Annotated in this window: 40 protein-coding genes; 17 read left to right on the plus strand and 23 right to left on the minus strand. The window is 58.4% G+C overall.

The features are described from left to right. Positions 1–143: 143 nt before the first annotated feature. The 5 genes from yqaB to IM290_RS11090 all read left to right on the plus strand — a co-directional run bounded on the left by yqaB (position 144) and on the right by IM290_RS11090 (position 4,249). The gene (gene yqaB / locus IM290_RS11070; RefSeq protein WP_144427976.1) at positions 144–710 is read left to right on the plus strand and encodes a fructose-1-phosphate/6-phosphogluconate phosphatase; all 567 of its coding nucleotides are present in this window, start codon (positions 144–146) and stop codon (positions 708–710) included. After that, on the plus strand, positions 707–1,135 hold the full coding sequence (locus tag IM290_RS11075) for a YqaA family protein (RefSeq protein WP_017692791.1): 429 nt from the start codon (positions 707–709) through the stop codon (positions 1,133–1,135). The genes yqaB and IM290_RS11075 overlap by 4 nt, the downstream gene beginning before the upstream one ends. A gap of 83 nt (positions 1,136–1,218) precedes the next feature. Beyond that, on the plus strand, positions 1,219–2,763 hold the full coding sequence (gshA, locus tag IM290_RS11080; protein WP_023295314.1) for a glutamate--cysteine ligase: 1,545 nt from the start codon (positions 1,219–1,221) through the stop codon (positions 2,761–2,763). Between the two features lie 152 nt (positions 2,764–2,915). Then, positions 2,916–3,431, plus strand: a complete 516-nt coding sequence (gene luxS, locus IM290_RS11085) for an S-ribosylhomocysteine lyase (protein ID WP_017382778.1) — start codon at positions 2,916–2,918, stop codon at positions 3,429–3,431. A 53-nt stretch (positions 3,432–3,484) separates the two neighbouring features. Further along, positions 3,485–4,249: a helix-turn-helix domain-containing protein gene (locus IM290_RS11090; RefSeq protein WP_049133355.1), complete on the plus strand. Its 765-nt coding sequence runs from the start codon at positions 3,485–3,487 to the stop codon at positions 4,247–4,249. Here IM290_RS11090 and leuA read toward each other — a convergent pair. The 13 genes from leuA to IM290_RS11155 form a co-directional block, all read right to left on the minus strand. After that, positions 4,236–5,891, minus strand: coding sequence for a 2-isopropylmalate synthase (leuA, locus tag IM290_RS11095; RefSeq protein WP_047738426.1), 1,656 nt, complete (start codon positions 5,889–5,891; stop codon positions 4,236–4,238). The two genes, IM290_RS11090 and leuA, sit on opposite strands and share 14 nt — an antisense overlap. Positions 5,892–6,076: 185 nt before the next feature. After that, positions 6,077–7,624 carry a multidrug efflux MFS transporter permease subunit EmrB gene (gene emrB, locus IM290_RS11100; protein WP_006811709.1) on the minus strand — a complete coding sequence of 516 codons (1,548 nt, stop codon included), beginning with the start codon at positions 7,622–7,624 and terminating at the stop codon, positions 6,077–6,079. 16 nt (positions 7,625–7,640) lie between these two features. Continuing rightward, on the minus strand, positions 7,641–8,813 hold the full coding sequence (gene emrA / locus IM290_RS11105) for a multidrug efflux MFS transporter periplasmic adaptor subunit EmrA (RefSeq protein WP_017382776.1): 1,173 nt from the start codon (positions 8,811–8,813) through the stop codon (positions 7,641–7,643). Between the two features lie 130 nt (positions 8,814–8,943). Then, a complete protein-coding gene (gene emrR / locus IM290_RS11110) occupies positions 8,944–9,474 on the minus strand; it encodes a multidrug efflux transporter EmrAB transcriptional repressor EmrR (RefSeq protein WP_017694792.1) in 531 nt (176 codons plus the stop codon). Positions 9,475–9,788: 314 nt separating this feature from the next. Beyond that, the gene (locus IM290_RS11115) at positions 9,789–10,973 is read right to left on the minus strand and encodes an MFS transporter (RefSeq protein WP_017692795.1); all 1,185 of its coding nucleotides are present in this window, start codon (positions 10,971–10,973) and stop codon (positions 9,789–9,791) included. Positions 10,974–11,149: 176 nt separating this feature from the next. Further along, on the minus strand, positions 11,150–12,145 hold the full coding sequence (gene proX, locus IM290_RS11120; protein WP_017382774.1) for a glycine betaine/L-proline ABC transporter substrate-binding protein ProX: 996 nt from the start codon (positions 12,143–12,145) through the stop codon (positions 11,150–11,152). Between the two features lie 9 nt (positions 12,146–12,154). Next, positions 12,155–13,219, minus strand: a complete 1,065-nt coding sequence (gene proW / locus IM290_RS11125; protein ID WP_015571659.1) for a glycine betaine/L-proline ABC transporter permease ProW — start codon at positions 13,217–13,219, stop codon at positions 12,155–12,157. After that, positions 13,212–14,414, minus strand: a complete 1,203-nt coding sequence (gene proV / locus IM290_RS11130) for a glycine betaine/L-proline ABC transporter ATP-binding protein ProV (protein WP_015571658.1) — start codon at positions 14,412–14,414, stop codon at positions 13,212–13,214. The genes proW and proV overlap by 8 nt, the downstream gene beginning before the upstream one ends. 333 nt (positions 14,415–14,747) lie before the next feature. After that, positions 14,748–15,707, minus strand: coding sequence for a class 1b ribonucleoside-diphosphate reductase subunit beta (nrdF, locus tag IM290_RS11135; RefSeq protein ID WP_193042553.1), 960 nt, complete (start codon positions 15,705–15,707; stop codon positions 14,748–14,750). A gap of 9 nt (positions 15,708–15,716) precedes the next feature. After that, complete coding sequence (gene nrdE, locus IM290_RS11140) at positions 15,717–17,861, minus strand: class 1b ribonucleoside-diphosphate reductase subunit alpha (RefSeq protein WP_032669334.1); 2,145 nt, start codon at positions 17,859–17,861, stop codon at positions 15,717–15,719. Continuing rightward, positions 17,834–18,244, minus strand: a complete 411-nt coding sequence (gene nrdI, locus IM290_RS11145; protein WP_015571656.1) for a class Ib ribonucleoside-diphosphate reductase assembly flavoprotein NrdI — start codon at positions 18,242–18,244, stop codon at positions 17,834–17,836. Before nrdI ends, nrdE begins: the two co-directional genes overlap by 28 nt. Continuing rightward, a complete protein-coding gene (gene nrdH, locus IM290_RS11150) occupies positions 18,241–18,480 on the minus strand; it encodes a glutaredoxin-like protein NrdH (protein WP_017382770.1) in 240 nt (79 codons plus the stop codon). The genes nrdI and nrdH overlap by 4 nt, the downstream gene beginning before the upstream one ends. A gap of 243 nt (positions 18,481–18,723) precedes the next feature. After that, entirely contained in the window at positions 18,724–19,050 is a 327-nt protein-coding gene (locus IM290_RS11155; protein ID WP_193042554.1) for a DUF883 domain-containing protein, read from the minus strand. Between the two features lie 158 nt (positions 19,051–19,208). Between IM290_RS11155 and IM290_RS11160 the strand changes: the two genes are divergently transcribed. Beyond that, positions 19,209–19,553: a DUF2002 family protein gene (locus tag IM290_RS11160; protein WP_006811693.1), complete on the plus strand. Its 345-nt coding sequence runs from the start codon at positions 19,209–19,211 to the stop codon at positions 19,551–19,553. A 32-nt stretch (positions 19,554–19,585) separates the two neighbouring features. Here the strand turns inward: IM290_RS11160 and alaE are convergent, their stop codons facing one another. Next, positions 19,586–20,035, minus strand: coding sequence for an L-alanine exporter AlaE (gene alaE / locus IM290_RS11165; RefSeq protein WP_015571653.1), 450 nt, complete (start codon positions 20,033–20,035; stop codon positions 19,586–19,588). Positions 20,036–20,531: 496 nt separating this feature from the next. On the opposite strand from alaE, the gene stpA reads away from it, so the two are divergent. Continuing rightward, positions 20,532–20,936: a DNA-binding protein StpA gene (gene stpA, locus IM290_RS11170; RefSeq protein ID WP_022651717.1), complete on the plus strand. Its 405-nt coding sequence runs from the start codon at positions 20,532–20,534 to the stop codon at positions 20,934–20,936. A 37-nt stretch (positions 20,937–20,973) separates the two neighbouring features. Here the strand turns inward: stpA and IM290_RS11175 are convergent, their stop codons facing one another. Continuing rightward, positions 20,974–21,153: a hypothetical protein gene (locus IM290_RS11175; protein ID WP_032669335.1), complete on the minus strand. Its 180-nt coding sequence runs from the start codon at positions 21,151–21,153 to the stop codon at positions 20,974–20,976. Between the two features lie 342 nt (positions 21,154–21,495). Here IM290_RS11175 and IM290_RS11180 point away from each other — a divergent pair, with 342 nt between their 5' ends. Next, complete coding sequence (locus IM290_RS11180; protein ID WP_003862203.1) at positions 21,496–21,654, plus strand: YqaE/Pmp3 family membrane protein; 159 nt, start codon at positions 21,496–21,498, stop codon at positions 21,652–21,654. On the opposite strand, the gene IM290_RS11185 is transcribed toward IM290_RS11180, so the two are convergent. Then, the gene (locus IM290_RS11185) at positions 21,651–22,580 is read right to left on the minus strand and encodes a LysR substrate-binding domain-containing protein (protein WP_023295311.1); all 930 of its coding nucleotides are present in this window, start codon (positions 22,578–22,580) and stop codon (positions 21,651–21,653) included. The genes IM290_RS11180 and IM290_RS11185 overlap by 4 nt on opposite strands. Before the next feature lie 320 nt (positions 22,581–22,900). Between IM290_RS11185 and IM290_RS11190 the strand changes: the two genes are divergently transcribed. The 7 genes from IM290_RS11190 (at position 22,901) to IM290_RS11220 (ending at position 31,354) form a co-directional block, all read left to right on the plus strand. Further along, on the plus strand, positions 22,901–23,506 hold the full coding sequence (locus IM290_RS11190) for an ankyrin repeat domain-containing protein (RefSeq protein WP_193042555.1): 606 nt from the start codon (positions 22,901–22,903) through the stop codon (positions 23,504–23,506). Between the two features lie 108 nt (positions 23,507–23,614). Next, a complete protein-coding gene (fdrA, locus tag IM290_RS11195) occupies positions 23,615–25,156 on the plus strand; it encodes an acyl-CoA synthetase FdrA (RefSeq protein WP_193042556.1) in 1,542 nt (513 codons plus the stop codon). Next, the gene (locus tag IM290_RS11200; protein WP_193042557.1) at positions 25,156–26,571 is read left to right on the plus strand and encodes a DUF1116 domain-containing protein; all 1,416 of its coding nucleotides are present in this window, start codon (positions 25,156–25,158) and stop codon (positions 26,569–26,571) included. Before fdrA ends, IM290_RS11200 begins: the two co-directional genes overlap by 1 nt. A gap of 11 nt (positions 26,572–26,582) precedes the next feature. Further along, positions 26,583–28,163, plus strand: coding sequence for a hypothetical protein (locus IM290_RS11205; RefSeq protein WP_017382763.1), 1,581 nt, complete (start codon positions 26,583–26,585; stop codon positions 28,161–28,163). Further along, a complete protein-coding gene (locus IM290_RS11210; RefSeq protein ID WP_193042558.1) occupies positions 28,160–29,116 on the plus strand; it encodes a carbamate kinase family protein in 957 nt (318 codons plus the stop codon). Before IM290_RS11205 ends, IM290_RS11210 begins: the two co-directional genes overlap by 4 nt. 1 nt (position 29,117) lies before the next feature. Then, the gene (locus tag IM290_RS11215; RefSeq protein ID WP_193042559.1) at positions 29,118–30,497 is read left to right on the plus strand and encodes an amidohydrolase family protein; all 1,380 of its coding nucleotides are present in this window, start codon (positions 29,118–29,120) and stop codon (positions 30,495–30,497) included. A gap of 125 nt (positions 30,498–30,622) precedes the next feature. Next, the gene (locus tag IM290_RS11220; protein WP_193042560.1) at positions 30,623–31,354 is read left to right on the plus strand and encodes a bifunctional 2-polyprenyl-6-hydroxyphenol methylase/3-demethylubiquinol 3-O-methyltransferase UbiG; all 732 of its coding nucleotides are present in this window, start codon (positions 30,623–30,625) and stop codon (positions 31,352–31,354) included. Here IM290_RS11220 and IM290_RS11225 read toward each other — a convergent pair. Next, positions 31,351–31,953, minus strand: a complete 603-nt coding sequence (locus IM290_RS11225) for a short chain dehydrogenase (RefSeq protein ID WP_193042561.1) — start codon at positions 31,951–31,953, stop codon at positions 31,351–31,353. The genes IM290_RS11220 and IM290_RS11225 overlap by 4 nt on opposite strands. Before the next feature lie 97 nt (positions 31,954–32,050). On the opposite strand from IM290_RS11225, the gene IM290_RS11230 reads away from it, so the two are divergent. Together IM290_RS11230 and IM290_RS11235 are read left to right on the plus strand one after the other, a co-directional pair. After that, on the plus strand, positions 32,051–32,938 hold the full coding sequence (locus IM290_RS11230; RefSeq protein WP_015571641.1) for a LysR family transcriptional regulator: 888 nt from the start codon (positions 32,051–32,053) through the stop codon (positions 32,936–32,938). Positions 32,939–32,958: 20 nt separating this feature from the next. Further along, the gene (locus IM290_RS11235; RefSeq protein WP_015571640.1) at positions 32,959–34,140 is read left to right on the plus strand and encodes a PLP-dependent aminotransferase family protein; all 1,182 of its coding nucleotides are present in this window, start codon (positions 32,959–32,961) and stop codon (positions 34,138–34,140) included. A gap of 26 nt (positions 34,141–34,166) precedes the next feature. Here IM290_RS11235 and IM290_RS11240 read toward each other — a convergent pair whose 3' ends face one another. The 6 genes from IM290_RS11240 to IM290_RS11265 form a co-directional block, all read right to left on the minus strand. Continuing rightward, a complete protein-coding gene (locus IM290_RS11240) occupies positions 34,167–34,532 on the minus strand; it encodes a HigA family addiction module antitoxin (protein WP_193042562.1) in 366 nt (121 codons plus the stop codon). Between the two features lie 10 nt (positions 34,533–34,542). After that, positions 34,543–34,842: a type II toxin-antitoxin system RelE/ParE family toxin gene (locus IM290_RS11245; RefSeq protein WP_015571638.1), complete on the minus strand. Its 300-nt coding sequence runs from the start codon at positions 34,840–34,842 to the stop codon at positions 34,543–34,545. A 249-nt stretch (positions 34,843–35,091) separates the two neighbouring features. Continuing rightward, positions 35,092–36,291 (minus strand): HlyD family efflux transporter periplasmic adaptor subunit, encoded by a 1,200-nt coding sequence (locus IM290_RS11250; protein WP_017382757.1) that lies wholly within the window; start codon positions 36,289–36,291, stop codon positions 35,092–35,094. After that, entirely contained in the window at positions 36,272–38,464 is a 2,193-nt protein-coding gene (locus IM290_RS11255; RefSeq protein ID WP_193042563.1) for a type I secretion system permease/ATPase, read from the minus strand. The genes IM290_RS11250 and IM290_RS11255 overlap by 20 nt, the downstream gene beginning before the upstream one ends. Further along, positions 38,461–39,864: a TolC family outer membrane protein gene (locus IM290_RS11260; RefSeq protein ID WP_023295304.1), complete on the minus strand. Its 1,404-nt coding sequence runs from the start codon at positions 39,862–39,864 to the stop codon at positions 38,461–38,463. The genes IM290_RS11255 and IM290_RS11260 overlap by 4 nt, the downstream gene beginning before the upstream one ends. 81 nt (positions 39,865–39,945) lie before the next feature. After that, a partial coding sequence (locus tag IM290_RS11265) for a BapA/Bap/LapF family large adhesin (protein WP_227009298.1) occupies positions 39,946–50,671 on the minus strand: 10,726 nt, incomplete at its 5' end.

The raw sequence follows: 50,671 nt of genomic DNA on the forward strand, positions 1-50,671 counted from the left end.
TCCTCCCGGATGCACCATCTCTTCTTGTGATCCCCTTCGATGTTTAGTTCTTAATCACTCTCATTGTTATCACTTCGCAATCAGCGACAAAAATCCCCTTTTACGATAAAGTAATGCTTTGTTAATCGTTTAGCGAGAGCACGATGTACGCACAGTATGACGGTTTGATCTTCGACATGGACGGCACCCTCCTGGATACCGAACCCACGCATCGTCAGGCCTGGACCGAAGTCCTGGGCCGTTACGGTATGCGTTTCGATTTACAGGCGATGATTGCCCTCAATGGATCGCCCACCTGGCGTATCGCACAGGCCGTGATTGAGCTGAATCAGGCCGATCTCGACCCGCATCAGCTCGCGCGTGAAAAAACCGACGCGGTAAAAGCCATACTGTTAGACACCGTGCAGCCTTTACCACTCATTGACGTCGTCAAGGAGTGGCACGGGCGTCGTCCTATGTCTGTCGGTACGGGCAGCGAGAGCGCGATTGCTGAAGCGCTGCTCAACCACCTTGACCTGCGCCACTATTTTTCTGCCGTCGTTGCCGCCGATCATGTTAAACATCACAAACCCGCACCGGATACCTTCCTGCTCTGTGCAGAATTAATGGGTGTTCCACCTGCAAAATGCGTGGTGTTTGAAGATGCTGATTTTGGCATTCAGGCCGCGCGTGATGCCGGAATGGCGGCGGTGGACGTTCGCTTACTGTGAGTGACGCGCTGTCACTCGCTTCATTATTCGCCAGCAGTTTTTTAAGCTCCACCCTCTTACCGGGGAATTCGGAAGTGGTGCTGGTGGCGATGCTGTTGTCCGGCGTAAGTCAGCCCTGGTTGCTGGTCTTAATAGCAACAATGGGTAATAGCCTTGGAGGGCTGACTAACGTTATTCTTGGACGTTTCTTTCCGCTACGCGAAAAATCTCGCTGGCAGGAAAAGGCAGTGGGCTGGCTAAAACGCTATGGCGCTGCCACGCTGTTATTAAGCTGGATGCCTGTAATAGGCGATTTACTGTGTCTGCTGGCGGGATGGATGCGCATTTCCTGGGGACCGGTGCTCTTTTTTTTGTGCCTTGGCAAGGCGTTACGCTATGTTTTACTGGCATGGGTAACACTACAGGGTATGACGTGGTGGCACTAATTGGTGGAATGAATTCGCGACCTTCAATCGTCAACCATTACAATTATGCTGAGTGACAATTTTTTGACAGGCGGGAGGTCAAATTGATCCCGGACGTATCACAGGCGCTGGCCTGGCTGGAAAATCACCCTCAGGCACTGAAGGGTATTCAGCGTGGGCTTGAGCGCGAAACGCTGCGCGTAAATGCGGATGGTAGCTTAGCGACTACGGGACACCCGAAGGCGTTAGGCTCGGCGCTGACACATAAATGGATCACAACCGATTTCGCCGAAGCGCTGCTGGAGTTCATCACGCCAGTAGACGGTGATATTGATCATATGCTGACGATCATGCGCGACGTGCATCGCTTCACCGCCCGCAACCTCGGCGACGAGCGTATGTGGCCGCTCAGCATGCCGTGCTATATCGAGCAGGGGCAGGATATCGAGCTGGCGCAGTACGGCACCTCGAATATTGGTCGGCTGAAAACGCTGTATCGCGAAGGACTGAAAAATCGCTACGGCGCACTGATGCAGACGATCTCTGGCGTGCACTACAACTTTTCTCTGCCGATGGCGTTCTGGCAGGCGAAGTGCGGTGAAACGGATAAAGAAGCGATCTCCGCGGGTTACTTCCGCCTGATCCGCAACTACTACCGTTTTGGCTGGGTTATTCCGTATCTGTTCGGCGCTTCACCGGCCGTCTGTTCTTCGTTCCTGCAAGGGAAACCGACCACGCTGCCGTTCGAGAAGACCGAATGTGGCATGTATTACCTGCCGTATGCGACCTCCCTGCGCCTGAGCGACCTTGGCTATACCAATAAATCGCAAAGCAATCTCGGAATTACGTTTAACGATCTGCACGAATATGTGGCAGGCTTGAAGCGGGCGATAAAAACCCCGTCGGAAGAGTACGAAAAAATCGGCCTCGAAAAAGACGGCAAGCGCCTGCAAATTAACACCAACGTGTTGCAGATTGAAAATGAACTGTATGCGCCGATTCGTCCGAAGCGCGTGACGCGCAGCGGTGAAACGCCGTCGGATGCGCTACAGCGCGGCGGGATCGAATACATTGAAGTGCGCTCGCTGGATATCAACCCGTTCTCACCGATTGGCGTTGACGAGCAGCAGGTTCGCTTCCTTGACCTGTTTATGGTCTGGTGCGTACTGGCTGATGCGCCGGAAATGAGTTCCGACGAACTGCTGTGTACCCGTGCCAACTGGAATCGCGTGATTCTGGAAGGGCGCAAGCCGGGTCTGACGTTAGGTATTGGCTGTGAAACGGCTCAGTTCCCACTGTCTAAGGTAGGGAAGGATCTGTTCCATGACCTGAAGCGCGTAGCCCAGACGCTGGACAGCGTGTACGGCGGCGAAGCTTACCAGAAGGTCTGCGACGAACTGGTTGAAAGCTTTGATAACCCGGAACTGACATTCTCAGCACGTATTCTGCGTTCTATGATTGAGCAGGGAATTGGTGGCACAGGGCGTTCACTCTCAGCGGAGTACCGTGAGATGCTGATGCAGGAGCCGTTAGAGATCCTGAGCGAAGCGGATTTTGTGACAGAGCGTGATGCGTCCGTTGTGCGTCAGAAAGAGGTCGAAGCGGCGGATACGGAGTCGTTTGAGGCGTTTCTGGCGAAGCAGGCCTGAACCAAAAAGAAAAAGGCCACATCGCTGTGGCCAAAATATACATCTCTGAATTCAGGGATGATGATAACAAATGCGCGTCTTTCATATACTCAGACGCGCATTCTGTAGAAGAGTTCAGTTTATTTTAAAAAAATCACTATCGGAGGTGACGTATGCCGTTATTAGATAGCTTTACTGTCGACCATACCCGTATGGAAGCACCAGCAGTCCGCGTGGCGAAGACCATGAACACGCCGCACGGCGACACGATCACCGTTTTCGACCTGCGCTTCTGCGTGCCCAATAAAGAAGTGATGCCAGAGAAAGGCATTCACACGCTGGAACACCTGTTCGCCGGATTCATGCGCGACCACCTGAACGGCAACGGCGTGGAGATCATCGATATCTCTCCGATGGGCTGCCGCACCGGTTTCTACATGAGCCTGATTGGTCAGCCTGATGAGAAACGCGTCGCGGATGCGTGGAAAGCGGCGATGGAAGACGTGCTGAAGGTGAAAGAGCAGAACCAGATCCCTGAGCTGAACGTTTACCAGTGCGGCACTTACCAGATGCACTCTCTGGAAGAAGCTCAGGAGATTGCCCGTCATATCATCGAACGTGATGTGCGTGTAAACAGCAATGACGAGCTGGCCCTGCCAAAAGAAAAACTTCAGGAACTGCACATTTAGTATCGTGCCTGTGGATGCCCGGTGGCGCTTCGCTGACCGGGCCTACAATCCTGATGACGACAACCACCACCTTCTCCTTTACCCATCGCCCGCTTGTGCCGTTTTCGCATGATTATGCTCATGGCGACAGCGAGCCGTGGCATCAGCACGACTGCGCGCAGCTCCTGCACAGCCTCACCGGCGTCGTGCGGGTGGATACCGCATCCGGCTGCTGGGTGGTGCCGCCCGGTCGCGGCGTCTGGCTACCTGCGGGTACGCAGCACGCCTTGCGCATCACCGGCAACGTTGCCGCCCGCACGCTGTTTATCGACCCGCTGGCGCGCGCCGATCTCCCGGCGACCTGCCAGATCGTGCAGATCTCGCCCCTGCTGCGCGAGCTGATCCTGACCTCCCTTACGCTTCCTGAATCTTACGCACCCGGAAGCCGCGATGAACGTGTTTATGAGCTGATCCTCGATGAAATTCGCCTCATGCCGGTACTGCCGTTTCACCTGCCCGAGCCGGAAAGCGAAGCGCTGCGACACCTCTGCCAGCAGATTCGAATGGCCCCGGGAGAAAGCTGGAGCAGCGCCCAGGCCGCAGGTATTGTGGGGATGAGCGAACGCACGCTGAACCGCCATTTTCAGCAGCAGACAGGCCTGAGCTACGGCGAGTGGGTGAGAAGGGCGCGACTGCTGGAAGCCTTAGTGCGGCTGGCGCAGGGCCAGCCGGTATTACGCGTGGCGCTGGATCTGGGGTATGGCAGCCACAGCGCCTTTACGGCAATGTTTCGCCGGGTAATGGGTGTCTCACCCAGCGATTACTTCAGGAACGACTGACCGCGTTAAAAAGCGCCTGAATCGACGCGCGTGCCACGTCGCTGTCGATGCCCACGCCCCAGCGGCTGGTCCCATCCTGGAACAGACAGCGGATATAGGCCACCGAGCGGCTGTCGCTGCGTTCGCCTAACGTATGTTCGTGATAATCCTTGATCACAAACGGTGCGTTGATCCAGCGGCTTAAGCCGTGAGCGGCGGCGGAGAGCAAACCGTTTCCCTGGCCTTCCAGCTGGCGGGTGCCCCCTTGCGTGGCGACGCTTGCCGTCAGCCGCAGCTGGCCGTCCTGCTGGCTGTCGCTGCGGTACGATTGCAGCGCTAATGGCGGGCTCGCCACCAGGCCATAGCGGGCGCGGAACAGCTGCCAGAGCGCATTCTGCGTCATCTCTTTTCCATGGTTATCCGTTTCCTGCTGCACGTGCTGGCTAAAATCCTGTTGCAGGGCGCGAGGCAATTTCAGGCCGTGGTTTTGCTCAATAAGCCAGGCGCTTCCGCTTTTTCCTGACTGGCTGTTCACGCGGATCACCGCTTCATAGGTACAGCCAATATCCTGCGGGTCGACGGGCAGATAGGGCATCTCCCAGCGTTCGCCAGGCTTACGGGCATCGAAACCTTTCTTGATGGCATCCTGGTGCGAGCCGGAGAAGGCGGTGTAAGCCAGACGACCCGCCCACGGATGGCGCGGATGGACGGGCAGCTGGTTGCAGGTTTCTACCGTTTCAACCACCCGATTCATATCACTGAAATCCAGATTCGGGCTAATGCCCTGGCTGTAGAGGTTCATCGCCAGCGTCACCAGGCAGACGTTGCCCGTGCGCTCACCGTTACCAAACAGGCAGCCCTCCACGCGGTCAGCCCCGGCCATGACGGCCAGCTCTGCGCTGGCGACGCCGGTACCGCGATCGTTATGCGGGTGCACGCTGATACAGACGTCACTGCGGCGGCTGAAGTGGCGGCAGAAATACTCGATCTGGTCGGCATAGACGTTCGGCGTGCTCACTTCGACGGTAGCGGGGAGGTTGAGGATCATCGGACGCGCCGCGCACGGCTGCCAGATCTCCGCCACGGCTTCACAAATCTCCAGCGCAAACTCCGGTTCGGTAAAGCAGAAGGTTTCCGGGGAGTACTCGTACTGCCAGCGGGTGTCAGGGTTCTCTTCACACAGCTGACGAATCAGGCGCGTCGCGCGCGTCGCCAGCTCGACGATTTGCGCTTTCTCCATGCCGAATACCAGACGGCGGAACAGCGGGGCGGTGGCGTTATACAGGTGAACGGTGGCCTGCTTCGCGCCGCGCAGGGAGTCGAAAGTGCGACGGATAAGATCGTCCCGCGCCTGCGTTAACACCTGAATGGTGACGTCATCCGGGATGCGGTTCTCCTCAATCAGCTGACGCACAAAATTGAAGTCCGTCTGCGAGGCGGACGGGAAGGCGACTTCGATTTCTTTAAACCCGCAGCTCAGCAGCAGATCCCAGAATTGCAGCTTGCGCGCGCTGTCCATCGGCTCGGCCAGCGCCTGGTTACCGTCGCGTAAGTCGGTCGAGAGCCAGCGCGGGGCGCGGGTGATAATCTGCTCCGGCCAGCGGCGGTCGGGCAACGAAAGGGTGGGGTAAGGCTGGTATTTTTCGGCGGGTGTGTTCAGCATGGTGCGCTCCTGTTGTCTTTTCACTATCGTGAATCGATTTCAGGCGCGCTGCTTTATCGGAACTGACAATCGCTGTCGCGTTTTGGACAAGGGGGGCGATTGTTGCCCGGTGGCGCTGCGCTTACCGGGCCTACGATCGTAGGCCGGGTAAGGCGTAGCCGCCACCCGGCAACCCGTGCACAGGGCTAGTGCGCCCCACCGCCCCCGCTACCGGCCCCAAACGGTGGTTTGGCAAACCACACCAGCCCCAGCAGGACGATGAAGATCCCCGCCGATATCCAGAAAATCTCGTTTGCCGAGATAATCAGCCCCTGGTTGGTGATCTGCTGGGCAAGCCAGCCGGACGCCTGCTGCTCCGTCATCCCCATCCCCTCAAGCTGGCTATACATCTGCTGAGCGTTAGGGTTGAACGGGTTCACCGCTTCGGTGAGTTGAGCATGGTGCATCGATTCCCGGTTGGTCCACAGCGTGGTAGTGATCGAAGTCCCGATGGAGCCCGCCAGCGTACGGGTGAAGTTCGACAGGCTCGATGCCGCCGCCATCCGCTCAGGCGGTAAGCCGGAAAGCGTAATGGTGGTCAGCGGCATAAAGAAGCACGCTACGGCGAAGCCCTGAATAAACTGCGGCCACGCGGAGGCGCCAAAGTCCATTCCCGGTTCAAACGTATACGCGCGCCAGTAGAAGCACACGGCGTACATGATGAAGCTGAACGTCACCAGCCTGCGCATGTCGAGCTTATGGGCGAAACGGCCAATAATCGGCGACAGCAGAACCGGAATTAACCCCACCGGCGCGGAGGCCAGCCCCGCCCAGGTTGCGGTATAGCCGTACACCTCCTGCAACAGCTGCGGCAGCAGAACAATCGCGCCGAAGTAGAGCATATAGGCGAGGCTGATACACAGGCAGCCGATGGTGAAGTTTCGCGATTTAAACAGCGAGAGGTCGACTATCGGATTATCGTCCGTCAGCTCCCAGACAATCAGGAAGCTAATGGCCACCACGGCGACCACCGTCAGCACAATGATTTCCGTAGAGGCAAACCAGTCCAGCTCTTTGCCGCGGTCGAGCATGATTTGCAGGCTGCCGATGCCGACAACCAGCAGAGCCAGCCCGATGCCGTCGATCCGCCGCTGTTCGGTCCGCGTTTCGCGACCACGCAGAGACTGTAGCGTCATCAGTACCACCAGCGCACCGATGGGCACGTTGATGAAGAAGATCCAGCCCCAGTGATAGTTATCGCTGATATAGCCGCCGAGGATTGGCCCGCAAATTGGGGCGACGATCACCGTCATCGACCACAGCGCGAGCGCGATGGAGCGCTTGGCGGGCGGATAGTTGTTCAGCAGCAAACTCTGTGACAGCGGAATCAACGGCCCGGCGACAATCCCCTGGATGACGCGGAAGAAAATCAGCATCGTCAGGCTGCTGGACATGCCGCAGGCCCAGGAGGCCAGCACGAACAGGATCGTCGACCAGAGGAAAAGCTTCACTTCACCGACGCGCTTCGCCAGCCAGCCGGTGATGGGAATGGAGATGGCGTTCGCCACCCCGAACGAGGTAATGACCCAGGTCCCCTGGCTCAGCGATGAGCCAAGGTTCCCGGCGATCGTAGGGATCGCCACGTTTGCGATGGTGGAGTCCAGCACCTGCATGAATGTCGCCAGCGACAGCGCAATGGTCATAATGACCAGCTGCGCCCCCTCCAGCGGTTTTTGCGGCTTTTGCTGTTGCATAACGCTCACCTTCGGCTTAACCGGCGTTTGCCTTCACGATGTCATCGATCAGCTTATTGACCGGATCGAGGCTAATTTCACGGGCGTTACTTTCATAAGCTGGCGTACTGCGCACCTGGCTTGCGAGGATCTGACCGTCGCGGTTGGCGGTATCGACCGTCACCAGCGTGGAAAGGCCAATTCGCAGCGGATGGTCTGCCAGCTGCTTAGGATCCAGCTCGATACGCACAGGCAAGCGCTGTACCACTTTGATCCAGTTGCCGGTGGCGTTCTGTGCAGGCAGCAGGCTGAACGCGCTGCCGGTCCCCATGTCCAGACCGACCACTTTTCCTGTGTACTTGACGTCATCGCCGTAAATATCGCTGACCACGGTCGCGGTCTGGCCGATACGCATATGCGCCAGCTGAGTCTCTTTGAAGTTCGCATCGACCCACAGATTGTTCGCCGGAACGACCGCCATTAGCGGCGTGGTGGTGCTAATCTGCGCCCCAGGCTGTACGGAACGACGGGAAACGTAGCCGGTCATCGGGCTGACGATTTTGGTACGTTGCAGGGCAAGCCATGCGTTACGCACTTCGGTCGCCGCCTGTTTCACCGCCGGCTGGTTTTCCAGAGAGGTACCCAGCACCATCGCCTGATTAGCGTTGTACTGTTGGATCGCCACGTCCAGCTGCGCCTGTGCGCTGGCCACCGCGTCGCGGGCGTGCTGCAACTCTTCACGGCCAATCAGGTTGGCGGTGCCGAGAGGAACACGACGATTGAGGTCGCTCTGCGCCTGAGCCAGGGCCGTTTTCTGCACGTCGATATTGGCCTGAAGCTGCTTGCTGTTGATCATCAGCTGGCGGGTCTGGCGAACGCTGGAGGCCAGCGCCGTCTGTGCTTTTTCAAACGCCTGTTGGGCGTCGGTCGGGTCGAGCGTGACCAGCACATCGCCTTTTTTCACAAAGTCGGTGTTATCAGCCCAGACTTTCGTCACGCTGCCTGACACCTGCGCCATGATTTGAACCTGATTCCCTGCCACGTATGCATCGTCTGTCTCTTCAACATGACGCAAGACTAAAAACCAATAGATCCCATATGCCACGGCAATAATAATAAAGAGCAAGGTCAGCAGAATAAGGGCGCTCTTACGTTTGCCCTTTTTGTTGGCCGGTTGCTGCGGGAGGGTGTTCTCCGCATTTGCGCTCATTGTTGTTCTCCACGATCTTTTTATTTTCACATCGGCTGAGCCGACCTGTTGTCAGAAAGGCCAGCAGTTTCACGTGCTGGCCTGTCAGTTTTTCTTTTTAGCAATCTGGAATGTTGAGCGGATCGTCGCGTTAGCGCAGCGCCTCAAGGATGACGCCGTCTTCATCCATCTGGTCCAGACGGGTGAGCAGCTTGCGAGTGATGTGCTCAAGCTGGTCGCGCTCGGCGGTGCTGAGGGCAGACCAGAGCTGGTGCAGGCAGTTGTGCTGCGGTGGCAGCACTTCGCGCAAGAATTCGTGACCTTTCTCGGTCAGTTGCAGATGCAGGCAGCGGCGATCGTTATCGCTTTCACGGCGTTCAATCCAGCCGCGCTTTTCCAGTTCATCCGCGATACGGGTCGCATTGGTACGGGATGACCCCAGCGCACAGCTCAGTTCCGACGGCTGAATGCTGTGATTTTCCTGAGACTCCAGCGTAATCAACGCCATAAACAACGTCTCGTTAATCCCCTGCGCTTTCAGCATCTTGTTACGATTTTCCAGCAGCTTACCCTGCATGTGCATGCACAGGCGGGTCAGCAGGATTTCCTGATACGGGAAGTCCTCATGACGACTGGCGCGGAACTTAAGCATTTGTTCAATGGGCGTAAACGAACTATCCATTTTGGGCATAACCTCATTAATTACAGCCGATATAGTAACGACAGTGACAAATAATGTAAATGAATTATTTGTGCGGTTATATCCGCCAAACGTATGTCACCATCAGAAAGCGCCGGGTAAATCCGTGACCCGGTGAGCACAGAGAGCGTGGGGTGTGTACCCGCGAAAGAGGGGATGTGAGGACAGGGGTCTGAACTATTCATGCCGGTAGTAAATATGTCACCCACAGTAAAATTTCTGGGATAAATGATTACCGTTACCTTAACAGATGCAGGCCCCCTTTACACCCCAGGGGGCCCAAAGCAATGTAAAACTTAGTGAATTGCTTCCTGACGGTGATAGCCGCGCCACCATACCAGCAGATTTATCGCCGCGACGATGGCGCCGATGGCGCACACGCCCGTCCAGCCCGCATGCTGCCAGGCGGAGGCTGAGATGAGCGAACCCGCCGCGCCGCCGATAAAGTAGCTGGTCATGTACCCGGCCGTCAGACGGTTACGGGCATCCGGCTTCACGCGGTAAATCACGGTCTGGTTGGTGATATGTACACCCTGCACGGTGAGGTCGAGCACCAGAATACCGACAATCAGCGCCAGCACGGAGACGTGTCCGTACCAGATGGCCGCCCAGGAGAGCAGGAGTAAAACCAGCCCTGCGGAGGTGGTCATATGAGATTTACCTTTATCAGCCAGCCCACCCGCCGGGCGCGCGCCCAGTGCGCCAGCCGCGCCTGCCAGCCCGAACAGGCCAATCACGCCTTCTGAGTAGTTAAACGGCGGTGCGGCGAGCAGAAACGCCATCGACGTCCATAGGATGCTGAAGTTAGCGAAGGTGAGACACCCCAGAACGGCGCGCGTGCGCAGGAGTTTATCCCGGGTAAAGAGGCTGAAAACGGAGGCGAGGAGCTGCGGATAGTTCAGGTGATTTTCCTGCTTCACCTTTGGCAGGCCGCGCCACAGGGCCAGCGCCATGATAACCATCAGCACGCTCGCCACCCAGTAAACGGTGCGCCAGCCGCCGAGGCTCGCCAGCAGCCCGGCAACGGTTCGCGCCAGCAGGATGCCCAGCAGCAGGCCGCTCATGATAGTGCCGACCACTTTGCCGCGTTTTTCCGGGGAAGCCAGCGTCGCGGCGAGGGGAACCAGAATTTGCGCCACCACCGAGAACAGCCCTGTCAGCGCGGTGCCGATAATCATCATCGTTAACGACTGGCTGCTGGCGGTGATCAACATCCCGCCCGCCGCCAGCAGCGTCATGGAGACGATAAGCATCCGGCGCTCAAACATATCGCCTAATGGCACCAGGAACAGCAGCCCGGCCGCATAGCCGAGCTGTGCGGCGGTGACAATAAACCCGGCGGAGCTGGCTGAAAGATCGAAGGCGCGTGCGATGGTGTCGAGCAGTGGTTGTGCGTAATAGTTGCTGGCGACGGCCAGACCCGTTGCCACGGACATTAAAAGGATGAGTGCGGGGCTAAGCCCTTGAGTTGTTTTTGTCATTAGTTTCAGGAATCGTGAGTTAAGTGATTATTTTTCCGGAAACATAATAACCAATGATGGTGAATGTTGGGGAATTGTTACGTGGTGGATTGTGCGGTTAAGGTTGGGTGTGGTTTGATCCCCTCACCCCGGCCCTCTCCCCTTTGGGGAGAGGGTTAGGGTGAGGGGAAAGTACTTTACTTCTGCGCCTCAAGCGCCTCTTTCACCCAGCCATCGAACTGCTGCTGGTGGGCTTTGATCCAGCCATCCACGTGGCCTTTGATATCAGCTTCGGATGATTTACCCGCGTGCATCATCGCGTTCTGGGCGTTAATGTCTGCCAGCGGCAGTTTCATCACCGAGAACAGCTTCGCCGCCGCCGGGTTTTTCTCGGCCCAGGCTTTGTTCGCCACGATATGCATGGTGTTCACCGGGAAGCCATAGTTCATGCCGTTTGGCAGTTTGGTGTCGATATCTTTCTGCTCGCCCGGCAGGGAGGAGAAGGGCACCTGCAACCAAACCACGTCTTTGCCCGGCTTCAGCACGTCGCTCACCCAGTACGGGGTCCAGGTGTAGTAAATCACCGGCTTGCCTTCTTTAAAGCGGGCGATGGTGTCGGCCATCATCGCAGAGTAATTGCCGTGGCTCACGTCGACGGTCTTCGCCAGATCGAAGGCTTTGTTCTGGTGGTTAATCACCGCTTCACAGCCCCAGCCCGGCGAACAGCCCATCATGTCGGCTTTACCGTCACCGTTGGTATCAAACAGTTTTGCAATCTTCGGATCTTTCAGCTGTTCAATATTGGTGATGTGATACTTATCGGCGGTTTTCTTGTCGATCAGATATCCCTGCGCAGCGCCGGTCACAAAGGTGCCTTCGCGGTAGAATTTCTTGTCACCGCCTGCGGCGGCATACATGTCGTCGTGCAGCGGCTGCCAGTTCACGGCGGTAAAGGTGGCGTCACCGGAGGCAATGGAGGTATAGCCCACGTTGTAATCCACTTCGCTGGCGGTATTCACCGTATAGCCCAGTTTCTCCAGCGCACGGCTGACAATCTGGGTCTGGAAGGACTCTTCCGAAATGGTGCTCTGCACCGGCTGCACGGTAATGCCTTTGCCCGGCAGGTCAGCGGCAACTGCGCTGGTGGAGACAAGGGTCGCAAACGCTGTGGCAAAAAGTACGTTATGTCGCATCGTTGTTCCTTATTTTGTAAATGGGCGGGTGAGTAACCCGACAGGGCCGGTGGTGTACCAGCGACGGTTGCCGCGACTACGTGAATCACGACCGACAGCCTGGGTCAGGCGGTCAAGAATGATGGCGAGGATCACAATCCCGACGCCGCCGACGGTCGCCAGCCCCATATCGAGACGGCCAATGCCGCGCAGTACCATCTGACCTAACCCGCCAACGGCAATCATCGAGGCGATCACCACCATCGACAGCGCCAGCATCAGCGTCTGGTTAACACCTGCCATAATGGTCGGCATCGCCAGCGGAAGCTGAACCTTAAACAGCATCTGACGCGGGCTGGCGCCGAACGAGCGCGATGCCTCTATCAGATCCGCAGGCACCTGGTTAATGCCCAGAATGGTCAGGCGAATAATCGGTGGCAGGGCGAAGATTATGGTCACGACCACCCCCGGTACGTTACCGATGCCGAACAGCATCACGATAGGCACCAGGTAAACGAACGCTGGCGTGGTCTGCATCGCATCCAGCAGCGGGCGGATAATCTTCGCGGCCCGGGGGCTGCGCGCCAGCCAGATCCCCATCGGCAGGCCGATCACCACGCAGAACAGCAGGGCGGTCAGCACCAGCGCCAGGGTGATCATCGCCTGAGACCACGCGCCAATCGCGCCGATGGCAATCAGGGAGATCAGCGTGGCGATCCCCATACCCGCGCTGCCGAACTGCCATGCGATCAGCGAGAACAGGATAATCGCCACCGGCGCGGGCATGCCCAGCATCAGCTGCTGGAAGCCGTTCAGGATGTAATCCACCGGGATGCGGATCCCCTGGAACACCGGACGGAAGTGGGTAACGACCCAGTCGATCCCCTCCGTTACCCAGCTATCCAGCGGGATCAGCGTCTTGTGGAACGGATCCATAATATTGAAATGCTCTGGGGCAGGCGCTGGTGCGCTGTTGAGCCAGTCTGCCGCGCCGCCGCCATCGGCAGGCGCAGGCGTCGACCCCCACGCATCGGCAGATTGCGCCGCGCTGTCCGCTGCTTCAGTGGTGCCCCATGGGTTTGATTGATCAGCCATTGTTTGTCCCCTCGCGATCTAAAGCCTGTAGCAGCATCCGTTTTGAGATGATGCCAACGTACTGTTGTTCTTCACCGACGACCGGCACGGCGCACGGCGCCTGACCCACGTGAGAGAGCAACTCGCTGAGCGGCGTTTCGGCGTCCACGGCAAGCGGAGCGTCAATCAACGCCGCATCGATTCCCTGGTTTTCGCTCAGGGCGGTTTTCAGAGAGTCGATGGAGACCACGCCGACAAATTTATTGCCGCGTTCAACCAGATAACCGTATTCACGGTCTTCGTCCTGCAACAGCTTCAGCGCGGAGCGCGGGCCAAAACCTGGCGTTTTACGAATAATGCCGTTTGGTGTTCGACGGGCAATATCTTTCGCACTGAATACGTGGCTAATATCCACGCCGCGGAAGAAGGTGCGCACATAATCATTCGCCGGATTATTGAGAATTTCATCCGGTGTGCCGACCTGCACCACTTCACCATTTTGCATAATGGCGATACGGTCGCCAATACGCATGGCTTCATCCAGATCGTGAGAAATAAAAACAATGGTGCGCTGATGTTTGGCCTGTAATTTTACCAGCTCATCCTGCATCTCGGTGCGAATTAAGGGATCGAGCGCCGAGAAGGCTTCGTCCATTAATAAAATGTCCGGATTAATCGCTAATGCGCGCGCTAATCCCACACGCTGACGCATACCGCCGGAGAGTTCATCCGGATACGCATGAGCATAATTTTCCAGCCCGACCTGACGCAGTGCATCAAGGGCTTTTTCCTGACGTTCCTGAGCGGGCGTGCCGGCTAACTCCATGCCAAAGGCGGTATTATCGAGTACCGTCATGTGCGGCATCAGTGCAAATGACTGAAACACCATCGCAATTTTCTTTCTGCGCACCTCGCGGAGATCTGCGTCTGATATTCTGGCGATATCCACGCCGTCTATCAGCACCTGTCCGCGGGTGGGTTCAATCAGGCGATTGAGAAGGCGAACCATAGTGGATTTACCCGAACCGGATAATCCCATGATGACAAAAATCTCGCCTTCTTCAATGGCCAGACTGGCGTCTTTAACGCCAAGCGATAGCCCGGTTTTTTCCAGAATTTGCTCTTTCGTAAGGCCTTTCTCAATATATTTGAATGCGCGCTGCGGGTGCTCGCCAAATACTTTATAAAGATTTTTCACTTCTAATTTAATTGCCATGCAATAGAGAGTGTCCTGTTATTTGTTTATGTCGATATGATTACCATGGTAAATAGTTAACTGGCATTACCCTAACATACTCAGAATCTGAGACAACCCTGGACCGGCCTGAGGGCGGAATTTTGCCGCAAGCGAAACGGCTGAATTTCCCATGAATAAAGGGCTGAGGGCGGTTTGAATTTTTCTCAATTTTTTGCTGCTGCATCGGGAAATTTCGCCTGAATCGGTGTGATTCAGGCGAATATGACGGGGAAATTACAGTGTAGTACGTAGTGGAATATTCGGCTGGAAATAATGAAATGCAGAGTTAATTAATGAACGTTAATTCATTCATTAAAAATCCCAGTCCTCGTCTTGCGTCTCCACCGCTTTACCCATCACGTACGACGAGCCGGACCCGGAAAAGAAGTCGTGGTTTTCATCGGCGTTGGGCGACAGCGCCGCGAGGATCGCCGGGTTCACCTCCGCCATTTCTGGTGGGAATAACGCTTCGTAGCCCAGGTTCATCAGCGCCTTGTTGGCGTTATAGCAGAGGAAAGCTTTTACGTCCTCTTCCCAGCCCGTTCCGGCGTACAGCTCTTCGGTATAGCTCAGCTCGTTGTCATACAGATCCATCAGTAAATCGTGGGAAAAACCTTTGAGTTCCTCGCGTTTTTCCGCGCTGACTTTCTCCAGCCCTTTCTGATACTTATAGCCGATGTAATACCCGTGTACCGCTTCATCGCGGATGATGAGGCGAATCAAATCGGCGGTGTTGGTGAGCTTGCCCCGGCTCGACCAGTACATAGGCAGCCAGAAGCCGGAATAGAAGAGGAAAGATTCCAGGAACACGCTGGCGATCTTCTTCTTCAGCGGCTCGTCGGCCCGGTAATATTCCAGCACCAGATCTGCCTTGCGCTGCAATGACGCGCTCTCTTCACTCCAGGCGTAGGCCGCGTCCACGTCTCTGGTCTGGCACAGGGTGGAGAAAATCGAGCTGTAGGAGCGGGCATGGACCGCCTCCATAAAGCTGATGTTCGACATTACCGCCTCTTCGTGCGGCGTTAGCGCGTCACTCATCAGCGCGGGCGCACCCACGGTATTCTGAATGGTGTCCAGCAGCGTCAGGCCGGTAAAGACGCGGATTGTCAGCTGCTGCTCGGCATGGCTCAGGGTTTGCCAGGCCGGAATATCGTTGGAGAGCGGGACCTTTTCCGGCAGCCAGAAGTTGCTGGTCAGGCGGTTCCAGACCTCCAGGTCTTTATCATCCTGAATTTTGTTCCAGTTAACGGCACTTACGCGTGACAGTTTCATCCTTTCTCCTTACAGCGCGCAGGACACGCAGCCTTCAATTTCGGTGCCTTCCAGCGCGAGCTGGCGCAGGCGAATGTAGTACAGCGTTTTGATGCCTTTCTTCCAGGCGTAGATCTGCGCTTTGTTGATATCCCGCGTGGTGGCGGTGTCCGGGAAGAAGAGCGTCAGCGACAGCCCCTGATCCACATGTTTAGTCGCCTCGGCGTAGGTATCAATGATCTTTTCCGGGCCAATCTCATAGGCGTCCTGGTACAGCGCCAGATTCTCGTTGGTCATAAACGGGGCAGGGTAGTAGACACGCCCGGTTTTGCCTTCCTTACGGATTTCAATCTTCGACACGATGGGGTGGATGCTCGACGTGGCGTGATTGATATAGGAAATGGAGCCGGTTGGCGGCACCGCCTGAAGGTTCTGGTTATAAATGCCGTAGCGCATCACCTCTTCACGCAGCTGTTGCCACATCTCACGCGTCGGCAGGGTGATGCCAGCGCGGGCAAACAGCGCGCGTACTTTTTCGGTTTTCGGCTGCCAGTCGCCTTCCAGATACTGGCTGAAATACTCTCCGCTGGCGTAGCGGGACTGCTCAAAGCCTGCGAACCGCTGGTGGCGTTCGCGCGCCAGCATCATCGAGGTATGCAGCGCATGCCAGGTGATGGTGTAGAAATAAAGGTTGGTGAAATCCAGCCCTTCCGGGCTGCCGTAGGCGATGCCCTCCCGCGCCAGATAGCCGTGCAGGTTCATCTGCCCAAGGCCGATGGCATGCGACGCGGCGTTGCCCGCCTCAATGGACGGTACGCTGCGGATGTGGCTCATGTCCGATACCGCCGTCAGCCCGCGAATGGCGGTCTCTACCGTGCGGCCAAAATCGGGTGAATCCATGGTATGGGCAATATTTAGCGACCCGAGGTTACAGGAGATATCCTTGCCCACGTCCGCGTAGTCGAGGTTCTCGTCGTAGCTGGACGCGCTGTTGACCTGCAAAATCTCCGAGCACAGATTGCTCATGTTGATGCGCCCGGCAATCGGGTTCGCGCGGTTCACCGTGTCCTCGTACATGATGTACGGATAGCCGGACTCAAACTGAATTTCAGCCAGCGTCTGGAAGAAATCGCGGGCGTTGATGGTTTTTTTGCGAATGCGATCGTCGGCCACCAGCTCGTCGTACAGCTCGCTTATCGCCACGTCGCCAAAGGCTTTGCCGTAAATCCGCTCAACGTCATACGGTGAGAAGAGCGCCATGTCGGCATTCTCTTTAGCCAGCTTAAACGTGATATCCGGGATCACCACGCCGAGCGACAGGGTTTTGATGCGGATCTTTTCGTCGGCGTTTTCACGTTTGGTATCCAGAAAACGCAGAATGTCCGGGTGGTGCGCGTGCAGATAAACCGCACCCGCGCCCTGACGTGCGCCAAGCTGGTTGGCGTATGAGAAGGCATCTTCCAGCATCTTCATCACCGGGATGACGCCGGAAGACTGGTTTTCGATGCGCTTAATCGGCGCGCCCGCTTCCCGCAGGTTCGAAAGCAGAAACGCCACGCCGCCGCCGCGTTTCGAAAGCTGTAGCGCCGAATTCACCGCACGGCCAATCGACTCCATATTGTCTTCAATACGCAGCAGGAAGCAGGAGACCAGTTCGCCGCGCTGGGCTTTCCCACAGTTAAGGAACGTTGGCGTGGCGGGCTGGAAGCGACCGGAGAGGATCTCCTCCGTGAGTCTTTCGGCTAGCGCTTCATCGCCCTGCGCCAGCGTCAGCGCCACCATCACCACCCGATCTTCAAAGCTTTCTAAATAGCGTTTGCCGTCAAAGGTTTTCAGGGTATAGCTGGTGTAATACTTCCACGCGCCGAGAAACGTCTGGAAGCGAAAACCGCTGGCGTGCGCCCGTTCGAACAATGCCACCACGAAGGCGCGGTCGTAGCGGGTGAGGACACGCTCTTCGTAATAACCCTCTTTTACCAGCCAGTCGAGACGTTCCTGCTGGCTGCCAAAGACGACGCTGTTCGGGCGTACATGAGCGGCAAAAAAGGCGTCCACCGCCTCATGATCTTTGCCAAACTGAATGCGCCCCTCGCGGTCATAGAGGTTTAGCATGGCGTTTAATGCGTGGTAATCCGGCGTCGCCTGAATCACGCGTTCTGCGGTTGTCGTTGCCAAAATTCGTTCACTCCTTTACGCACGTTCTCTACGTCCTGCTGTGTCCCCATCAGTTCAAAACGATAGAGATACGGCACGCCGCATTTTTGAGAGATGACATCCCCGGCGCGGGCAAAGGCCTCGCCGAAGTTGCGATTGCCTGCGGCGATCACGCCGCGAATCAGCTGCCGGTTATGGGGATCGTTCAGAAAGCGGATCACCTGACGAGGCACAGCCCCTGCGGTGCCGCCACCTCCATAGCTGGGCACCACCAGAATGTAGGGTTCGTCTACCTGAATACGCTCCCGCTCGTTCAGCGGAATGCGTATCGCGGGCAGCCCGAGACGCTCCATAAACCGAAGCGTGTTTTCCGAGCTGCTGGAAAAGTAGACCAGCGTGCTCATGCACTGACGCCCTGAGCGGCAAGGCGGTTGATCATGTCCGGACGGAAGCCAGACCAGCTGGTGTCGCCGGCAACGACAACCGGAAGCTGACGAAACCCCTGCGCCCGCAGGGTGTCTGCCGCGTCGGGCACCTGATCAATATTGACCATCTCAAATGCCACGCCGCGGCTCTCCATCGCCCGTTTCGTGGCGTGGCACTGAACACAATCGTTACGAGTGTAAATAATAATGCTCATGATTCGTATTTCCATTTAGAATGAGAGAACGGCGCGAGTAAACGCGTCATGTTGTGTGTGTCTTTCTAAAGGGAATACTAGATGTAGTTGCGATAAGTTTCAACCACACAAGATATGGGAAATACAGATTAATAAGGCCCCAATGATGAGCCTGGCGGGGCAGGGCGGGCTGTGCGGGTTTTTCAGGCTGTCAGGCAAAGAAAAGCCCCGGCGCCTGAGGCGACCGGGGCTGAGAACGCGCGCTTACTTACGCAGGCTAAGCAGGGCGCCGACAAAAATCCCGATCGCCGCGATCGTTCCCAGCGTACAAAGCGGTTTTTCACGTACGAAGGTGGTGGCGCAGCTGGCCATGTCGCAGGCCGCCTGAGTGGTACGTGAGCGGCCATTCATCCTTGCCCGCGTTTCACGCAGCAAAGACTGAGCCTTACGTTTCGCGGCTTCTGCTTCGTCCTTCGCGTCAGAGCCCCAGGATTTCAATACGGCTTCCAGCGTGTCCGCTAATTGGCTGACATCGTTACGAATATCCTGTGTGTCGTCATTAATATCGTTTCGGTTCGGTCTGTTAAACATACGATCCTCCATAATTTGTGTTCCCGTTTAGTTTAGTCCAGAAATGTAATATCTGAAGCGAGTCACGGCTTATCGGGCAGTTTATGGAATATTCTGAAAGCCCTGCTAATGCTGAATACTGTAAGGTTGCCGGGCAGGAATGATAATGAGGAAAAGATATGTATTTACGACCCGATGAGGTGGCGCGCGTTCTTGAAAAAGAAGGGTTCACCATGGATGAGGTAACATCAAAAGCGTACGGATATCGCCGTGGTGAGAATTATGTTTACGTCAACCGTGAAGCAAGAATGGGGCGTACTGCTCTCATTATTCACCCGACACTCAAAGACAGAAGCCTGTCATTTGCTGAGCCCGCCTCGGATATTAAAACCTGCGATCATTATCAGCAATTTCCGCTCTATTTAGGCGGCGAGACGCATGAACATTATGGTATTCCGCACGGTTTCAGCTCGCGTATGGCGCTGGAGCGGTTCCTGAAAGGGCTGTTTGGCGACGTACAATAACTCTGCGACTGGCCTGAGCCAGTCGCCTTACCTTACGCTTTTGCCTGGCTATAAGGGCTGACTTTAAACAGGCGGCGGCAGTAGTCAAGAAAGTAACCGTACACCGCACCCATCAGCATGGATACCACGATATTTGAACTTACCGCAGCGGCGATTTGATGCCAGTCTGCGCCCACCGTCAGCAAAATAACCACATACACCGGGGACTGGAACGTTACGTAAGCCAGCACGTCCGCCAGGTTTTTTACCCAACCCGCCGGGCTAATACGCCGGGCTAAACGCATCACTGCATCGCGATACAGGCCGTACGGCCAGGCAATCATGATATTCACCGGAATGGCCACCAGGCGCGACGAGAGGGATTGCTCAAAGGACATTCCCGACAGGAAAATTTCAATCAGCATATTCACGACGGAACAGTAAACGACCATCGCGAACGTATCCGCTACCGCATGGCGCAGGCGAGACTGCGGTGAGAACATGTCTGAACCCCTCGAACAGGACAAAAAAGTGGCGTTTTACCTGCGGCCTTTAGTGCTTTAGGTTGGTTTGCTATGATTGTATAGCGTATCTCTCTGGCTTTTAACTAACAAGTAGTGATTAATTTTTATTTGAAGGCGTTTTAGCCATAAAATTCTCTAAAGTTGTGCGTTTTTTGCGCGCTTCGTTATTTTCTCTCCCTGTCCATCTTTTGTTAAAATAAATCAATGGATTAGTTTATCAGTGCGCGTGTAAAACCTCTGTTGTGTGGGAGAGTGGAGGCGGTTTTTTGAACTGTTTTAAACAGGGGTTTTTGGCCTGGGGAAGGGCGGTATATTACGCATTAAAACAGACATATATTTCGGGGTTATATTAACGGGATATTCTAAAACATTTACAATAATGTCAAAACGTCAGGGTGGGTAGATATCAGAACAAAAATCAATTATTCTGTTGCCTGATTTATGTTATACACACGAAGAAAGGTTTTTCATTATTATGGCTTTAACGTTACAGAATCTTAATAATATTCGTACCCTCCGGGCGCTGGCACGTGAATTATCCATGGATGTTCTGGAAGAAGTGCTGGAAAAATTCCGGATTGTCACTGAAGAAAAACGCAGCGAGCAGGCTGAATTAGAGCGTCAACGCGCTGAACAGCAGGATAAAATTAATGCTCTGCTGGAACTGATGAAAGCTGACGGTATTTCTCCGAGCGATCTGTTAGGCAGTGATCTGGCGCAGGCGGGTCAGCCGACGAAAAAACGTAAAGCGCGTGCGGCGAAATATCGTTTTATTGACGCGAACGGTGAAGAAAAAACCTGGACCGGCCAGGGGCGTACGCCAAAGCCAATTGCAACCGCACTGGCAAACGGTAAATCGCTGGACGATTTCCTGATCTGATGATTATTCGGGCGGTGTATTCCGCCCGATTATTGACTTAGCAGACGCCAAAGTCACCGTCTTCGGAGTACAGAACCACGTCCGCCGATTTCAGGTGATATTTCTCGCCCTGCTCATTGCTGGCCTGCACAGCCACAATGTTTTCACCATTCACTTCGAGCACTTTCAGTTTCGGACCGCCCTGACGCGGTTGGACATAATCACCGACAGAAAACATAGCACCTCCTCATCATTGTCATGATCTTCACCATAGCCCACGTCCGGGGGCGGGGTACAGCCTAATCTTTCAGATACTCCTTATCAGGTACGTCGGTTCCACGGCATCACTTTCAGCAATCAGCGCGTTTGCCTGCTGCGGCGAAATAAGAGGAAGAGACATTGCGTTTCCTTACGGTCAATTTCAGAACAGTAGAGCATTTAAGGCGGGGGTTTAAGCCAGTGTAAAGAGGGTAAAGGCAGGTAAAAGCGCGAGAGACGCATGGCAGTTAACCGTAAACTGGCTACGCTTAGAGAAGTGTCTTTTATAATTTTCAATTGGTTAGCTTGCACGGAGTTTTTTATGGGTTTTTGGCGCGTTGTTTTTACGATTATTCTCCCGCCGCTGGGCGTGCTGCTTGGCAAGGGGCTGGGCTGGGCGTTTATTCTGAATATCCTTCTGACCATCCTGGGCTACTTCCCCGGTCTTATCCACGCGTTTTGGGTTCAGACGAAGAGCTAGGTACGCCACAGTAAGTCACTGTAGATCCGGGTCAGCACGCCTTCCGGGCCAAACTGCTGTTTGATCCAGCGCGTGACCTGACCGGTCGCCGCATGCTGCGTGGCGAGCAGCATGCGCGAATCCTGACGTGGATTATTGATCCGCCGCGTTACCAGCAGCCCTTCCTCCACCGCCTCACGCGTCATATATTCCGGTAAAAAGCCAATACCTTCCCCCAGGATCTGACACTGGCATTTCGTGTTGAAGTCCGGCACCAGAATCGCCTCCTGACCGTGAAGCAGCCAGCCCACCTTCTTGTTGATGGTATGCGCGGTGTCCTCGACCATGATATTGGGATACAGACGCAGCTGACTTTCGGAAATGGGCTCCGGGGCGAACGCCAGCGGATGCGTGGGCGCGATGGCAAATACCCAGCGGATCGCCCCTATCTCGGTGTAATCAATTCCGCCGCCGTCCAGCAGCGTATCCGGCGCGCCAATGGCGATATTGGCCTGATTATTAATGATGGAATCCCAGACGCCGTTATACACCTCGGTCGTCACTGTGATCTGGCAGGTGGGAAACTGTTTTTTCAGCACCTGGAGCAAACGCGCGGTATGGCGTGGCGTATACAAAAGCTGATTTATGCAGATGCGCACCCGCGTCTCAATGCCCTGAGAAATGGTATCAATCCCGCGCTTGATGGCATGAAAGTCATTCAGCAGGTCGGTCGCTTTACGATAAAAATAAAAACCGGATTCGGTCAGCTCAATGCTGCGCGTGTTGCGTACAAACAGCACCACGTCCAGTCCGGTCTCCATGCGTTTGATGGTGTAACTGATGGCGGAGGTGGTCACGCCCAGCTCGGCAGCCGCTTTGCTAAAACTGCCAAAACGTGCCGCGGTGGTGAAGGCCAGCAAATTCTCTTCGGTAAAGATGGAATTCATATTGTGGCTCCTGGTGACCATCAGTTTTGAACATATTTTAACAGCGGCGTTACATCATAGTTGATGTCGATCACAGTTCTGGATTTTTACGTAGAACCGCGCTGTGTAAGGCTTTTTCAGCCATAAGGATAATGCAGCCTGAAGCGCGTAAAAGCGGTAAAACATAAGAAAAAGGTTGCACAGACGCACATTTCTCCCGGACTGTTGAATTTAACTCAACAATGAATTGCGTGTCGATGAATCATTTTTAAGCGGATTCTTTTATGACCAGGCTGTTGCTATTCTCAGGTCATCAGAAGTGAAACATAGGGAGTCTGAATATGTCTGCAACTGCACTGGTTACAGAATTTCTGCTGGCGGCAGAAGAGGGCAATATCGACGCGCTAAAAGCCTGCCTGGAGAAAGGCGTTGATATTAACGCGACCAACCGCCAGAAAAGAACCGCCATTATTATTGCCAGCCTGAAAAAGCATTACGCCTGTGTGGAGTTTTTAATTGCCGCCGGGGCGGATATTGATAAACAGGACCAGACCTGTTTTAACCCCTTCCTGATCGGCTGCCTGACCAATGATTTAACCCTGCTGCGCATTGTCCTTCCGGCAAATCCGGATCTCGATCGTCTGACGCGCTTTGGCGGCGTGGGCATTACCCCTGCCAGTGAAAAAGGGCACGTTGAAATCGTGCGTGAGCTGCTGGAAAAAACCGACATCAACGTCAACCACACCAATTTTGTCGGCTGGACGCCGCTGCTGGAGGCCATCGTATTAAACGACGGCGGCGCAAGGCAGCAGGAAATTGTGAAGCTGCTGCTCGATCACGGCGCGAACCCGCACATGACCGATAAATACGGCAAAACCCCGCTCGAGCTGGCGCGGGAAAAAGGCTTCAACGCGATCGCAGACCTGCTGCTGGCGGCAGGCGCATAGTGCATTCGGTCAGCCTTCCCCTGGCTGGCCGTTAATCAATAAACGCATTGTTACCGACGTGCATTTAGCACGACGGCGGCCCCCTTTTATCTTAAACAGGTGAAAATAATGCCAACCAAAATCGTCATAAAAAAGAATACGTATTTCGATTCGGTTTCCTTAATGTCGGTTTCCACCAAAGCCAATAAATTGCCGGGCGTCGAGCAGGCGTTTGTGGCGATGGCGACGGAAATGAACAAAGGGGTATTAAAAAACCTCGGGCTATTAACGCCGGAATTAGCGGACGCGAAAAACGGCGACCTGATGATCGTTATTAAAGGCGACGCGGCGAATGAGGAAACCCTGGCCGCCATTGAAGCGCTGTTCACGCGTAAAGAGCGCACTGGCTCCCATGAAGCACGCTACGCGACGATTGCCAGCGCCAAAACCCATCGTCCGGACAGCAACCTTGCGGTGATTTCCGTCAACGGCACCTTCGCCGCACGGGAAGCGCGCCAGGCGCTGGAAAACGATCTTAACGTGATGCTGTTCTCCGATAACGTATCGCTCGACGACGAGCTGGCGCTGAAGCAGCTGGCGCATGAAAAGGGTCTGCTGATGATGGGGCCAGACTGCGGCACCGCCATTATCAACGGCGCGGGGCTGTGCTTCGCCAACGCGGTGCGTCGCGGGCAGATTGGCATCGTTGGCGCCTCCGGCACCGGCAGCCAGGAGCTGAGCGTGCGCATTCACGAGTTCGGCGGCGGCGTGTCGCAGCTGATTGGCACCGGCGGACGCGATCTCAGCGAGAAGATCGGCGGCTTGATGATGCTCGATGCCATCGACATGCTGGAGGCCGACGACGCGACCCGGGTGATAGCGCTCATCTCCAAACCGCCTGCACCCGCGGTGGCTGTGAAAGTACTGGCCCGGGCACGCGCCTGCCGCAAGCCTGTGGTTGTGTGCTTCCTGGGCCGCAACGAACCGCCAGCCGATGAAGACGGTTTGCAGTTTGCTCGTGGCACCAAAGAGGCGGCCCTGAAAGCGGTGCTGCTTACCGGCATTAAAAAAGACACCCTGGATTTACATCCGCTCAACTGGCCGCTGATCGAAGAGGTACGCGCCCGCCTGACGCCGCAACAGAAGTACATTCGCGGCCTGTTCTGCGGCGGCACCCTGTGCGACGAAGCGATGTTTGCCGCGCTGGAGAAATTTGACGATGTTTACAGCAACATCCAGCCGGATCCGGCCAGGCGTCTGAAAGACATCAGCGTCAGCCAGGCCCACACCTTCCTTGATTTCGGTGACGACGACTTCACCAACGGCAAGCCACACCCGATGATCGACCCGACCAACCGCATCAGCCGCCTACTACAGGAGGCGCGCGATCCGCAGGTGGGGGTGATCGTGATGGATTTCGTGCTTGGCTTTGGCGCGCATGACGATCCGGTGGGGGTGATGATCGAGGCGATCGAAGAGGCACAGGCGATCGCGAAAGCCGACAACCGTCCGCTGGAAATTCTCGGCTACGTGCTCGGCACCGATCAGGATCCGCAGTCGCTGGCGCAGCAGTGCCAGCTGCTGACTGACGCAGGCGTCATCTGGGCCAGCAGCAGCACCAATACCGGATTACTGGCACGCGAATTTGTCTGCAAAGGGGAGAGAGCATAATGACGACCTTATTCAACCAGCCGCTGAACGTCATTAACGTCGGCATCGCGATGTTCAGCGACGACCTCAAAAAACAGCACGTTCCCGTAACCCAGCTCGACTGGACGCCGCCGGGGCAGGGCAATATGCAGGTGGTGGACGCGCTGGATCGGCTGGCGGAAAAACCGCTGGCGGAGAAAATTGCTGCCGCGAACAAAATTGCCCTTGAGCGGATTATTCAGTCCCATCCGGTGCTGGTGGGCTATGACCAGGCGATCAACGTGGTGCCGGGCATGACCCGCACGACCATTCTGCACGCCGGTCCGCCTGTTACCTGGGAAAACATGTGCGGGGCGATGAAAGGCGCGGTTACCGGCGCGCTGGTGTTTGAAGGGCTGGCGACGGATCTGGACGATGCGGCAAGGATCGCCGCCTCCGGAGATATTACGTTCTCGCCTTGCCACGAGCATGACTGCGTGGGCTCGATGGCGGGCGTCACCTCCGCGTCGATGTTTATGCACATCGTTGAGAACAAAACCTATGGCAACCGCGCCTTCACCAACCTCAGCGAGCAGATGGCGAAGATCCTGCGCATGGGGGCTAACGACCAGAGCGTGATCGAGCGCCTGAACTGGATGCGCGACGTGCTCGGCCCGATGCTGCGCGACGCGATGAAGATTATCGGCGAAATCGACCTGCGCCTGATGCTGGCCCAGGCGCTGCACATGGGCGACGAGTGCCACAACCGCAACAACGCGGGCACCACGCTGCTTATTCAGGCGCTGACGCCGGGGCTGATCCAGGCGGGCTATCCGGTGGCGCAGCAGCGTGAAGTGTTCGAGTTTGTCGCCAGCAGCGACTACTTCTCCGGTCCGACGTGGATGGCGATGTGTAAGGCCGCGCTGGATGCCGCCCACGGCATTGAGTACAGCACCGTCGTCACCACCATGGCGCGCAACGGCTACGAGTTCGGCCTGCGCGTTTCCGGCCTGCCGGGGCAGTGGTTTACCGGCCCGGCGCAGCAGGTGATCGGCCCGATGTTCGCGGGCTATAAGCCGGAAGACTCCGGGCTGGATATCGGCGACAGCGCGATTACCGAAACCTACGGCATCGGCGGCTTTGCAATGGCGACGGCCCCGGCCATCGTTGCGCTGGTGGGCGGCACGGTGGAGGAAGCCATCGATTTTTCTCGCCAGATGCGCGAAATCACCCTCGGCGAAAACCCGAACGTCACCATTCCGCTGCTGTCTTTTATGGGCATCCCGACCGCCATCGACATCACGAAGGTCGCGGGCAGCGGCATTCTGCCGGTCATTAATACCGCCATTGCCCACAAGGACGCCGGGATCGGCATGATTGGGGCGGGCATCGTTCACCCGCCGTTTAGCTGTTTTGAAAAGGCGCTGTTAACCTTCCGCGATCGCTACGTTCTATAAGGTATGCATCCATGAAAAACATGAAACTGGAGTGGAAAAGAGGTGACTGGGCAGCTTATTTCGGGTTGATGACCAACAACCTGACCAATTTGCTGACCATGATGGGGCTGCTCATTTTTGTCGTCGGCATCCCGAAGGAGATTGTTTATGGACGCATCGCGCCAGCCTTCGGGCTGGCGGTGCTGGTGGCGAGTCTTTGCTATACGTGGTTTGGCCTGCAAATGGCGCGCGCCACCGGACGAACGGACGTCACCGCGCTGCCGTCCGGCCCAAGCGCGCCGTCGATTTTTACCGTGACCTTCCTGGTCTTAATGCCGGTTTACCAGCAAACCGGCGATGCGGATTTCGCGATTCAGATTGGCCTGGTGTGGTGCTTTGTGGAAGCGATGATCCTCGCGGGCGGTTCCTTCCTGGGGGAAACCATCCGCAAGATGATCCCGCGTACCGTGCTGCTGTCGTGCCTGTCCGGTCTTGGCCTGCTGCTGCTGGCGATGAACCCGATGTTGCAGGCGTTCGAAGCGCCGACCGTGTCGTTTATCGTCCTGCTGCTGATCTTCATTAACTGGTTCGGTAAAAAGCCGATTTTCGCCAAAATCCCGACCGGCCTGCTGCTGTTAATTGCCGGTACTCTGCTTGCGTGGATCTCCGGCCTGCAAAGCCCGGATGCCATTAAAACGTCCATGTCATCATTCGGCTTTAACCCGCCAGAAGTGCACGTGGACAGCTTCATGCAGGGACTGCCGCACGCGCTGCCGTATCTGGCGTCCGCCGTACCGCTGGGGCTGGCGAACTACATCTTTGACCTGGAGAACATCGAAAGCGCCCACGCGGCGGGGGATGAATACCCGACCCGCAAGGTAATGCTGGCGAACGGTCTGGCCTCGATGCTCGGCTGCCTGATGGGCAATCCGTTCCCGGTCACGGTATACGTCGGCCATCCTGGCTGGAAAGCGATGGGCGCCAGCATCGGCTACACCCTGGCGTCCGGCGTGACCATGTTCATCGTGCCGCTGTTCGGGCTGGGGGCCTTTATGCTCGCCATCATACCGATGACCGCCATCGTGCCGATTCTGGTGTTTATCGGCGTCGTCACCGCCAACCAGGTGGTGAGGGAGACCCCGAAAGTGGAGGTGCCCGTCATCTTCATCTGCCTGTTCCCGTGGATCGCCAACTGGGCGCTGACCATGATGAACAGCGTGATGAGCGCGGCGGGGACCAGCGCGGCGAAAATCGGCACCGACGTGCTGCACAGCAAGGGGATCTACTACGAAGGCCTGATGCATCTCGGCAACGGCGCGCCGCTCGCCAGCATGCTCTGGGGCTGTATCGCCATTTTCGCCATCCTCAACAAACCGCTGCGTGGGGCCGTCGCGGCAGCCGGTGGAGCGCTGCTGGCGCTGTTTGGGGTGATCCACGCGCCGGTGGTGGGCTTTGCCGAGGGCAGTTCCCTGATGTTCGTCACGGCCTACCTGATGATGGGCGGGATGTTTGTGGTGAAGCATGTGCTGGATACCTCTGTTAATCCCCCTCTCCCTGTGGGAGAGGGCCGGGATGAGGGCACCAGAACGCACCTTCTAAAGGAAACAAAATGAAAGAGCTTATGGTCGTCGCCATCGGCGGCAACAGCATTATCAAAGACAACGCCAGCCAGTCGATTGAGCATCAGGCGCAGGCGGTCAAAGCGGTGGCAGAGTCGGTGCTCGAAATGCTGGCCTCGGACTATGACATCGTGCTCACCCACGGCAATGGCCCCCAGGTGGGGCTGGATCTGCGCCGCGCCGAAATCGCCCACGAGCGGGAAGGGCTGCCGCTGACCCCGCTGGCAAACTGCGTGGCGGATACCCAGGGCGGGATCGGCTACCTGATCCAGCAGGCGCTCAACAACCGCCTGGCGGCGCGCGGGGAACAAAAAGCGGTCACGGTCGTCACCCAGGTGGAGGTGGATAAAAACGATCCTGGCTTTACGCACCCGACGAAACCCATCGGCGCGTTCTTCAGCGAGGCGCAGCGCGACGAACTGCAACTTGCGCACCCGGACTGGCATTTTATCGAGGATTCAGGCCGGGGCTATCGCCGCGTGGTGGCTTCACCGCAGCCGCGACGCATCGTTGAGGCAGACGCTATCAAGGCGCTGACGCAGAAAGGATTTGTGGTGATCGGCGCGGGGGGCGGAGGCATTCCTGTGGTGCGCAGTGAACAGGGCGATTACCAGAGCGTGGATGCGGTGATAGATAAAGATCTCTCCACCGCGCTGCTGGCGCGCGAGATCCGCGCCGACGTGCTGGTGATCACCACCGGCGTGGAGAAAGTGTGCATCCACTTCGGCAAGCCGAATCAACAGGCGCTGAGCACGGTGAACGTGGCGCAGATGACGCGCTACATGGATGAAGGCCACTTCCCGGCGGGCAGCATGTTGCCAAAAATCGTCGCCTCGCTGGAATTTTTACGCCATGGCGGCAGGCGGGTGATCATTACCTCGCCGGACTGCCTGCCCGCGGCGCTGCGCGGTGAAACGGGTACCCACATTGTTAATGAAGGAAGATAAGATGAGTGAGAATAAAAGCCGCCGCGAGTTTATCAGCCAGAGCGGCAAAATGGTTACCGCCTGCGCGCTGTTTGGCGCCACGGGTTCCGTCGCGTATGCTGCCGATTCAGCAAAGGCAACCTGCGAGACGGGTAAACCGATGAACATCACCCCTAAACATTACTATCTCGACAACGTGCTGCTGGAAGCCGGGTTTAACTTCGACGGCAGCGTGGCGACAAGTACCCGCACCGAGCTGAAAACGCTGGAAATCAAAGACGGGAAAATCGTCGCCCTGCGCGACAACAACAGCCACGCGGACGCGACCCTGCCGCACTTCGACGCGGGCAAAAAGCTGATGCTCCCGGCGATGCGCGACATGCACATCCATCTGGATAAAACCTTCTACGGTGGCCCGTGGCGCTCCCTGAACCGTCCGGCGGGCACCACCATTCAGGACATGATCCGCCTGGAGCAGAAGCTGCTGCCGGAGTTACAGCCCTACACGCAAGAACGCGCCGAAAAGCTGATCGACCTGCTCCAGTCCAAAGGGTCCACCATCGCCCGCAGCCACTGCAACATAGAGCCGGTTTCCGGCCTGAAAAACCTGGAAAATTTGCAGGCGGTACTGGCGCGCCGAAGCCCTGGTTTTGACTGTGAAATCGTTGCCTTCCCGCAGCACGGCCTGCTGCTGTCTCATTCTGAAAAGCTGATGCGCGAGGCGATGCAGGCGGGGGCGCATTACGTGGGCGGGCTGGACCCAACCAACGTCGACGGCGCGATGGAGAAATCCCTCGACACCATGTTCCAGATTGCGCTGGATTATGACAAAGGGGTGGATATCCATCTGCATGAAACCAGCCCGGCGGGCGTGGCGGCGGTGAACTACATGGTAGAAACCGTGGAGAAAACGCCGGCGCTGAAGGGGAAGCTGACCATCAGCCACGCCTTCGCCCTGGCGACGCTTAACGAGCAAGAGGTGGATGAGATCGCCACCCGCATGGCGGCACAACAGGTGACCATCGCCTCCACCGTGCCGATTGGCACCCTGCACATGCCGCTGAAGCAGCTGCGTAATAAAGGCGTGTTTGTCATGACCGGTACCGACAGCGTGATCGACCACTGGTCGCCGTACGGTCTGGGGGACATGCTGGAGAAAGCCAATCTCTACGCCCAGCTCTATATTCGCCCGAATGAGCAGACGCTTTCGCGCGCGCTGGGCATCGCCACCGGCGACGTGCTGCCGCTGAACGACAAAGGCGAACGCGCGTGGCCGAAAGCGCAGGACGACGCCAGCTTTGTGCTGTTGGATGCCTCCTGTTCCGCCGAGGCCGTGGCACGCATCTCTCCGCGTACCGCTACGTTCCATAAGGGGAGTCTGGTCTGGGGCTCTGTGGGTTAATGTGGTGCCGGGTGGCGCTGCGCTTACCCGGCCTACGGTTCGGAGATTTTGTAGGTCGGGTAAGGCGAAGCCGCCACCCGACAATGCAGTATACTGCTATGCACATTCTTAAAGAGGGATCTGCCATGGCACAAAACATCTACGACAATCCGGCGTTTTTCGAAGGCTACGCTCAGCTTCCGCGCTCGGTGCAGGGGCTGGACGGCGCGCCGGAGTGGCCTGCGCTCAGGGCGATGCTGCCGGATTTAACCGGCAAAGCGGTTATCGATCTCGGCTGCGGCTATGGCTGGTTCTGCCGCGCGGCGCGTGAGCTGGGCGCGTCTGACGTCACGGGCGTAGATATCTCCGAAAAGATGCTCGCCCGTGCAGCGGAGCTTACCGCCGATCCACAGATTCATTATCAGCGTAGCGATCTGGAATCTCTCAAGCTCAACGAGAACAGCCTCGATCTGGTCTACAGCTCGCTGGCGCTGCACTATCTGCCGGAACTGAACACATTATTTGCCCACGTTCAGCGCGCGCTTAAACCCGGCGGTTGCCTGGTCTTCTCAATGGAGCACCCGATTTACACCTGCGCCTCCCGTCAGGGCTGGCTGACGGACAACAGCGGCGAGCGGTTCTGGGGCGTGAACCATTATCAGGACGAAAGCCAGCGCGTCAGCAACTGGCTGGCAGACGGGGTGATTAAATACCACCGTACGCTGGGCACCACGCTTAACGCGCTGATCAAGGCCGGATTAACAATAAGCGAAGTCAATGAGTGGGGACCAACGCAGGCGCAAATTGACGCCTGGCCCGCGCTGGCAGAAGAGGCAGAGCGCCCGATGCTGGTGCTGATCGCCGCCCGTAAGGCTTAATAACCGACTTTATACACCCGCCCGCTCTGCACCCCTTCGACGCTGCGGCGGTAAGCCTGCGCAACGGTCGCGGCGGGAACGCTTTCAAAGCCCGGGAAGAAGCCGTCGTACACTTCGGCGGATTCGGTCAGCACCGTCGGGCTGATCAGATTAATGCGAATACCGCGCGGCAGTTCACAGGCCGCGGCGCGCACAAACCCTTCCAGCGCGGCGTTAACCGTGGTGGCATTCACGCCCTGGGCAATCGGCTCGTGCGCCACAATCCCGCTTATCAGCGTAATCGAGCCACCTTCGTTCAGGTAGTGCTGGCCGGTCAGCGCCAGACGAACCTGCCCCAGCAGCTTATCCTGCAAACCCTGGTTGAACTCGCCGTCGGTCATGGTTGAGAGCGGGCCGAAGTGCAACCCTCCGCTGGCGGAGACAATCGCATCCACCGGACCGATCTTTTTGAACAGCGCCTGCACGCTCGCCTGCGAGGTGATATCCACCTGATGATCGCCCTGCGTGCGACCCACGCGGATCACCTCGTGGCGACGGCTTAGCTCTTCTGTCACAGCACGACCGACGGTACCGCTGGCACCAATAATGACGATTTTCATAGCAGACTCCTTATGTTGTGAGCCTTCATTCTTTAATAAATAAAAATTCAGATAAACTGGGCTGATGTTAGAAGATTGCTAACCAGAGGTTCGTAATATGGATAAGCTTCGCGGCATGGAGACGTTCATCGCGGTGGTGGAAAGCGGCAGCTTTACCGGCGCGGCGGCCCGGCTGGAGATGTCGGCGGTAATGGTCGGGAAGTATATTGCGCAGCTGGAATCGCAGCTCGGTACGCGGCTGCTGGAGCGCAACACCCGTCGCCAGAGCCTGACGGATGCCGGACGCGTTTATTTCGAAGAGGCCAGGCGCGTGCTGGAGCAGGTCTCGATTGCTGAAAACGCGGTTGAGCGTCTGCGAGCCACGCCCGCCGGCACCCTGCGCGTGACGGCGCCTACCTCGTTTGGCGGCTGCGTTATCGCGCCTCTGACGGCCACGTTTTTGCAGCGTTACCCGGAAGTGCGCATCGAACTGGATCTCACCAACCGAATGGTGGATCTGGTAGAGGAAGGGGTCGATCTGGCCATTCGTATCGGTGAGATCCGTAATGAGGATCTGGTGGCGAAATACCTGTGTCCCTACAACATGGTGATCTGCGCCGCGCCGGATTATCTGGCGCGTCACGGTACGCCGCAAACGCCAGCCGATCTGGTGGATCACCTGTGCCTGTCGCACACGGTCTGGACGGCGCGTAACGAGTGGCGGCTGCCGGGAGTGGAAGGCGAAGTGCGCTGGAAGCGTGATGCCGTCTTACGATGCAATGACGGCTACGGCTTACGCATGGCGGCGCGAGCCGGGGCGGGACTCCTGCTGCAACCGGAAGTGCTGGTGGCGGAAGAGCTGGCGAGCGGCAGGCTGGTTCGGGTTCTGGAAGCGTTTACGCCCGCGCCGAGGCCGGTGCATTTACTGTGGCGTCAGGATTTGCGGCCGCTGCCTAAGCTAACGGAATTTATTGCCCATATTCTGCTAAGATTGGGCACAATATAAAAAAAGAAGGTAAGTAAAGAATGTCTGCAAACAAACTCGCCAGCAGCGCGCAGGGCCTGCAATCCTCTGCCATCCGTGAATTATTAAAACATAGCAAAATGGCAGGCGTGATTTCGCTGGGTGGCGGTATTCCAAATCCGGACCTGTTCGATCATGAGGGTTTAAAAATCGCTGCTGATGCCGTGCTGTCTCAGCATTTTGGCGAAGCGTTCCAGTATGGCCTGACGGAAGGCGTCCCGGGGCTGCGCGAAGAGATCCAACGCATCTGTCAAGGTCGCGGCATCGCCTGTAAAGCCGATGACGTGGTCATTACTTCCGGCTCGCAACAATCGCTTGACGTGCTGGCGCGGGCGTTAATTAACCCGGGCGATACGGTCGTCGTGGAGCGGCCTACCTACCTCGCCGCGTTGCAGGTCTTTGGCCTGGCGCAGGCGAATTTTGAATCCGTTGGCACCGACGGCGACGGCATGAAAGTGGATGAACTTGAAGCGCTGGTAGCCACCAAAACCATCAAAGCGGTTTATATCGTGCCAACCTTTGGTAACCCGGGCGGCGTGACGCTCTCCGAAGCGCGTCGTAAACAGCTGGTGGAATTATCGAAGCGCTATGACTTCGTGATTATCGAAGACGACCCGTACAGCGAGATCAACTACACCGACGAAGCGTTCCGCCCGCTGATTGCTCATGCCAAAGATATCGGCAATGAGGATAACGTGGTGTACACCTCCACCTTCTCTAAAATCCTCGCGCCGGGCACCCGCGTGGGCTGGGTGCTGGTGCCGGAGTGGCTGAAGCGCGCGGTGGTGAACCTCAAGCAAACCACCGATCTGCACACCAGCACGCTGTCGCAGCTGATGACGTACGAGTATCTGAAAACCGGTCGTCTGGCGAATCAGATTAAAATGATCCGCGAAGCCTATCGCCAGAAATACCAGACCTTTGCAACGGAACTGGAAGCGGAGCTGGGCGATGTGATGTCGTTCCACAAGCCAAAGGGCGGCATGTTCCTGTGGGCGAAAATGAACAACGGCATCAATACGACGAAATGGCTGGAAAAAACGTTGAGCAACGGCGTCGTGTTTGTGCCGGGTGAGTTCTTCTACTGCAACGAGCCGGACCATACCACGCTGCGCATGTCTTTCGTTACCCCAACGGATGAGCAGCTTAAAGAAGCGGTTCGACGCCTCAAAATTTCCCTGTAACAGGATGCGCATAATGGCAGATGCCGTTATGCGCTGTTCCCGTGCAGGGTAACGTCTGGCTTGCCGGATTTTCGCTTCGCCATGATTTCCGCAACGGTTTTTATCCGGCTTAACTCCTCCTGCGTGCGGGAGTTAGATTGCGCTTCCCAGATATCAACGTTTAGCTGTAAGTTCAGCCAAAATTCAATAGTGGTATTAAAGGCTTTTGCCAGTTTGATCGCCATATCGGCAGTAAGTTTGCGATTGTTATTGACCAATGCGCTTACGGTATTGCGGTGTACATTTAGCATCTCTGCCAGATCGTTGATTTTCAGATTGAGCGGTTCAAGATACTCATACTGCAACACCTCGCCCGGCGTGGTGGGTTTGCGGAGTGCCTGTTGAAGTGTCATAGGTGATGCCTCACTTGTGTTGCGTGTACTTGTGTGGAGAGAGATAGAGATCGTCTGCTTTTCCCTCTGACCAGCGAAATACAAGCCTGTATTGTCTGTTTACCCGGATAGAGGAATATCCCTTCAACGGAGGACTCAATGCTTCATACATATTGCCCGGTGGCGATCGTAAATCCAGGTGCGACATGGCCGCATTGATGATGTCGAGCTTTCTTGCAAGCGCTGTTTCCAGATTCAAAGGAATAACATTGCTCGATCTCCCGTAGAGAAAAAAATCCTCAAGCCATTGATCCCGAAAATGATTAATCATAATGCTGGTAAGCTCCAGTCCTTGAGCTGAGTGGATAGTAATGCACTCCTGCACTGTGCGCAAGTGCGTTTTGTCTGCGAGTAATATTACCCTGGTCATGGCTGAAGGGAAGTGTGATGCATGACTAAAGGTTAATTCTTCGAGGCGGATTCCACGTCTTGCGTACGGATTAATGCCCGGCGGCGCTGCGCTTGCGCGGGCCTGCGAGAATGTAGGCCGGGTAAGGCGCAGCCGCCACCCGGCGTTTGACTACCGCTCCCTCAGCGCCTCCTTCGCCCGGTTAAACGGTTTGATCATATAATCCAGCACCGTTTTCTCCCCGGTCTTGATATCCACCGTCGCTATCATCCCTGGCACGATCGAGAAGTGCCTGCCCGCCTTATTCACCAGATAATCCTGGCTGGTACGGATAAATACCCGGTAATAGAACACCTCCGGCTTCGCTTCGTCCTGAATGGTGTCCGGCGAAATGGTCTCCACCACCCCGTGTAGCCCACCGTAAATCGCGTAATCGTAGGCGGTGATTTTCACCAGCGCCTCCTGATTAGGGTGGATAAAGGCGATATCCCGCGGCGAGAGGCGGGTTTCAATCAGCAGGTGGTCATCCACCGGCACAATTTCCATCAGCTCACCGTTGGGCGGGATCACACCGCCAATCGTTGTCACTTTGATGTTTTTCACGATCCCGCGCACCGGAGACTTCACCGTCAGACGGGTAACGGAATCCTCGCGGCCTTTCAGGATCGCTGACACCATATCCACCTCGGCGTTGGCCTTCGACAGCGCTTCACGGGCCTGCACGTAATACTGGGAACGCACGTCGGTGAGCTTCAGCTCCAGGTCGCTTTTCTGCCGTTGCAGGCGCAGCACTTCCACGTGGCTGGCGGCCCCGGTTTTCACCAGCCGCTGGGTGATCGCCAGCTCTTTGTTCGCGAGATCTAACGCGGCGCGCAACTCCCGCTGGGTATCCTCAAGCTGGGCGCGGCGCGAGTTGTAGAGCCGCGTTTCAGCGGCGGTCAGGTCGGTCCATTTCGCCAGGGACGGCGGGAATTTGAGCGGCAGATCGTTCACCTCGGCATACAGACGCGCGCTGGAGGCCAGCGATGCCCGGTAACGCGCCGCGCTTTCGCCGACGTTGGATTCCGAGCGGGTAGGATCCAGCCGCGCCAGCACCTGTCCGGCCTGCACCTGATCCCCTTCGTGCACGTTCAGCTCGGTGAGGATGCCCCCATCCAGCGACTGCAAAACCTGCTCGCGTGAGCTGGGGATCACTTTCCCGGTACCGGTTGAGACTTCGTCCAGCACCCCGAACCACGCCCAGACGCCAAGCACCACAAACATCAGCAGGGAGAAGAAAACAATGCGCCGGGCACCGGTATAACCGCTTTCTGAGTCGAGCGCGTTATCCAGATCTTCTACTGCGGCAACGTCACGCTGACTGATTTTCATTTTTCCACTCCCGTCCGGTTGCCTGCTGCTGTTGCTGCATACGGCTGTTGTTCAGCGCCTGGGCTTTTGGCGCGTCCATCACCAGCATGCCATCTTTGAGTACCACCACGCGCTCCACCAGCTCCAGCACCGGCACGCGGTGGGTCGCGACAATCAGCGTACGGTTGCCAAGCCACGCCCCGAGGCGCTGAAGAAATTCCCGCTCGGTATGTTCATCAAGAGAGGCGGTCGGTTCGTCCATCAGCACGATATTCGGATCGCGCAGCAGCATCCGCGCCAGCAGAACAGACTGCCGCTGCCCGCCGGACAGCCCGACGCCGTTCTCCATAATCGGGTAATCCAGCCCCTTCGGCAGCTTCTGCACAAAGCTGGCCGCGCCGCACATCTCCAGCACCTCGAAGATCTCTTTATCGGTGGCGCGTGGCATGCCGAGCGTGATGTTCTCGCGCAGGGTGCCGTAAAACAGCCGGGCGTTCTGGGTCATAAAGCCAACGTTTCGCCGCACGTCAGCCACGTCCAGATGCGGCAGGCTGAGGTTGTCGAGCCGCAGTTCACCGCCCGCCAGATCCATCCCGCCTGCCATCGCCTGCAACAGGGTTGATTTGCCCGCGCCGTTGCGCCCGAGGATCGCCACTTTCTCGCCCGCTTTGATCTCCAGACGGTTAATGCGCAGCGCCATGCGCGGATCTTCCGGGTGATAGCGGAACTGCGCCTGCTCGAACAGGTAATGTCCGCGCAGCACGTCCTGACGGATCGGCGTCTCTTCGCGCTGATTCTCGGTCGGCAGCTGCATAATGCTGTCCAGCCCCTCTTTGGCCGCCTTCACCTGCTGCCAGCGGGCCAGCACGCCGCACAGCGTCGCCATAGGGGCGATCATCCGTGAGGCGAGCATTGAGGCGGCCACCACTGAACCGGTGGTTAAGGTGCCGTCGATCACCATCGGCGCGCCCACCACGATCACCCCGGCATACACCAGGCTCTGAATGGTCATCCCCCAGCTGATCAGGTTCTGGGTCAGCTCGCGGGTGCGCAGGCCGGATTCGGCGGTGATCTGGATATAGCTGTTCCACTGCTGCAAAAAGCGGTTCTCCGCCTGCATCAGCTTGATGTCCTCCAGCCCCTGCACGCTCTCCACCAGCACCGCGTTGCGCAGGGTCGATTCATGCGCCGACTGCTTCGCCAGCTCCGCCAGCTTCTTTTGCAGCAGCAGGCCGGGCAGGACCATGATCACCGCCGCCACCGGGGCGATCCACGCCAGCTGCGGGGCGATGATCGCCAGCACAATCACAAACAGGATAAAGAACGGCAGATCGACGATGGTGGAGATGGTGGAGGAGGTGACCATCTCGCGGATCTGCTCCAGCTCGCGCAGCTGGGAGATAAAGCTGCCGGTGGATCGCGGAATGGCGCTGTGGCGCAGCCGCAGCGCGTGGCCGAACACCCGATCCGAGACGCGCAGATCCGAGCGTTTACCCAGCAGATCCATAATGTGTCCGCGCGCCACGCGCAGCACAAAGCCAAACAGCGTGGCGATCAGCACCCCGATGGTCAGCACATAGAGCGTCGGATAGGACTGGGCGGGGATCACCCGGTCATACACCTGCATGGAAAAGACGATGCCCGAGAGGGAGAGCACGTTAATGAACAGTGCCGCCAGCATCACCCAGCTGTAAGGGCGAAGGTCGCGCATCACCAGCCGGTAGAGCCAGTCCGGGCGGTATTTTGAGATATAGGCATCCACGCGGCTGTCCTTCAGCGCCGCCAGCGGACGCAGGGCGATGACGTGGCGGATGGCAGGCAGCATCGCGCTCATCGACAGGCGGTTGGTGTGCGTGCTGTCGTCGAAAAAGCTGACCTCAAGCGTATCCTCGCCGTCGAAATTGTCGATCACGCCGATTTTACCGTCGTTCAGCTCCACTACTACCGGCAGACGCCAGCTGTTGATGGCGTGCTGATCGGCCGTCAGCAGCTGGAATGTCAGCCCGGCTTCACGGGCGAGCTGCGTCAGCGCGGGCACCATCGGTTTGCCTTTCAGCCACGGCGCGCCGGCGATCAGCGAGCCTGGCGAGCAGGCAACGCGATAGCGCGTCGCCACATAGCCAAACGCCTGCGCCCACTGCCCCAGCGCCTCATCCGTCATGTTTTCACCCTGCGGGATATCGCGTTGCTTCATGGCTGGATCTCCACGGTCTGGATGGTGCGGTTTTCAAGATCGAACGCGTGACGCAGGCGCCCGGTGTTGTACAGACAGTTGAGCTGAAGCTGATGCAGCTGTCCGGCGGTTTGCTGTTGGGTAAAGCGCGCCTGATACACCTCCTGCTCGGCGTTGAGCACGTCGAGCAGCGGGCGGGAACCAAGATCGAGATACTGCTGCTGATACAGCTCGCGGGTGCGGGCGCTGAGCGCTTCCTGACGGCCCTGGATCTGAAGCGTGCTCATCAGGCTCATCACCTGGCTGCGCGCTTCCAGCAGTTTTTGCCGCACCTCAAGACGGGTGCGCTGGATGGTGGACTGGGCGGATTCCACCGCGTGTCCGGCGGCGTTACGCCGGGCGGTGAGGCCGCCGCCCTGATAGAGCGGCATCTGCACTTTTACCCACGCGGAGTACTGGGTGCGGTCCCGCGTTTCGTTGCCGGCGTAGCGGTCGTTCAGGTAGTGACGAACTTCCGGCTCCAGCGAAACGGTAGGGGTCATTTGCGCGTTGGCATAGTCGAGATTAGCCTGCGCGACGTTGGCCTGCGCCCAGGCCGCTAATACCGAGGGCACCAGACGATCGTCCGGCTCGGCGATGTCGCAGCTGCGGGCCAGGCTCTGCGGAAAGTCATTGCTGACCGCGTTCAGGCTGTCCCAGCCCAGCAGGCTCATCAGCGTGGCGCGCGAGCTGTCGAGGCTGGCCTGATACTGCATCAGCTGCGCACGCGCCCCTTCGATGCGGGCGTCGGTCTGCACCACGTCAGAGAGTGACGTTGCGCCTTCATCATTACGTTGTTTCGTCAGGGTGCCGATGGAGGACAGGGCATCCAGCTGTTCTTTGGCGGTCTCGACCATCTGCTGCCAGGTCTGCACCTGCACCATGGCGATGGCGGTATCGTGGGCGATGGTGTCGATGCTCACCAGCACGTTGGCCTGCTGCTGGGCGACGCCCGCGTTTTCCGCGCGTACCTGGCTTGCGACTTTGCCGAAGTCGTAAAGCATTTGCGAAAGAGAAAGCACCAGCGAAGGGGTAAAGCCATTATCGTCGCCGTCGTGGCTATAACCGTTATCCATGCCGGCGTTAATTTGCGGATAATATTTCGATTTGGCGACATCCACATTTTCGCTCTGCTGATAAAGTTTGCCGACGGCTTCACTGATGGCCGGATGCCAGGTCACGGCGCGGTTAACCGCTTCATTCAGCTGTAGCGTGCCGGGGGCGGCTTTGCTGGCTACGGGTGCCACGCGACCATTTAAAGAGGGGAGTTCCTGCGTTTCGCTTAATTGTCCGGTATTAATCATCGCCGCAGGGTTTGCCGCGATAGCGGGCACAGATATCAGGCAGCACGAGAGCCACCAGTAAGGCATCTTCTTTCCCATGTCTTGTCCCTAATAAAAAGTACTGCTTTTTTGTTTATGCCCGGGCGCTGTGTGCGCCCGGGTCATTTCTTGCAGGTGCTATCAGGTAATGATGTGTTGCTGGTTTACAAGCTCGTCGTAGGTGGTCTGAACGTTGTCCAGCGTAACGAGCGCAGATTTAATGTAGGCGGCTCCCGTGCCGTCACGGTCGATGGAGATCACAGTATTGTTACCGCTTTGTGAAACAGAGACATAGTTCCCCAGCGTCGACGCGCTACCGTTCCAGCCCACCAGCAGATCGCCAATGTCGATCTTGTCTCCCTGCGTGAGGGAGAAGTTCGTCCAGTGGTCGCCCGTGCTGTTACCTGCGGTAGGGTTACCCGCCGTATTGTTCAACACCTGATAAATCAGCGTGTCGCCGTAGGCCGTGCCGCTAATCACATCGTTATGCTCCGAACTGACAAACTTCGGCGCCATGTCAATGGTCAGCGACGCGGTATCCGTGGTGCCGCTGGCGTCGGTCAGGGTGTAGTTAAAGACCTCCTTGCTGGTAATGGTAGAGAGCGAGATCCCCGGGTTAAGGGTATAGGTGTAACTGCCGTCAGCGGCAATCGCCAGCGTCCCGTAGTGGCCCGTGATGTTGGACATCGTGCTGCCGGTGTACGGATCCAGCGTGGTGGTAACGCCGTCGTAGCTGGTAATGCTCACGCGGGTATCAACCGAGTGCAGCTGGTCCATCGCCCCTGCGGAGCCGGTGCCGTCGAAGATATTGCCGTCAACGGTGTGGGTGCCCGTCGCGTCGAATTGCGACAGGGAGTAGGTCGTGCCGTTTACGCTTGGGGTAATGGTGATGTTCCCCACGCTCAGCCCCGGTACGCTGCCGGTAAAGTTCAGCGTATAGGTCCCGGCGTTGAGATCCAGCCCGGTCAGCGGAACGTCGATGCTGCCGCCCAGCAGTGAGCCTCCGCTGAAGGAGCCGCTGCGAATCACATTCGTCCCGTCAGTGATTGACCAGTTCACCGTCAGCCCGCCCAGTGCCAGCAGCGAGGCCACGTTAAAGTGCAGCGAGGCGTTATGCAGCGCGGTGTTTGCATCCACCACGAAGGTCCCGCTTCCGCTGCCCTGCGTTGACCCCAACAGGGCGGTAGTCCAGCTGGCGGTGCCGACGGAGGTATCCGTATAGGTTGACGTATGGTGAACCGACGTGACGTCCATCGCGGTGCTGACATCGTTTACCGCATCCATTGGGCGCGCGGTTGGGGTGATGTTCAGCGATGCCGTGTCTTTCGAGCCGTCAGGCGCGGTGATGGTGTAGACGAAGGTATCCGGCGTGCTGATATGGTCCGCGCCGACCCCGCTGTTCAGGGTGTAGGTGTACTCTCCGGCCGCGTTGATCCGCAGCGTACCGTACTCGCCGGTGATCTCCGTCAGACCGCTGCTGTTCACCGCCTCGCCGTTAACGTCGGAGACCACGGTACCCGCTGGCGCAATATCATCCGCCAGCACATCCCCGGTGGTGCTCTCGCTCACGCTTGCCACGCTGTAGACATGATCCTGCAAGACGTTCAGCGTGTAGGCCGTCAGCGCGGTGATCCCCGCCGCCGTATTGAGCAGGAACAGGTACTCGCCGGCGGGCAGATTCAGCGTCAGCTGCGAGGAGGTGCCGCCCAGCAGCGGCGCGCGCAGCCAGCCGGGTTCAACGCGCATCTGCTCGAAGGTCTGCGTTGCATTGTTGAACTTATAGATGTAGAGGTCGAACACCGAGGCCAGCGCCACGCCGCCCACGGACGCCTGAACGGTCATGGTGCGGGTGGTGCCTTCTTCCACGTTATAGATGATCGGGTTGGCCAGATCGTCCAGCAGGTTCAGCCCCAGCGTATTGCCAAGGTTGATCCCCACCAGGGTAAAGCCGCCCTGCGACGAGGTGCCGTTGTTAATCGCCTCCACGGTGGTATCGAAGGTCAGCGAGGCGGTATCGTCCACGGCCACGATACCGCTGCTGCTGGTGCCTTCGCCCAGCGACAGAACCAGATTTGCCGAGGCGCTGGTGCCGTTGTGGGTGATGGTGTAGGTAAAGTTCTCCGTGCGCCCAATGACGGCGGCGCTGGTGTTGGTCAGGTTATAGGTATAGCTGCCGTCCAGGTTGATGGTCAGCGTGCCGTACTGCCCCTGAATCACCGTGCCGTCAGCCGTGACGCTGGTGGTGGTGCCCTGGGCGTTGGTGACCGCGGTGACGGTGGTGCCCGCCGGGGCGTTGTCGCTGCCTGCGGTTGGGTCCACGTCGGTGATGACGTTCCCGACAACGCTGGTCTCGCCGGACACGGTGCCTGCGCTGGTCTCTTTCACCGCCACATCGAGGCTGGTGTAAGAGCCGGTTGCCAGCAGGTTAGTGTTGTAGCTCAGGACGCGATACTGACCATCCGCCAGACCGGTCAGGTTCAGCGACACCCCCGTCGCGCCGAGGGTCAGCAGGTCAGCGAACTGCGGCTGTCCGGTGTCGACCACGGTGGTCCAGGTGTTGTTGGCGGCGTCAAAGCGCTGTACCACCAGCTCAAGGGTATTGAGCAGGGAGAGTACGGCACCCGTGGCGTTGGCGTTCACGGCAATATCCGCACTGCCGCCGCTGCCGACGGTGAAACCTACCTGCGCGGTGTCGTTGCCGAGCAGCGTCAGCACGTTACCTACGGCGCCCACCAGCAGGAAACCATAGTCGCTGTACTGTGAGTTGGTCACCGTTGCGGTGGTTGTCAGCGCCAGCTCTTCAACGTTGGTGCTGGCTGAGAGCGGCACCACCGGCGCAAGGGCTGAGCCGGGCAGCGAGACGTTGCCTGCCGCGTCGGTGGCGGTGATTTGCAGCGTCTGGCCTTCCGTCTGTTTATTGAGGAAGGTGTAGCTCCAGGAGCCGTTGCTGTCTGCCGTGGCGGTGACCGTTGAGCTATCCGCCAGACGGATGGTGACGGTACTGCCCGCTTCGGCGCTACCGGTCAGTACACTGCCGTCTGCGTTGAAGGTCCCGGTCGGGGCCGTTGGCGCAGTGAGATCGACAATGACGGTGGTCGAGGTGGAAATCGGGCTGGTGCCCGAGCCGTTGCTCGCCGTGGCGGTGAAGGCATGCGGCCCTTCGCTCAGCACCGGCGTGGTGAAGCTCCAGTTGCCGCTGGCATTTGCGGTGACCGTGCCCATCAGCACCCCGTTGTTATAGAGGGTGATAGTCGCGTTTGGCTGCGCCGTGCCGCTCAGGGTTGGCGTGGTGTCATCGGTGGTTTTCCCGTTGGTGAGGTTGCCCGTCACCGTGCCAACGTTATCGTCGATGTTAGCGATAACCGGCGCGTTCGGGATCGTGGTGATCGGAGCAATCACGGAGGTGGTGATACCCGCGTTACCGGCCTTATCGGTAGCAAAGACAATCAGTGACTCCCCGCCGGTCTGTGGAGGGGTGAGGGTGGCGCTGAAGTTTCCGCTGCCGTCCGCGACGGCGGTACCAAGCACAGTTCCGGTGCTGCTGGTAATGGTGACGGTACTTCCTGCTTCCGCCGTACCGGTAACCTGCGTCCCGTTGGTGATCACCGCCAGCCCGGTTGGGGCTGGTGGCGGCGTCAGGTCAACGTTGATCGTGATAATCGGCGATGGCGCGCTGGTATTGCCCGCGGCATCGGTGGCGGTGGCGGTGAAGTTATGCGCGCCTTCGGTCAGCGTGGTGCTGGTTTGCGGCAGCGTCCAGTTGCCGTTGGCATCGGCAGTGACGGTTCCTACCAGCGTCGTGCCGTCGTAAATACGTACGGTGGCATTGGCTTCCGCCGTACCGTTTAAGGTCGGACGGGTGTCGTTGGTTGGGTTGGTGCCGGTGACAGGGCCGGTGACGGTTCCCACATCATCCACAATCGAGGTGATTGCCGGTGCGACAGGGGCGGTGGCATCCACATTGATGGTGTAACCCCCGGTCTGCGCGCTGGCGTTGCCCACGGCGTCGGTGGCGGAGAAGGTCAGATTATGCGGCCCGTCAGCCAGCGGGGTGGACGGCGTAAAGCTCCACGCGCCGCCGGTGGCGACCGCGGTGCCAATCTGTACCCCATTGTCATAGATGGTTACCGTCGCGCCGGCTTCTGCCGTACCGGTGAGCGTTGGACGTGCATCGTTGGTTAACCCGCCGTTGGCGACAGGCGTCGCAGCATTACCGACGTCGTCGGTGATGCTGGTCAGCACCGGTAGCGCTGGCGGCGTGGTGTCAATGGTCAGGCTGAAGTCGGCGGACGGCGCGCCGGTGTTCCCCGCCTGATCCGTTGCTTCTGCGGTAAAGGTGTGTGACCCGGTGCCCAGCGGCACGGTGATATCCACGGTCCAGTTGCCGTTAGCATCGGCAGTACCGGTGCCCACCAGCGTAGTGCCTTCGTAGATATTCACGGTGGCCAGCGGCTCGCTGGTCCCCACCAGGCGCGGGAGAGGATCGTTCGTGGTCTGGCCGGAGCCAATCGCCCCGGTGATGGTGCCAACATCGTCAATCGCCTGGGTGATAACCGGCGCGGCAGGCGCAGTCGTATCCACAACCAGCGTAAAGCCTGGTGAGGCAGGACTGACGTTGCCCGCGGCATCGGTTGCCGTGGCGGTCCAGGTGTGGCTGCCGTTTGCCAGCGTGCCGGTGGTGAAGCTCCATACGCCGTTGGCATCAGCCACGGCGGTGCCCACCTGCTGACCATTCTCATAGATGGTGATGGTCGCGTTGGCTGCCGCGGTGCCGTTCAGCGTTGGCGTGGTGTCGTCTGTGCTTTGTCCCGAGGCGACCGGGCCCAGCACGGGACCGGCATTGTCGGTTGCAGGGGTAAAGACCGGTGCGTCGGGCACCGACGTATCCACCGTCAGGTTGAACGGTGGCGAGGTGACCCCGGTATTGCCTGCGGCATCGGTGGCGTTGAAGGTAATGGTATGCGGCCCTTCACCCAGCGCGGTGGTCGGCGTGAAGGTCCAGTTACCCTGGGCGTTGACGACCGCCGTGCCGATTTCCACATCATCGACAATAACGTGCACCGTTGCGCCCACTTCCCCCGTACCGTTGAAGGTTGGACGGGTGTCGTTGGTGGAACCGTTGCTGGCGATGATTCCCGTTCCCGGGCTGACATCGTCTATCACCGTGGTAACCACCGGGGCCGCAGGGCCGGTGGTATCCACCGTAAAGGCGAATACTGGCGAGTTGGCGGAGACGTTTCCGACATCATCGCTGGCGTTGACGCGCAGGTTATACGTCCCGTCAGTCAGAACCGGATCCGGCGTAAAGGACCAGTTACCGTTGCCGTCGACCGTAGTGGTACCAATCTCCACGCCGTTATTCAGAACGTGAATGGTGGTGCCCGCCTGGCCGGTGCCGCTCAGGGTTGGCGTGGTGTCATTGGTGACCTGCCCGGCGGTAAGCGGGCCGGTCACGCCTCCCGGGACGTTGTCGCTGACCGTATCGATCGTCGGCACCTGTGGCGCCGTCAGATCGATATTGATGCTCCAGACGCCGGACGGCTGGCTGACGTTGCCCTGCGGATCCGTCGCTCTGACGGTAAAGTCATGCGTCCCTTCGCCGAGGGCGGTTTCAGGGGTAAATGTCCAGGCGCCGGTACCGTCTGCTGCCACGGTACCAATCTGCGTGGCGCCATCAAAAATGGCGACGACGCTGTTCGGCTCGGCGGTACCGGTCAGGGTTGGCGTGGTGTCGTTGGTTGGATCGCCGCTTGGGACAGGCGTTGCCGCATTGCCTGCGTTATCCGTCACGCTGGTAATCACCGGCGTGGTGGAGACGGTGTCGACCACAATGGTGATCCCGGCCGACGGGGTGCTCTCATTGCCCGCCGGGTCGGTGGCGGTCACGGTCAGGGTGTGGCTGCCGTCGTCCAGCGCAGGCGGCGTGTAGCTCCAGGTGCCGGTCGGACCGACAACAACGGTGCCCAGCGGGTCGCCGTTATTGTACACGGTAATGGTGTCCCCGGCCGTGCCTGTCCCGGTCAGGGTAGGACGGTTGTCGTTGGTGCTCTGCCCGTCGGCGATTGGGCCGGTGATCGGACCTACGTCATCAGTCACCGCACCGATGGCTGGCGCTGTCGGGGCGGTAAGGTCGACGGTCACGGTCGCGATCGGCGACTGTCCGCTGGTCTCGCCGGTGGTGGTATTCGTGGCGGTCACGGCAAAGGTGTGTGGCCCTTCCGTCAGCGGCAACAGCGGCGTGTAGCTCCAGTTGCCGTTATCATCCGCAACAACGTTCGTCAGCAGAACCAGCACCCCATCCTGATAAATGGCGATCACGCTGCCCGGATCGGCGGTACCGGTAAGGGTAGGCGTGACGTCATTGGTGGTTTTATCTTTCACGTCGCCCGTGACGGGATCGGCGTCATCGTTGATCGCCGTAATCACCGGCACCGCAGGCAGCTCGAGCGGAGAGTCCGGCACGTCAAAGGTGGTTGACGGGCTGGCATTGCCTGCGGGGTCCGTGGCGGTGAGCGTCAGCGTCGCGGCATCCAACTGGGCCGGGGAGAGGGCAATGGAGAAGGTGCCTCCCGTCGCGACCCCGGTCCCGATGACATTGCCGTTGGCGTCACGAACCGTCACCGTGGTTCCGTCATCCGCCGTACCGGTCAGCGGGGTGCCCTCCGCGGCAATGGTGATATTGGTTGGCGTTGCAGGCGGCAGGGTATCCACCGTCACGCTGAGATCGCCGGAGCTGGCGGAGGTATTCCCCGCCGCGTCACTCGCGGCTACTGAGAAGGTATGCGGCCCCTCGGTCAGCGCAGGGTCGGCGGTCCAGGACCATGTCCCGTTCGGCTGAACCTCCACGACCACCGGCGAGGCGACACCATCAACGGAGACGGTGACGCTCGAACCCGGCTCGCCAATCCCGGTGAGGGTTGGCGTACCGTCGCGGGTGTAAAGCACGCTGTTGGTCAGCTGGCTGTCAGAGACGGCGTCAATTTGCGGCACGGTTGGCGCCTGCGTATCAACCTCCACCGTAAAGACCGGGCTTACCGGGCTAACGTTACCGGCATCGTCCACCGCGGCGACGGTGATATTCAGCGGGCCGTCGGTCTGCGTCGGCAGGGTATAGGACCATCCGCCATTGACGACTTCAACGCGATCCACTTCCACGCCGTTGTTGTAGATGATCACCGTCTCGCCGGTGGTGCCGGTTCCGCTCAGGGTCGGTGTGGTGTCGTTAGTGGACCCGCCGTTCTGCGCGCCGGCGATGTCGCTGATGGTCGGGGTGTCCGGGGCGAGGGTATCGACCGTTATCGTGATACCGGCTGATGGCACAGATTCGTTCCCGGCTTCATCGGTGGCGGTCGCCGTGTATTCGTGCGTCCCTTCGCCAATGTTGTTCTCAGGACGCCAGCTCCAGTTACCGTTACCGTCCACCGTAACGCTGCCCACGGCCTGCGGCTCGCCTGTACCCACCTGGTCATAGATGGTAATGACGTCATTCGGCGTACCGGTGCCGCTCAGGACCGGACGCGGATCGTTGGTGGATTCGCCATCCAGCACGGGGCCGGTGATCTGGCTTACGCTGTCTGTCACCGTTGGGGTTCCCGGCTGGGCAGGCGCGTCGGTATCAATGGTAATGGTCACCGGCGTGGACGGGGCGCTTTCGTTCCCGGCGCTGTCCTGGTTGGTCACCGTCAGGGAGAGATCGTAGGTGCCGTCAGGCAGCGGAGTGGTGGGTGTCCAGCTCCAGTTACCGTCGCCATCGATCTCGGCTTCACCAATTTTGGTGGCGCCATCGTAAATGTTGACGGTATCGCCCGGCGTGCCCGAGCCGCTCAGGGTTGGCGTGGTATCCCGGGTGGTCTCCCCAGGATTCAGGGCCGTCCCCGGCGTGCCGCCGTCCGGGTTGACGGTGATCTCAGGAATATCCGGCGTTGCAGGCGCGGTGGTGTCGATCGCCAGTTCAAACGGCGGCGAAATGGTGGTGTTACCCGCCTCATCCGTTGCGTGGACCGTCAGCGAGTGCGGGCCGTCCGTCAGCGGCGTGGTTGGCGTAAAGCTCCAGCCACCGCTGCCGTCGAGCACGGCCGTGCCGAGCAGGGTGGTTCCGTCATAGATCGTGATGGTGGTGCCGTCCGGTGCGGTTCCCTGCAACTGCGGCAGCGTGTCGTCGGTGGTGTCCCCGCTGTTAAGCGGAAGCTGCACGGGCCCCACGTTATCGGAAACGGTGTCAATGGTGGCCGCTGGTGGCGGGGTGGTATCGACGGTAAGGGTAAAGCCGGCTGATGGTGCGCTGGCGTTGCCGGCCGCATCGCTCGCGACGACGGTGAACGTATGCTGCCCGTTCACTAATGGGGTAGTGGGCGTGAAGGTCCATGCGCCACCGCTGTTAACAACGGCAGTACCAATATCCTGTCCGTCCAGGCGGATCGTCACGGTGGAGCCCGGCTCGCCGGTACCGTTCAGCGTCGGGAGCGTATCGTTGGTGGTTTCATTGGTGTCGAGCGCACCCGTGCGGCCCGGTACGTCATCAATGACCTGCGTAATGGCCGGCGCGCCCGGGGCGGCGGTATCCACCGTGATGCTCCAGGTGTTGGATGTCCCGCTGAAGTTATTGTTGGCGTCAACCGCCGTCGCCGTCAGTACGTGCCCGCCGTCCGGTAGCGCGGTTTCCAGCGTGATGGACCACTGACCGTTCGCCGACACGACTGCGGTGCCAATTTCGGTAGTACCGCTGTAGAGGGTGATGGTGGTGCCAGGCTCGCCCGTTCCGTTGATGGTAGGCGTGCTGTCGTTGGTGAGACCGTTCTGGCTGACAGGACCGGTGACGCCGGGGGCATCATCCACCACGCCCGTGATGACCGGGGTTTGTGCCGCGGTGATGTCCGGCGCGTCAAACGGCGCGGTCGGACCGGTGTTTCCGGCGGTATCAGTGGCATCGGCAGTCAGGGCTTCGCCGTTGGCTTTCGGCGGGATCAGATCTACGCTGAAATTCCCCTGATCGTCGGCGACCGCTTCCCCGACCTTCACGCCATTTTCACGAATGGTGACGGTACTGCCCGGCTCGGCTGTACCGGTTACGGTGGTGCCGTCGGCAGAGATCACCACGTTTTCCGGCGCCAGCGGTGGGGTGCTGTCTGGCGCGTCGGCAAAGCCAGACGGGCTGGTGTTGCCGCTGCCGTCGGTGGCCGTCACTTCAAGGGCTTCGCCGTTGGTCTGGGCTGGCGAAATCGGGATGGTAAATGTGCCGTCCGGACCGGCGGTGGCCTGGCCGATGATCGTACCGTCCGGCGCTTTAATGATAATCGTGCTGTTTGGCTCGGCGGTTCCGCTGACGCTGGCCCCGTCTTCCGCCACCACCAGGTTGCCCGGTGCGGCAGGCGGGGTGATATCCGCTGCGTTAACCAGCGCCGGTGAGCTCTGGTTGCCTGCGGCATCGGAGGCGACCACGGAGATAATCTCACCGTTGGTCTGCGCAGGGTTCAGGTTGGCGACATAGTTGCCGTTGCTGTCGGCAGTGGCGGTCCCGATTTGCAGCCCGGCATTGTTGGTGATGACGATTTTACTGCCCGGCTCGGCGGTACCGGTGATCTGGGTGCCTGCGGAGTTGAGCGTCGCAACCGGCATGTCTGGCGGCGTAAGATCGACGGTAAAGTTGATCGGCTGAGACAGACCGCTCTGGTTGCCTGCCGCATCGGTTTCCCGCAGGGTAATCGAGTGTGTGCCTTCTGCCAGTGGACTCGTCGGCGTGATGCTCCAGGTACCGTTCGGCAGAACGGTGGTGGTGCCGATAACAACGCCGTTATCGTAAACCGTGATCGTGCTGCCCGGTTCACCTCTGCCCGTCAGGCGCGGCTCTGAGGCATCGGTAAATTGCCCGGCACCGATCGCCCCTTTCAGTACGCCCGTGTCGTCGTTAATGATAAATCCGGAAGGCGTTTGCGGCGCGGTGACATCTACCGTGACGGTAAAGACCGGCGAGGCCGGGCCAGTGTTACCGGCGACGTCGGTAGCGCGCACGGTAAGCTGGTGGCTGCCTTCGCTCAGATTCACCGACGGCGTAAAGCTCCAGCTTCCGTTACTGCCCACAACCGCTGTGCCAATGGCAATGCCGTTATCATAGATGGTGACCGTCGAGCCCGCTTCCGCCGTGCCGGTGAGCTGTGGCCGCGGGTCGTTGGTGCTGCTTCCACTCCCGAGCGTGCCGGTGCCAGGCGCAACATCATCGGTGATGCTGACGATCGCTGGCGCGCCAGGCGCGACGGTATCGACCACGAAGGTTACCGCCGTGGACGCCGGGCTGGTATTGCCTGCGGCATCGGTCGCGGTGGTGGTAATGGCGTGGTTGCCTTCAGACAGGTTGGTCGACGGGGTAAAGCTCCATTTCCCGGTGGCATCGGCTGTGGCGGTGCCAATCGGTTTCCCGTTGTCATAGAAGGTAATGACGGTGCCGGCTTCACTGATGCCGCTGAACGTCGGACGGGCATCGTCCGTGCGTTGTCCGTTGCTCAGCGGGCCTGTTTCGGCGCCCACGTTATCATTGACGGTGACAATCTCGGGTGCATCCGGCGCGGTTAAATCCGGTGCCGTGACCTGAACGCCCGGGCTGGTATTGCCGGACGGATCGGTGGCGGTAGCGGTGATCTGTTCTCCGTTGGTAAGCGGCGTACCGAGATCAATCGTAAATTTCCCGTCGCTACCCGCTTTGCCCGTTCCGATGGTGTTGCCATCGGCATCTTTCAGGGTAACGGTGCTGCCCGGCTCAGCGGTACCGGTGACGGTTTTGCCGTCAGGAGAGACCTCCAGATTGGCCGGGGCATCCGGCGCGGTGAGATCCGGTGCCGTAACCTGACCGCCCTGGCTGGTATTGCCGGACGGA

Source organism: Enterobacter cloacae complex sp. S1 (genome assembly GCF_014930525.1).
Taxonomy (GTDB): Bacteria; Pseudomonadota; Gammaproteobacteria; order Enterobacterales; family Enterobacteriaceae; genus Enterobacter; species Enterobacter hormaechei_C.

Excerpts from the sequence above, each read along its gene's own strand:
- yqaB (WP_144427976.1), top strand. The coding sequence starts at position 144 with ATGTACGCACAGTATGACGGTTTGATCTTCGACATGGACGGCACCCTC.
- luxS (WP_017382778.1), top strand. The coding sequence starts at position 2,916 with ATGCCGTTATTAGATAGCTTTACTGTCGACCATACCCGTATGGAAGCA.
- IM290_RS11090 (WP_049133355.1), top strand. The coding sequence starts at position 3,485 with ATGACGACAACCACCACCTTCTCCTTTACCCATCGCCCGCTTGTGCCG.
- leuA (WP_047738426.1), bottom strand. The coding sequence starts at position 5,891 with ATGCTGAACACACCCGCCGAAAAATACCAGCCTTACCCCACCCTTTCG.
- emrB (WP_006811709.1), bottom strand. The coding sequence starts at position 7,624 with ATGCAACAGCAAAAGCCGCAAAAACCGCTGGAGGGGGCGCAGCTGGTC.
- emrA (WP_017382776.1), bottom strand. The coding sequence starts at position 8,813 with ATGAGCGCAAATGCGGAGAACACCCTCCCGCAGCAACCGGCCAACAAA.
- emrR (WP_017694792.1), bottom strand. The coding sequence starts at position 9,474 with ATGGATAGTTCGTTTACGCCCATTGAACAAATGCTTAAGTTCCGCGCC.
- IM290_RS11115 (WP_017692795.1), bottom strand. The coding sequence starts at position 10,973 with ATGACAAAAACAACTCAAGGGCTTAGCCCCGCACTCATCCTTTTAATG.
- proX (WP_017382774.1), bottom strand. The coding sequence starts at position 12,145 with ATGCGACATAACGTACTTTTTGCCACAGCGTTTGCGACCCTTGTCTCC.
- proW (WP_015571659.1), bottom strand. The coding sequence starts at position 13,219 with ATGGCTGATCAATCAAACCCATGGGGCACCACTGAAGCAGCGGACAGC.
- proV (WP_015571658.1), bottom strand. The coding sequence starts at position 14,414 with ATGGCAATTAAATTAGAAGTGAAAAATCTTTATAAAGTATTTGGCGAG.
- nrdF (WP_193042553.1), bottom strand. The coding sequence starts at position 15,707 with ATGAAACTGTCACGCGTAAGTGCCGTTAACTGGAACAAAATTCAGGAT.
- nrdI (WP_015571656.1), bottom strand. The coding sequence starts at position 18,244 with ATGAGCACGCTGGTCTACTTTTCCAGCAGCTCGGAAAACACGCTTCGG.
- nrdH (WP_017382770.1), bottom strand. The coding sequence starts at position 18,480 with ATGAGCATTATTATTTACACTCGTAACGATTGTGTTCAGTGCCACGCC.
- IM290_RS11155 (WP_193042554.1), bottom strand. The coding sequence starts at position 19,050 with ATGTTTAACAGACCGAACCGAAACGATATTAATGACGACACACAGGAT.
- IM290_RS11160 (WP_006811693.1), top strand. The coding sequence starts at position 19,209 with ATGTATTTACGACCCGATGAGGTGGCGCGCGTTCTTGAAAAAGAAGGG.
- alaE (WP_015571653.1), bottom strand. The coding sequence starts at position 20,035 with ATGTTCTCACCGCAGTCTCGCCTGCGCCATGCGGTAGCGGATACGTTC.
- stpA (WP_022651717.1), top strand. The coding sequence starts at position 20,532 with ATGGCTTTAACGTTACAGAATCTTAATAATATTCGTACCCTCCGGGCG.
- IM290_RS11175 (WP_032669335.1), bottom strand. The coding sequence starts at position 21,153 with ATGTTTTCTGTCGGTGATTATGTCCAACCGCGTCAGGGCGGTCCGAAA.
- IM290_RS11180 (WP_003862203.1), top strand. The coding sequence starts at position 21,496 with ATGGGTTTTTGGCGCGTTGTTTTTACGATTATTCTCCCGCCGCTGGGC.
- IM290_RS11185 (WP_023295311.1), bottom strand. The coding sequence starts at position 22,580 with ATGAATTCCATCTTTACCGAAGAGAATTTGCTGGCCTTCACCACCGCG.
- IM290_RS11190 (WP_193042555.1), top strand. The coding sequence starts at position 22,901 with ATGTCTGCAACTGCACTGGTTACAGAATTTCTGCTGGCGGCAGAAGAG.
- fdrA (WP_193042556.1), top strand. The coding sequence starts at position 23,615 with ATGCCAACCAAAATCGTCATAAAAAAGAATACGTATTTCGATTCGGTT.
- IM290_RS11200 (WP_193042557.1), top strand. The coding sequence starts at position 25,156 with ATGACGACCTTATTCAACCAGCCGCTGAACGTCATTAACGTCGGCATC.
- IM290_RS11205 (WP_017382763.1), top strand. The coding sequence starts at position 26,583 with ATGAAAAACATGAAACTGGAGTGGAAAAGAGGTGACTGGGCAGCTTAT.
- IM290_RS11210 (WP_193042558.1), top strand. The coding sequence starts at position 28,160 with ATGAAAGAGCTTATGGTCGTCGCCATCGGCGGCAACAGCATTATCAAA.
- IM290_RS11215 (WP_193042559.1), top strand. The coding sequence starts at position 29,118 with ATGAGTGAGAATAAAAGCCGCCGCGAGTTTATCAGCCAGAGCGGCAAA.
- IM290_RS11220 (WP_193042560.1), top strand. The coding sequence starts at position 30,623 with ATGGCACAAAACATCTACGACAATCCGGCGTTTTTCGAAGGCTACGCT.
- IM290_RS11225 (WP_193042561.1), bottom strand. The coding sequence starts at position 31,953 with ATGAAAATCGTCATTATTGGTGCCAGCGGTACCGTCGGTCGTGCTGTG.
- IM290_RS11230 (WP_015571641.1), top strand. The coding sequence starts at position 32,051 with ATGGATAAGCTTCGCGGCATGGAGACGTTCATCGCGGTGGTGGAAAGC.
- IM290_RS11235 (WP_015571640.1), top strand. The coding sequence starts at position 32,959 with ATGTCTGCAAACAAACTCGCCAGCAGCGCGCAGGGCCTGCAATCCTCT.
- IM290_RS11240 (WP_193042562.1), bottom strand. The coding sequence starts at position 34,532 with ATGACACTTCAACAGGCACTCCGCAAACCCACCACGCCGGGCGAGGTG.
- IM290_RS11245 (WP_015571638.1), bottom strand. The coding sequence starts at position 34,842 with ATGATTAATCATTTTCGGGATCAATGGCTTGAGGATTTTTTTCTCTAC.
- IM290_RS11250 (WP_017382757.1), bottom strand. The coding sequence starts at position 36,291 with ATGAAAATCAGTCAGCGTGACGTTGCCGCAGTAGAAGATCTGGATAAC.
- IM290_RS11255 (WP_193042563.1), bottom strand. The coding sequence starts at position 38,464 with ATGAAGCAACGCGATATCCCGCAGGGTGAAAACATGACGGATGAGGCG.
- IM290_RS11260 (WP_023295304.1), bottom strand. The coding sequence starts at position 39,864 with ATGGGAAAGAAGATGCCTTACTGGTGGCTCTCGTGCTGCCTGATATCT.